The organism is Bacillus sp. FSL K6-1338, assembly GCF_038006965.1.
GTDB classification, from domain to species: domain Bacteria; phylum Bacillota; class Bacilli; order Bacillales; family Bacillaceae_G; genus Bacillus_A; species Bacillus_A thuringiensis_S.
Map to the genome: position 1 here is coordinate 461,373 of NZ_JBBOWI010000002.1, position 57,671 is coordinate 519,043.

Consider the following 57,671-nt stretch of genomic DNA (forward strand, 5'->3'; position numbering starts at 1 on the left):
TTTACATCAATCATCTTTGCTTTAACACCAAATTGTTCCTTGTATTTACGATTATCAATTTTTGCATCACCTGCAGTGACTATTACTAAAACACGATCTTCTATTTGAAAAGATAGAGTTTTTGCGATTCTTTGAGGCTCACATTGCAAAGCTTTTGCTGCAAGTTCAACGGTTGCACTGGATTCCTTAACCTCAATAATTCTATCTTCCATACCATATTGTTTGAAATAGGAAATGACTTTTTCTAATGACATTTTACAATCCTTCCTTTTCATAAAATTTTTATTTTTATTCATGCACATACATGCTTACTCTCATTACTAATATTTAATAACTAAATTTACCGTTGTACTTTTAGCGCTACTATATTTATTCACTTTATGCTATCTTATAAACTTGTTAAAATAGCGCCCAAAATAGTGATGACACCACCAACAACCGTGATGATTGATATCTGTTCTTGCAATAAAAAAACTCCTAATAATACCGTCCATACTGGTAGTAAATTAATAAAAGGTGCAGCACGTCCTGCTCCAACTATTTTTACTCCTGTATTCCATGCAATATAAGCAATTACTGACGAAAAAGTACTAACATAAATAATACAAACCCATGCACTTTTAGTTAGGTGAATCATATCCGTCTGTACTGTGCCAATGCAACTTATTGCACTAAAAATTGTCCCATAAAATGCTGCCCCAGCAGTCATTGCTAGAGGGTCTATCTTTCTTCCATACTTTTTCCCGAAAACTGTATATAAACCCCAAGCGACACATGATAATAGTATCTCAGCATCCCCAATAATCGAGACTTCTATTGAATTTGAGGATTTTCCTTGAATTAGTATTATGACACCGACTATGGAAATAAGTGCACCAATCCATGCCTTTGTTTTAATCTTTTCCTTAAGAATAAAAGGTGTAAAAAGTAAAATCATAATGGGAATCCCTGCTGAAATCATTCCTGCTCTGGATGCGCTAATTGTTTGGAGTCCTAAATAATTTAAAGTTGAAAAGGCATATACACCTAAAAAACCTTGTATACTAAATTCTTTCCAATTTTTAAAGAGATGCAACTTTTGTTTATTAAGCATTAATAGGCAGATCAGAATCATAGTAGAGATCGCCCATCGAATAGTGTTAAGTAATATTGGTGGTAATACTGGTCCTAAAAAACGCCCACAAATATAGTTTCCCGACCATAGGAATGTTGCAAATATTAGTAATAGAACCCCTTTTTTCATACTTGTAACCCTTTCTTACCTCTTCGATAAAGAAAATTTAGACTTTTTCACTAGAGTTTTCATGACAATTAAAATAATATTAAGACTCCTTGTTATAAGTTATTCTTTAAAAAATCATATACAGAACTACATTTCATGCAACACATATAAAGTAGTTCTGTATATAATTAGAAACTGGTTTAATACTATTAATACGTTATCATGTAATTTTAGTAGGTGTTTTTCAATTAAAGAAAAACTTTGTTTATTATTTACTTATTTGGCTTTAACTTCAAATATAGAATCAATTTCCACTGTGACATACATGGGGTAGCTGATTCACTCCAATTGCCGTCCGAGCATGTTGACCTTCCATTCCGAATATATCTTGCAACAACTTTAAAGAGCGTTAATAACAATATGTTGTTAATCAAAGCCAGCTACACTATGCACAAAGGCTTGTAGTTTAATTACATTTACAATACGGTCTAAATCGCAAATATAATCTTTGACTGCCACTAGTTTATTAATTAAACAATTTCATTTCTTAGTCTCGTTTTTATTATATTTGAATATCACCAATGGCATATACAACTGCTGTTCCCGCAATTTTCACTCTGTCTCCCTCATGTTTACAATATAGTGTTCCCCCTCGGTCAGAAAGCTGCCTTGCTACCATTTCATCTTTACCAAGACGTTGGGCCCAAAATGGAATGAAACTGCAATGTCCTGAACCGCAAACTGGATCTTCATTTACATTGAGTTTCGGGAAAAAGACTCTGGAAACAAAATCATACTTAGTACTTCTGGCTGTAACGGATACAGCTAATCCATCAGGTAGCTCCTTCATTTTCGCAAAATCAGGTGTCAGATTCTGAACATCCTCTTCATTTTCTAATACGAATATCAAATCTCTACTTAAGTAGCTTTCTACAGGTTTTATGCCAATTGCTTCAATCATCTCATCTGTTAATGTAATTTTTTCAGGCATTGTGCTGGGGAAATCCATCTCATAAATGTCATTCTTTTTAGTTACAGTAAGTTGTCCACTTTTTGTTAGAAATTTAATTTCTTCAATTTCTTTTTCATAATAGTTAGCAATTACGTATGCTGCTGCTAAAGTTGCATGGCCGCAAAGATCAATTTCTCCTCCAGGAGTAAACCATCTTAGTTTATAGCCCTCACCTTCTTTTACTGCATAAGCCGTTTCAGAAAGATTATTTTCTATCGCAATTTTTTGCATCATCTCTTCTGGAATCCACTGTTCCATAATACAAATTGCTGCAGGATTTCCTTCAAATACGTTTTCTGCAAATGCGTCTACAACATAATATTTCATTGTACAAACCTCCATATTTTTATGAAAACTTACTTTACCTTCCTATTCATTAGTTAGTATTTCAGTCATTAACTATATTCTATATGGACCATGTGTATAACACACAAGAAGCTGATATAACACTGTAATTACATGAGTTTTTCATATTATATTAATGTAATTATATATATCCCGTATGGCGTCTTTTATATTAAAATAAAAAGATGAGTGTGTTTTGATCTTAACTTCGGAATGCCATTAGGTGCCTCATTATGTTCCGAAAGTAAGTGCTGTATTTCTTTAGGTAAAGGAATTGTTTTTTTTAATTGAAAATTAAAATGAGCTAAAATAACTTTTCCTCTTGCAATCCAATTTTGATGTTCGTCTTGTATAGCATGTTCAACTTGAAAACTTGTATTACCAACTTGACTAATCCATGTGTAAATAGTTACTTTTTCGGTACTTATCACCTCGTGAATAAAATCACATTGAATTGAAGCAATGATTAAATTCCAGGATTTTATCTTTAAACTTGAATTAAAAATTTGATAAAGTTGATTTCTCGCTTCTTCAAAGTAAATAATAAAATTTGCATTGTTTACAGGTCTAAAAAAATCATATTCACTAGAGCGCACAATAATATCATGTTTAAACATAATATGTCTCCTTTTAATTGTGGTAATATTACGGTCTCTGATTACATTGAAAAGTATTTAGTAAAAATTAAATGATTTCATGATTTCAAAAATGAAGTATAGTGCCTCTATGCTATATGACCGGTTTAGATAAAATTACTATTTTAGGTTGTAGTTTTATATTGCTTATGTATTAAATGATTAAAACGTCGGAACAAATGAGTATTCTTTTAAAGCATAGATGTTTAACTTAACCCTTATTAATAGAGTTATTTCCCCCTATCGACTTCTATTTTTAATACTTTATTTCAAAGAATTCATTGATCTACTTGTATGTTATATCGAAACCATATATAACACTCAAGCCTCTTTTATAACATTGAGACGTCACTTTCCAAACAAATATACTTATCTATTGTTTATCAAATCTGTCCCCGTTTCCTACAGGAAGAAACATAATTACCTTCTATACTCATACTGACAAAACAATTGAAAGTGAGTCTGGGGCCAGTAGCACAAGCAAATAAGAAACTCGAAGAAAATGGTTTTATTACCTTTTTATATTTTTTAGAGGTAACTGAATGCTATTGATTCTTTTACTTATAACCCTTAAATTTGCACTAATTTTATTCACTAATTGGCTAATCAAACTAACTCTGCTGTAGAATATTCCATTCCGATATCATTTTTGGAGGCCATTGAACTGCTAGATAATGATTCGCTTTGGATTCAATATCCTCCACCAAACCATCAAAGGGCCAAGCGCTCACCCAAGATCTTTACCTATCATTTTCACTGCTTGATGTTGAAATGAATTAATCATTAAAAATTTTAGGCTAATCTAGAAAAATATAATATGTGAACAGCTAATTTCATCATTTCTTTATATAAGCAAATATCGTGCCAATATTAAAAATCAAAATGATAATTTTAATTTTCGAATATTGGCACGATATTGTGTTGGAAATCTTCTGCTGTTATAAAATAATCAAATAAAAACTAAATAAATTCAACTAAAGAGATATTCTATGAATAAAAAAGGATGTCCAAAAAAATTCTATTTTTTTGGACATCCTTTTAATCTATTTCATTAATAATCCGGTAGGAGTAACTTGATATGTTTTTTTCTTACCTACAAATTCCTGTTTACTATTCTCGAGATTAGTAAGTGTGGCACGTGTCTTTTCCTTTTGTGCTTCTCCCTCTATATGAGTAAACTCAATATAATCCCCTACTTTGACTGAAACGGTTTGGCTTTCAGCAGCTTGTTGTCTATTTCCTATAATGTCTTTATTGTACAAAATATTACCGGATGAATTCTGGACTTTAATGCTTGCATACGTATTAGTAAAATAAGAATGGGGGATACCCGCTTCTAATTTAATCTGCATTTTTTCTGTTGATTTGTTATATTCTATTTTCGCGATTTCTCGATCATTATATCCCTTTAATGACCAAGCGAATTGATTTCCATCTAAAACCGTTGTTTCTGGCATTTTCTCTACTTTCTTCAAGCCTTCTTTTGTAACTTGATACCTCGCTGTCTTTCCAATGGTTTCATTTTTGTTATTTTCAAGGTTAGTTAAAGTTGCTCGCGTTTTTTCCTTTGTTGCTTCTCCTTCTATATGGGTAAATTCAATGTAATCCCCTACCTTGACGGGCACAATTTGGCTTTCAGCATTTTGTTGTTTATTTCCCACGATTTCCTTATTGTACAGAACGTTGCCAGAAGAATTCTGGACCTTAATACTCGCATACGTACTAGCAAAGTAGGAATGTGGTACACCTGCTTCTAGTTTGACCTTCATCTCTTCTACCGTTTTATCATAATCTACTTTTGCAAATTCTCTATCACTATATCCTTTTAATGACCACGCAAACTTGTTTCCTTCTAAAATTGTTGCTTCTGGCATTTTTTCTACTTTCTTCAGGCCTTCCTTTGTAACTTCATATATGGCTTTTTTTCCAAAGCTCTCTTGTTTACTATTATCTACATTTGTAAGAGTAGCCCTATGTACACCTTCTAGATGTGTTAACTCGATATAATCGCCTACTTTGACTGGAACTTTTTGCGATTCAGCATTTTGTTGTTTGTTTCCATAAATCTCTTTGTTATAGACCACTTTACCTGATGTGTTTTGCACTTTAATACTTGCATATGTACTATCAAAGTAGTCATGTGGTACACCTGCTTTTAGATCTATTTGCATTTCTTCTGTTGATTTATTTAAATTTACTTTCGCAAATTCAAAATCTCCAATCCCTTTCAGCGACCAAGCAAATTCATTACCTTCAAAAATGTTTGGAGATTCATTTTTGATTTGTACCTTTTTCTCAACAGTTTGATCAAATATATCCGTTAATACAATTTTTGCATAAGCATTTGTTGGTAATGATATAGATTGACTGATTCCATTTTGATAAGATTTAATATCATCAATTACGTTAATAGGTTGGCCCGTCATATTTTCATTGTTATAAATTTCAATTTTCCCCTTAAATTGCGGTGTACTATTTTCTTTTAGTTTCCAAGATACATTTAATTTTTCATTTTCATAATATATAGATTGGATATCAAAATCTAATTTTCCTATTTCAGGTTGAGTAGGTTGATTTAGCGTGAATATTTTTCCTGACCCAATAGTAGACTGCGTATTACCTCCTGCTTTGACCCATACATATTCTGAAGTAGCTCCTCCATCATATTGATAAGTATTATCATGCGTTCCAGAAATACTTTGATTATTCCAAGAACTCCATTGTTTATCAACTAATTTTCGGCTATAACCATTTTTTAGGCGCGCTTCTCGAACATTCTGTCCACTATCAGCCCAGTCTTCTTGAAACATTCCTAATCCATGATTAAATGCAACATTAGCAACCGGAAAGTCCATAATTGCAATTTGATGCCATTTATTCTTTGTTACATCTTTCATCCATTGTCCAAATTTGGTATGACCATTTTCTTGCCATGAACGCATTGTCATTCTGTACCAATTGTTGTCTTTCCAACCATAAGTTGTTTGAACCTTCATTCCTGTTCCTTCTCCTCCAAAGGGGCCAGCTTGCGAATTCGGAGATAAGTATTCGGCTTTTATTGCTTCTTTAGAGGAAATTGGATCCCATAAGGCAAAATGTAAAGTACGTTTTCCATTTTCATCAAACCCACTTTGTTGTTGAAAACCAGCATATCCTCCAGCTTCACCACCTGCATTCCAGTTGTGTACAGCCCAGTACGTATAAGGTGGAGTCTGAACTGGTGACCAGTCTATACTAATAATATCTGAGACAGGTATATTTTGGGGACTCACATAAACTGCTGGAGCAGCTGAATGTGTTGCAGCTTTAGTGTGCAACATAGACGTTCCAAACATAGAAAACATGCTACATGCTGCGATCATTATAATAACTTTATTAAATCTTTTCTTCGTTTTCTGACTAATCACTAATCTACATCCTTTTCTAATTTTTATTGTTTCCCGACAGAAGACTCCTTCCTCAAAAATGTGAAGGTGTGAAACACCAATTTTAGGTGGGAGATGAATGTCGGTTGGCATAAGCCAACATGTTTGTTATCATTTACTTGTACAGATTGCTCATTGAAAACTGAAGTTGCGAAAACCAAGCTAAAGTAGGGAGTGTGGTGCGTTAACGTACAAGATACTTATGTTCTCACCGTAGGGACTACGGGTAGAGCCTGCTAAGATAACCAGTGGATACACCGGTGTTCGCAGGAATCTCCCACTTCAAAAAGTCCGTAAGGGCGTTAAGTGGTCAGTAGTTCAATATTGAATAATAACTTAGTAGAGAAATCTATCAAAATTCAAGCAACATCCAGTAAATCTTTAAAATACTGCCCCAATTTTATGTTGTTCTATCTTCACATCTGATTCTTACATGTTATTTGATTGTAATTGGTTTCCATAAAGATAACGCAAATATCCAATTCGGGTCCCCATTTCCTTGATGACTTTGAACCGCTTCATACACTGTCCCTTGATGTTCAACTTTATCGCCCTTTGTATATGCCTTCTTTGGATCCCATTTCTCATAAGATACATTTTGATCTTTTGTTTTTACCAGAAGAATTTCACTTTGAATTGATGTATTTCCAGCTGCATCTACAGCCTTCACTGCATATTTATATTCCTTATTAACTGTTAAGTTTTGATCAGTAAATGTCGTTCCTTGTACGGTTTGAATCAATTGTCCATCACGTAATACCTGATATTCTTTTACACCTACATTATCTGTAGACGGATTCCATTTTAGCTCTACACTGTTAGAAGTAAGGTTGCTTGCATATAATCCTTGTGGCTGTGTGGGAGCTTTTGTATCTGGTTCCGGATTAACAATTTTATCTACTTTCTTCAATCCCTCTTTTGTAATCTCATACACCACTTTGTTCCCAAAACTTTCCTGGATGCTTTTTTCCACATTTGTAATAGTAGCTCTATGCACACCTTCTAGATGTGTTAACTCTATATAGTCTCCTACCTTAACCGAGACTTTTTGCGATTCAGCATTTTGTTGTTTATTTCCATAAATCTCTTTGTTATAGACCACTTTACCTGATGTGTTTTGCACTTTAATACTTGCATATGTACTATCAAAGTAGTTATGTGGTACACCTGCTTTTAAATCTATTTGCATTTCTTCTGTTGATTTATTTAAATTTACTTTTGCGAATTCAAAATCTCCAATCCCTTTCAGCGACCATGCAAACTGGTTTCCTTCTAAAATATTATTTACATTAGGCATATCTGGTTTAATTGGATTAGAATCTGTACCCTTCCAAATCTCTGCTGTTAAAATTGGATATCCTAATGCAGCTACTTTTTGAATGGTATCGTTGTTTGGATGTAATCCCCACTTCTCAAAGAAAGGAATCAAATTTTGTTTGGCTACTTTTGATGCTGAAATCATAAATAATTGTTTTTTATTTTCATCAGTTTGTGGAAGTTCACTTGAAGGCATGTCTCTATACAATTGATGCAATTTAGGATAGAAATCCTCTCCATACGCTAACTGTAGTTGCCAAAGCATAACAAGCTTTACAAAAACATCGCTAATTTCATCATAATTTTTATTCACTTGTTCTAGATATTGAAATGCTTTTGGATAAATTCCACTTTTCTCTAAGTTGGATGGTTGATTAAATGCTTTTTCTACAGAAAGGCTGTATATATTATTTTGTACTTCTGTCATATTATAAAACTTCCAGGGCGATTGTTGTCTCAAATGTCCTGCCTCATGCCAAGGGCCCCAGCCATCTGTTATAAATTTATTAATATCTAACACGTATTGGATTGCGTCTCCTACATATGCTGTTCGATAAGAAGTTGCATACATATAATAATCAGGAGAATGATTTTCTTCTACGTAATGAACATAATGTTTATCTACTTGTTCTTCAGATAATCCAGCTACTTTGTCTTGAATTCGAGTAGCTTCATCCATCTTTTTTAAGAGTTGTACAGGATCTGTATTAGAACCCAACAAATATTTCTTAACACGTGCAGGGCTGGCCGTAATTAATACACGTTCGCCTTTTAACTCCACTGCATGTGCACTAGGATACTGGTCCAGCATGTTTATTAAATCTTGTTTTGTATGCTTTCCTAGTTCAAAGAAAGGCGTAGTCGTTCCACCTGTTGTAATTGTTGTTCGAATGCTACCTCCTTGTTGTTTATTATAAAAATAAATCATCCCCCCATTTGGAGATTGGATTGTGTTTATACCAGGTTTTAATGTAAATGATTTTATCTTAGAATCTTCTCTCCAAGAAGCATCATATGAATACGTTCCAATATATACCTCAATATCTTGATTACCTTCTACATTAATCGTTATTTGTTCATTTGGCTTTGCATATAAACCAGTTGGTTCATATGGACTAAATGCCATATTTTTTCTTTCCTGTTGTTTTAGTACCTCAACATCCCCTTTTCCTGGGACTGTAAATGTTCTATTTTCTGATTTAACTGACTTTTCACTTTGCAGTGATGGCGATAAATTTTTTTGCTGCTGCATTTCCTCTGCAAAGACATCTGATGAAGAAGCCATTCCAGAAGCAATTATAGTTATTGTTGCAGTAGCTACTAGTATTCTTTTGGTTTTATAATTTGATTTATTCCCCATAGTATCTCCCTCTCATTTCCTTGATCAATTTAATAGTTTTGGTTTCTTTAGCATGTACTTACGTGCAAAAACAGTTTATGACCTTGTATTTATTACTTTTTTACATAGTCCTCCCTTATTCTGTTTATAATTATATTTTGATATTATTTTATGACACATATTAATACAACTTTATAAAGTATCAATCAATAATGAGCTTTTATGTTTTGATTTGGTATTCCTAACTACCTTATAAATTAAATAAATTACATAAAGGTATTCATTTTGTGTGAATAATACCTTAAATCAAATTATTTTCAGATTAATAATTCACAAAAAATTAATATTATGTAAAATCCTATCAAGGAAATAAATACAAACTGATTCGTCATGTATACATTGAAATCACTCAGGCATTTACTATCATCCGAATACTTCATTCATTTTTTCTATTTTAAGTTTAAGTTTTTAAGTTATTAGGAGATGAAAAAGCGAATCTATTTTGAAAATAGATTCGCTTTTTTTACGTATAACATAAACTTTCAAGTTTTTTTGATTGAATTTTTTATAAAAAGAAAAGGTACATCCCAAAAGAGAAGAATCCTACTTGTTCAAACATGTAGATTGTGATAACCTTTGTCTCTGATATATCTCATTTATAGTTTGTTTAATTGACTATGTCTTTTAGAATACATAAAAACGCAATCCTTTCTGTATATTTCTACAAAAAGGATTGCGTTTTTTAATTATATGATTACATATTATCCATTATTAGCTGGAGCCTCTCCTGTATTCCCATCATTACTTGGTGACGGTAGCGTTCCATGATCATCCTCATTGTTTGGTGGTGTTGTATTCCCTTGGTCACTGCCACTTTTTGGCGGCGTTGTATTTCCTTGGCTATTACCATTGTTTGGTGGTGTTGTATTCCCTTGGTCACTACCACTTTTTGGCGGCGTTGTATTTCCTTGGCCATTACCATTGTTTGGTGGTGTTGTATTTCCTTGGTCACTACCACTTTTTGGCTCACTTTGCTTTTGCTCTTCTTGTTTCTTTTGCTTTTCTTTTTGCTTATTTTCACTCGGCTGTTCAGTCGTATTTTCTATTTTCGTATTTGGAGAAGAATCACGCTTCTCACCTTTAATACGTAATTCGCTACCTTCTTGAACTACACTGTTCGGCATTTTAAATTGTGACTTATCTGTAGCAAACTTACTCATCATTTCTTTAAAAATCAATTGAGCTATTTTCGTATTTTTACTACTAATATAATCATCTTTACTATCCTTTGTATATCCGGTCCATACTGCCATCGTATATTGTGGTGTATAACCAGCAAACCAACTATCACGAGTTGCACTTTCTGGTAGATTATATTGTGCTATTTGTTCTAAAGAATAGTTTGTTGTACCTGTTTTACCCGCTATATCTAAAGAACCTATATTAGCTGTTGTACCTAATCCAGATGAAACAAAAGTACGAAGCATATCAGTAATCATATATGCTGTAGAATCCTTCATAACTCGTTTTGGCTTTTGCTCAAAACTTTTTGATTTACCATCTGAATAAATGACTTTCTTAACAAAATGTGGCCTCGTATACTTACCATCATTACCAAATGCCGCATAAGCACCTGCAATTTCAGTCGGTGACGCTTCATTTGTACCAATCGCTGTTGATTCGGTCGGTGCTACATTAAATGTAATACCTAGCTTTTCAGAGAAAACTTTTGATTTATTAATCCCTACTTCTTTTGCAGTTTTTATTGCCGGGATATTTCGGGACGTTTTCAATGCATCACGCATTGTAATTGGTCCTAAATGCTTTCTATCAGCATTTCTAACTTCTTGTCCCGTTGAGTACTTAAATGGAGAGTCATCAATTTGATGGTAAGTAGCCCATTTTAAATATTCAATTGCAGGAGCGTAATCAAAAATTGGTTTCATCGTTGAACCTGCTGAGCGATTTAATTCAATTGCAATATTATGTCCTTTAAAAACAGCTTTATTTTCACCACGTCCACTACCAATTGCACGTACTTCTCCTGTTTTCGTATCCATAAATGTGAAAGCCCCTTGGAATTTCTCATTTGGATAATTAATAATATCTTTATTTAAAAGTTTTTCCGCAAAATCCTGTGCCTTTGGATCTAATGTTGTATAAATTTCTAAACCGTCAGATCCTATATTAACATCTGGCAACTCTTTTTCAACTTCTTTCACAACCGCATCCATAAAAGCTGGATAGGGCATTTCTTTTTGTTCAGTTGCTTTCTTAAGTCCTTCTGTTACTGGAACTTTTGATGCTTCTTCCATTTCTTTTTTTGTAATATAACCATGTCGATTCATTAATTTAAGTACAACATTTCTTCTTTCTGTTGCTTTTTTGATATTTTGTTCTTTCGTTGGATCATAGTTATTAGGAGCTTTCATTAAACCAGCAAGCATTGCAACTTCTGGTAGTGTTAAATCTTTTAATTCCTTACCATAGTAATTTTGTACTGCTGTTGCGATTCCGTATGAACGGTTACCTAAGTAAACTTTATTTAAATACATTTCTAAAATTTCATGTTTTGAATACTGTTGTTCTAGCTTATATGCTAAGTATATTTCTTGCGCCTTTCTCTTTGACGTTTTTTCCATCGATAAGAAGTAATTTTTAATAACTTGCTGTGTAATCGTACTTCCACCTTGAGAACCGTAATCCCCCTTTAGGCTGACTAAGGCTGCACGTGCAGTACCTTTATAGTCTACGCCACTGTGCTCGTAAAAACGTGCATCTTCCGTTGCTAAAAACGCATTTTCTACTAACTTAGGAATCTGATCATACATAATATTCGTTCGTTTTTCTTTTCCATATTCATATATCAATTTCCCATCTTTATCATAAATTTTTGAGGATAACGGATTAACAAGTTTTGCTTTCTCAAGTTTTGGAGCATCTTTGATCATAACGAAAAAGGTAGCAACCCCTGCGACTAACCCCACAATACCAAGTAATAAACAACTAACTAAAAACTTACGAAAAAAAGATGTTTTACCTTTTGCATTTTGTTTCTTAGCAGAAGGCTGTTTTTTCTTTTTAACTTGTCGTCTCTCCTCTCGAGAACGATAATTTTCTGACATGCTACTTTCTCCTGCCTTTCAATTCTCCTGTTGATTTACCTAAAATTATTGAAGTTACTTTAAGAAATATATTCATATTTAAAAAGTGTACTAAATAGACAATTTAAGTAATAAATTTGTTCCACTTTAAGATGAAGAAGAAATTTGAGCTTATCTTATAACGAAACAGAAACGGTAATAGTGGCACAACAAAAAAATGGAATTGCATAGAAAATCTATTTTTAGCTTAATGGGCATGTGGCGATAACCCACATCCATCAACTTAAGGATTTAGACTATTCTTGAAGTTAAAAGCACGTTACTATTCTCTTATGTTAATGAGTAAGGGTGACGTGCTTTTTATAAATATTCATCAAAAACAAGAGTTGTCTTTATTTGCTGAAGAGTTATATCGATATATGACTCCTACTACACTTAATCAATTAGCCATAGAAGCAGGCGGAATAAAACGAAAACGCAAGTGCCATGGGCACCATTTTTTATCTTTGTGTGTATGGTTAAATCAACAAATCGCTACTACCTCTCTTACTCAACTTTGTAGTCAATTAGAAACTTCAATAGAAGTTTTATTAAGTTCCTCAGAGCTAAGTAAAGTGCCTGTCGCTGCATGAAGCCTACTACATAATCGAACCAAGTAATCACTTGCCACCCGTTGACTAATCCAAATGCAAATAGCAGCTAATTCTGATCCAGAAAACTTAAGTTTTCGCTTAATAAATTCTATTTCTCTTGCAAGTTCTTCTAAGAATACAGGTGTAACATATCGTTGTAATTCTTCTGCAAATGGTAATAATTTATCTTAAATCGAGAGATTCATAAGAAAACATTATCCTTTCTAATTTAGCTTGTTTAGAAAAGATAATGTTTTTTGATATTGGAGGGTATTAAAATCTCCTGAGTTGATGGTTATGTATGGTGACCCCATAGCCAAAGAAGTACGAAGATATTTAGAAATGCATTAAATTTTGAGGAAGTACTTGTGAACCGTATCTTGAACTACCCCCACTTTCACTTCGTTTAGAAGTGAGGGATTCCTAAGTAAAGAGTTCTATCGAACTCTAATTGATTAGGCTAACCCTGCAGTCCTTGCGGTTAGAAGCCTTATCGCTTCATTCTTTAGATTGATACTTGCGTTAATATCTCTATCATGATGTGTTTGACATGAAGGGCAAAACCATTTACGTAGGTTTAGATTTTTAACGTCTTTATTTTGATATCCACAACAAGAACATAATTGGCTGGAAGCAAATGTTTTCGATACGACAATGACTTGTTTGCCATACCATTTTGCTTTGTATTCTAACATGGATCGAAATTGCGACCAAGATACCTCACTAATTGCTTTTGCTAACTTATGATTCTTTAACATATTCGATACTTGCAAATCCTCTATACCGATAACATCGTGGTTTTTGATGATTTCAGTTGAAATTTTGTCCAAGTAATCTTTTCTAGCATTTGATATGTATTCATGAATTCTAGCTACCTTTACTCGTTGTTTATTCCAGCGAGAAGATCCTTTCATTCTTCTAGAAAGAACACGCTGTGCTTTCGCCAACTTATCTTCTAATGATCGGAAAAACTTCGGATTTTCATAGTGTGTTCCATCTGACAAAATAGCGAAATCTTTTAGTCCTACATCTATTCCAATGTAAGAACTTGTTTTCGGAAGTTCTTGTACTTCTGTTTCAACTAATAGTGACACAAAATATCTACCAGAAGGGTTCCGTCTAACTGTAGCATTTACAATACGCCCCTCTACTTCGCGACTTTTGGCAAATCGAACAAGGCCTAGTTTCGGCAACTTTATTTTGTTCCCTACAACGGCAATGTTTTCATTTGTTTGTTTTGTGGTATAAGATTGTACGTTGTTCTTCTTAGACTTAAAGCGCGGTGCGCTGTTTTGTTTTTTGAAAAAGCGCATATAAGCATCCGCAAGGTTGCGAACAGACGACTGAATCGCAATACTATCCACTTCTTTTAGCCAAACAAGCTCTTTCTTCATGGCAGATAGTTTGGCAGAGCATGTACCATAGGTCAAGCCTTTTCCTGTCTCTTTGTATGCGTGATCCCATAAGGATAGGAAATGATTGAATACAAAGCGAGAACACCCAATCGTTTTGTTGATTAGAATTGCTTGTGCCTGATTTGGATAGATACGAAACTTATAGGCTTTATTAATCATTATTTGATTCACCTCCATTTCGGTATATAACTATCACAAACCAAACATATATTCGATAGGTAGTGGAGTAACACTTTCTGTATGTCGAACAATTAAGATGGCTTCCTGCCATCCCTTGTTCGAAGCCAATTCATCTCCCACCTACTCACTGGGCTGTGACCCTTCACGCTCCTTGAGGAAGGAGTCTTCTTGGCTAAAATGATAAATAAATCAGGTTTTGTATGTTCGATTTTTAAATAATACCCGAGAAGGAGTGGGTTGCAGTTATAGTAATACTATTTTTTGTATTTCTATAATAGATAATTTTTTTAAAAAAACAGAATTATCTTGACAGTTATTAAATGGATTGATAAGGTTATAAAAAAATATTTCTTATCCAGAGAGGTGGAGGGACTGGCCTTATGAAACCTCAGCAACAGGTCTGCTTAAGTAGACACTGTGCTAATTCCAGCGGGTGATAATCCTGATAGATGAGAGCTTCCGTTTTTATTTGTCAGTAGCGCCCTCTTTTTTAGAGTGCGTTTTTGTTTTTTCTGGATAGTAACTAAAGGAGAGTAGAAATGGAGAACAAAAATGGGCGAGAATTTCAAAGGAAAATGCAAGCACGTCATTTAGTCATGCTATCACTTGGTGGGGTGATTGGAACTGGCTTATTCTTAAGCTCGGGTTACACTATTCAACAAGCTGGCCCGTTTGGATCAATTCTATCCTACCTGATTGGTGCGCTAGTGGTTTATCTAGTTATGCTATGTTTAGGAGAGCTTTCCGTACATATGCCTGAAACAGGCGCATTTCATAGCTATGCAGTTAAATACATTGGACCGGGTACAGGATATACAGTAGCCTGGTTGTATTGGTTAACTTGGACTGTTGCTTTAGGTTCTGAATTTACAGCCGCAGGATTACTTATGAAGCGATGGTTTCCATCGGTTAATATTTGGTTATGGAGTGTTCTTTTTGCCATTTTGATCTTTGTATTAAATGTCCTGACTGTTAAATTTTTCGCCGAATCCGAATTTTGGTTCTCATCGATAAAGGTTATAGCTATTGTGCTTTTTCTTGTTTTAGGAGTAGCAGCAATGCTAGGGTTTCTTCCAATGACTCATTCAAAAGCAGCACCATTCTTTTCTAATTTTACAAGTGGAGGTTTATTTCCTCATGGTGCTACGGCCATTATGATGACCATGCTTGCGGTTAATTTTGCTTTTTCGGGAACAGAATTAATAGGCATTGCAGCTGGAGAAACAGCGAACCCGGAAAAAATGATACCGAAGGCCATTCGAACTACTCTGTGGAGATTGATCATCTTTTTTGTAGGAACGATTGTTGTTTTATCTGCGTTATTGCCTATTTCCGATGCAGGGGTATTAGAGAGCCCTTTTGTTGCAGTTCTAGAACGAATTGGGGTGCCATATTCAGCTGACATTATGAATTTCGTTATCTTAACAGCCATTTTATCTGCGGCAAACTCAGGCCTTTATGCCTCTTCTAGAATGCTTTGGTCGCTTGCTAATAAGAATACGATATCCCCGATTTTTGGGAAAATGACGAAGCAAGGTGTTCCAATCAACGCCGTCATTTTCAGTATGATGGGTGGAGCTTTGGCTTTGCTCTCAAGTATTGTGGCACCAGATACTGTCTATATCGTACTTGTTTCCATTTCCGGTCTAGCAGTAGTTATAGTTTGGATGAGTATTAGCGCTTCCCAGTTCCTATTTCGCAGACAATTTTTGAAAGAAGGAAATTCTGAAAAGGACTTGATTTATCGCACACCACTATATCCATTAGTACCAATTGCTTCTTTTATCCTTTGTCTGGCATCGTGTATTGGAATTGCATTCGATCCAACACAGAGAATTGCCTTATATTGCGGCATACCGTTTATTTTGTTTTGCTATGGAAGTTATTATCTAACAAAAAATCTAAAAAAGAGGGGTGTAGATTATGTCGAACAAAATCAACCCAATTGATACTATTTTATCCCAACATTCCATTATGCTTCTAGACGGAGCATTAGCTACTGAATTGGAGGCGCATGGATGTAATTTGGACGATCCCCTTTGGTCGGCACGTGTGTTACTAGAAAATCCGGAACTAATTTATCAGGTTCATTCGGACTATTTTCGTGCTGGAGCAGACTGTGCCATAACAGCAAGCTATCAAGCTACTATTAGTGGTTTTTCCGCGCGTGGAATACAAGAACAGGAAGCTTTGGAATTAATTAAGAAAACGGTGTTACTTGCAAGAAGGGCAAGAGATGATTTTTGGAAGGAAAATACGCAAACGAATAGGCCTAAACCATTGGTTGTTGCATCAGTTGGGCCGTACGGAGCTTACCTTGCAGATGGTTCAGAGTATGTAGGCAACTATGTTGTGACAGATGAAACATTAGTAGACTTTCACCGTTCGAGAATGTCTGCGTTAATCGAAGCAGGTGCAGATCTATTGGCATTTGAAACGATCCCTTGCCTGCAAGAAGCAAGAGTATTAGATACATTATTGCGTGAGTTTCCAGAAACATATGCGTGGCTTTCCTTTTCGCTAAAAAATGAGAAAGAGATTAGTGAAGGTATGAAACTAGTGGAGTGTGCACGAGTTTTTGAGAAAAGTGAACAAATTGTAGCAATAGGCATCAATTGTGCACCAGTAACTGTTGTGACTGGTGCAATCCAAGAGTTGAGGGCAAACATAAAAAAACCAATTATTGTTTATCCAAACTCTGGTGAAACTTATAATCCAGAAACAAAAACATGGCATGGTCATGAACAATGTAACACGTTGGATATTCAATCTGAAGAATGGTACCAAGCAGGTGCACGTTTAATAGGCGGATGCTGCAGAACGACACCTTATCACATTGAGGAGATATCGAACAAGTGGCGTTCTTCCCAGTTTTTCTATTCGAACGAAGCAAAACAGTAATGTAATGGATGATAATCTAACTTTGTGTGTATTTTCATGATTTTTCTTGTTCAGGAATCTACAGTTACGTCTAGTGGCACAAAAAGTCTTTTTATAGACACAAATGTGGATAGTAGCCTCGGGAATCCAGTGGACTTTTGGGTACCTTAGGTATGGAAAAGAATCAGGGAAAATAAAAACTGCTAGTTTAATAGACATGGTAGACAACATGCTGAATCTTTTAATGAAGATGTAGTTGGTCCAATTGAAGGTGAAGGGGACCATTTATTCGTAATTAAAGTTAATGAAGAGGTTAATTTAGTTATTCAAAAAATAGTTCAATAACTATATGAAAATTTGTTGTAGTAGTAAATGTAGTCATATTGTTGTAAAAAAGGATAGATGTAAACAGGTATACTCTCCTGTTCATCTATCCTTTCCTTTTTACATACAATATTAAAATCCAAATTAGTTCCTTTTAGGAAGGTACCAATATGAACAAGACATTTAAATACATTTTAATCTTCTTTTGTGCAGTATTTTATATTGCAATGGTTTGTGGGATTATTTATATAAACTTTGTTCAAGATCATTTTATTCCTCCAAGCAGGAAATCTAAGATTGAACATAAACATTTATAATTAGGTATAAGGAGAGCTGTACAAGATACTCTTGATTTCCCAAGGTTATGAGGATAATATTTTTGATACTGTTTAGCTTCATCTAAAATGAAGAAGAACGTCACGTTTACACATTCTTTTTCTACCGAATCCATATCCTAAGTTTCTATACCATAATGTTTAAAATAATCACCAAAGTCATTAGTGAATCTTTTTTCTCCATCCGTTCCAGTAATTCGTTTATATTGCAATTCTTTAAACGATTTCATTTCAAGTCGGCAAGTTTCTTCTAACCACTCATATCGTTGCTTAACTGCTTCCGTCTCATTTTCATACCAATCCTCATGCTCTTCATAATATTTCTTCATACATTCAGGTCTCTGTTTATTTCTTAAATAGCTTGGCATCAAAACCAAATTTACGTTATTTCTTTGCGGAAATAGGTTGAAACCAACTATCCCTATCATTTAACTGAACTTCAAAAACATATATAGGCTGTGAGAAGCCTTTTGTATCAGTATAGTAATCTATATTATATTTTGTGATGAATAATGTATCACCTGCTTTGAAAGATCCTATAGGATCAAATTCTCCTTGTTTCAGTTTTTGAAATGCTTCCTTTGGAGAAAGAATTTCAACATCTCGAACATGTGATTTTTTTGTACCGTAATATTTGTAAACAGGCATTTTGTTCTCTGCGTCTTTTAACTCTATTGATGTTTTTATAGTAACTTGAGACATATCATTTTTTGTAATGGGATCAATAGGCATATTCCCAAATTCCTTCATTTGATACGAAATTATTATTCCGAGTGCGACGAAACTTACTGTAATGGGAAGGTATAAATATTTGATTATTTTTGTATCTGTTTCATTTTTTTTCAAAAATATAAGAACTATGTTTAACACAGAATATCCTAGCATCATGCCTAAAGTATTATGAAGTAAATCTGCTAGTTCCATACTTCCTCGTTGCAGTGTAAATTCAAGAATTTCAATCAATAAACTTGCTATAATTGAGATGATTAACATCCATTTTGTTTTTTGAAAAACCTTACTAAATAAAGGGAATAAAATTCCTAAAGGAAAAAGCATACCTATATTCACAATGATATGGAAAAAGGAAGTAAATGAAAATGTATTCCATGCTTTTTTATAAATACTAAGTACATCAAAATCAATGGTTCTTGCAAAGGCCATATCATCTGAACGACCAAGTGAAGTAGCTGATAATGCAAGGGAATAGTATCCTGTTATTAAAACAAACAATATAATTTGTTTTACAGTTAGTTTTTTTTCTCTTTTACATATCTTTTTGTATACTACAAAATAACTAAAAACAAATACAAATAGTAACAAGAGTGTGAGTAGTATCGTAGGAATCGCATAACTAGCGATTAAATTGAAAATAATGTTCATTTTACACCTCTGTTTTTATGAATATAATTTTGTACATATGCATTTTATATAGTGATTACTAATACAACAATCGAGCTTTGGATCTTTAAAGGCTCGCAAAAGATGTAGGATTTATTCGTTAGGGAAGTAATTTTAAACAAGGCTGAATAAGATAAAATCGTCATGTCGTTCAAAAATACGAGCTTAATTTACATAAATAACTGTCAAGAGATAAAATTTTTGTTTTTGGGGTAGGTTACAGCCCAGTAATTGATAAATCGCCTTTCTTATTTTTCTCTCTATTTTTTTGTTGCTTACATTAGAAATACTAAACTGTATAATGACTCATATTAAACTTATAAATAGACTTATTAGTAATTTTTCATACTAATTATTCCTTTCTTCATGCTGTAATACTTAATAGACAACCTAAACAATAAAGTTGTTCCACATTTACAAAAAAAATAATTAAATATAAGATGAAATAGGCTACATAAGGGAGGGTTATATGTTACATACAAAAAGATGGAGATTTTTTGCGGTTCTTTCTATCGTAGGTTTGATTTTACTAATTTTATTAAAAATCAACTTCATTTCAATTACTATCGCAACTTCTTCAGCTGAAAGAGGAAAGATTTTTGATCAAAATGGTGTAATACTAGCTACAAATAAGAAAGTTAAGTCTCTATATTGCACTTCTAATGATGAAAAGCTATCGAAACAAGACACTTCAAACACATTAGCTTTTTTTAATCAATTTTCAAGCGAGTTTCAACATGATATTTCTACAAAGAACATAAAATCTCAATTACAACAATCTTGTAAAAAGCAGACTATGAATGATATACCGTTATACTCTGATATAACTGAGAACGAACTTGCATTCATAAACAAAAACAAACCCAATAATGTAATAATTAAAGATGAATGGATTCGATATTATCCTAAACATGAAATTGGCTCGCAAGTAATTGGGTATGTAGAAAATGACCTTAATTCAAAGCATATGCTTGTTGGAAAAAGTGGGATTGAGCTACAATATGAAAATGATTTAAAAGGAAAATCAGGAAAAACTCTTATTTTTAAGATTGGTAATAAAAAGTTCTTCTGGAACATTCAAAACGTACAAATAGGTAAAGATGTCCGGCTAGCCTTAGACTCTAAATTGCAGCAAAAAACAGAGGAAGCATTAAGATCTCAAATTAAGAAAATTCCTGATGCTAAAGCTGGTTATGCTGTAGTGAGCGATGTAAAAACTGGCGCAGTTTTAACTATGGCCAACTCGGCAGTATTTAATCCAAATACACACGTATCATTTAAAAATGAAAACTTTAAATCACTTTCGCAAAATAAAACAATTCAAAAATTAAAGTATGGTGAATCTTATGTAAATATGTCCTCTACTATAAAGCCGCTTACTATTTTAATTGGATTAAGCGAAAAGCTTTTTCAACCTGAAGATACTTATTTAGATAAGGGTACCTTTCAGTATGATAATCAAAATAACATTTCGAATGCACCTGGAACGCCAACAGGTGAGATTACACCAAGGCAGGCTATTATTAATTCATCTAACACATTTATGACAGCAAAAGTAGCTCTGCCCTTATTCAACCAAAATAATGGGAATATAGAAAAAGTGGCACATATATGGACAGATTATTTAATGCAATTCGGCCTACGTTCTAAAACCGGGATTGATTTACCCTTTGAAGAAGACGGACAATATGAATTCCATCCATCTAATACGTTTGAAAAGGGAATCTCCGCTTTATTAAATGCCTCTTGGGGAGAAAATGAAGTGCACACCCCCCTTCAACTCGCTCAATATGCAGCAACTTTGGCAAGTAAAGGTGATAAATATAAACCTCAAATTGTAAGTGCGATTATTGGTCAAGATGGTAGGGAAACAAAAAAGTTTAAACCCATTTTAGAAAGTTCAAATCGTTATCCTATGGAATTTTGGAGTGTCGTGCAAGGTGGAATGGGGCAGAATATAGAGGAGATTAAAAATTTACCCTTTCATGTCGCAGGTAAAACGGGTAGTACAGGTTCTCCGAATGAGCAAGAAAGAATGATAAATCATTCTCTTTTCATTTCATATGCTCCTACCGAAGATCCACAAATCGCCATTTCTGTCGTTATTCCTGGTAGTAATTCAGAAAAAAACATCGCTGCTCTCGTTACAGCAGAAGTTTTAGAGTTCTGGCATACACTTCAACAAGAAAATAAAAACAAAGAGGAAGGTTCATTAAAGTGAACCTTCCTCTTTTACCATATAGAATCTATATTTATTATTTTCCATATACCTTCATGATCTTTTTCGAACACAAATGAATATTTAATATCCGTTAAAACATACTCTTTTTGTACATACCCAGTATTACCGTTAAATGTCGATATTTTTATATATTCATCATTCTGCACTTTTTCTGGAATCCAAGCTTTTACAATTTCATTAGATACTTCATATAAAATTTGTGATTCTCGTTTTGGTTCAGCTAAAATTTTCGTTTTATTTCCACTAACAGTTACATATATATAATGGTCTCGCTTTGATTGGTTACTTTCTGACATTCCACTTGGTACTTTATATACTTTCTTTGTATCATTTGCAAACTCTCCCCCCATTGTAAGAGCGACTTGCAACTCATGAAAAATATCTTCATCAAACTTCAATTCATCCTTCTTATAACTCTTCCCTTTAAATAGAACTTCTTCATTTAATGCTCTATACAAATCATTTTCATTTTTTGAATTTGTACTTTGATATAAATCATTCATAAATTGTTTCAATGATGGATCTTGAGCAGATTCATCTTTTGTTTTCGGCTCAATTTGAGTACTACTTTGTACTGGTGATTTATTATCATCAAGCCAAGGTTGTTGAACAATGAAAAATAACATTGTACAAACCAAAACAACTACAACAGGCAATGCTTTTTTTCGAAATGGTCTCTTATATGTTACAGAATCTACTTCACTATTTTGATATACCGATTGCTTTATTTTATCAATATATTTTTCTTCATCTTTCCGATGCTCCATTGGTCCTTTTTTCAATTTACTATACCAGTCAGGATTTTTTTTACTGTTCATCACTTCTACCCTCCCCTATTAGTTTTGAAACTTTACTTCTCGCTCTACTTAATCTAGATTTGACTGTTCCAATTGACACACCTAATGTTTCAGCCATTTCTTCATAAGATAATTCATATTTTGCGTCTAATATTAGTATTTCACGTTGTTTTTTAGGTAGTTTTAATACAACATCCCACACTTCATTTAGTTCCTCTTGTTTAAAAAACTGTTGTTCTGCCGAAGAAGACTGCTTGTCGTCACTAAAAAATCCCACTAAAGATATCCTTTTAAAATAAGCGGATTTTAAATAGTTTATTGCTGTATTTCTTGTGATTTTTAATATCCACGTTTTAATAGATGAATCCTTTCGAAACGAATGCCAATGTTTAAAAACCTTTATAAAGACATCTTGTGTGATATCATCTGATAAGTGTGGATCTTTTGTAATAATAAATGAATAATTCCATACATCTTGCCAATAGTCTTTAATAACATAGTCGAGCTCGTCATGATTACATTTTCCAATAAACTTCTGTTCCATTTCCACACCTCAAACTTATTTGAATAAACATAAAACTGCCCTCACTTTTAATATGGTTTCAATATATAGACATGATACAAGCTTCATTTGTTCCATAGCGCTTTTTTCTATATAGCTACGCTTTCTGTATTTGAATATATTGTCGTTCTTCTGTCTCTTTCTTTATTTTCTCTTGACGTTACGTAGCTCTTCTTGCTCCCTTTGTATTTTGGTTCTGGTGCAAAAACAAAGTAAAAGAGAATAAAACATATATATTCCTAACGGAATCGTATTCTATGTTACAAGTCCATCTACTATATGATTCAAGTAATTTTGTTGTCTAAGTTGCTTACTATCAGGTATGCCTTTTTCTTTTTTCAACTACCCAATTGCTATAGAATAAGCCGGATTCTTATCGACTGTTATTACACGTGGCTTTGAAACATGAAAAGGCCGCAGCGCTTTCATCTCTTGTTTTGTTTAGACAAAAATCGATTGTGTTTCCTTTCGAATCAACAGTACGTTACAGGTACATCCATTGCCCTTTAACTTTAAGTAAATTCCGGATTCAAACTTTCTATTTTGAGTACGTTTAATTTATAGAAAACAGATAACAACATAATTTTCTCAATAAGTAATATTCTTATTTCAATACAAAATTCTTACAATTGATGCTATACCTGTATTAAGGGGAGCGTTTTAGTTAATTAGGGAGAAAAATTGTAAAAATGATATGGGAGGAACAAAAAATGTCATTGAAAAAGAAATTAGGTGTTGGAGTGGTTTCAGCCGCTCTTGGTATGTCTTTAATTGGTGGGGGAACATATGCATATTTTAGCGATCAAGTTGTGACAAATAATACATTTGCTGCAGGTACATTGGATTTAGCTATGCAACCAACTACTTCACTTAACTTAGAAAATTTAAAACCTGGGGACAAAATATTAAAAAAATTCAATTTAAAAAATAGTGGTTCATTAGATATTAAAGATATCATGATGAAAATAGACTATACTGTAAACGACTTAAAACAAAATAATACTACAGAAGATTTCGGTAAACATATTAAAGTACAATTTCTTTGGGATTGGGATCCTGCAAAAAGCCCTGCATACGAGACAACCCTTGCAGAACTAAAATCACAAAGTTCAGAGATTGTCTCCAAAAAAGTATTTCATTCTAAGTGGACTGAAACAGGGGGGTTAAAACCTGGGAAAATGGATTGGTTTTGGATAAAGTTTGTATTTGAAGACAACGGCACAGATCAGAACGTGTTCCAAGGGGATAGTATTGCGTTAAAAATGGAGTTCCAAGCCAATCAAACAGAGGGAAAAGAAAGATAATTTTACAAAAATATCGTTGGGAAAATGTAAAACTGAGCTTGTAATTTTTTGTAATTTGTCAAATTGACCATCAAATTTCCATATAAAAAACCAGTGATACTAGTACATGTGTAGGATATCACTGGTTTTTTTGAGTTTAACATTTTGTATGTTTTGTAAAACTATTTTTCTTTCGGAAGTACAATTCTTTTATACAATTGAACTGTAATCAAGTAGTAAATCGAGTAAATCACTACGAAAATAATAATTGGTAGCCAAATACGAAAGTACGGATCAGCCAAAAGAACGCTGAACATGTTTATACCAACTAATACGTGAACAATACCCACAATTGCTGGGACTAAAAATACGAAGAATAACTCTTTATAAATCGATTGTATTAATAACTCCCTGCGAACACCGATTTTACGAAGCATTTGATAACGTGTACTATCTTTGGATGCACCGGATAGAATTTTAAACATTAAGCAGCTTGCCATCATTGCTAAAAATGCAACTCCAACGAAAAAACCCATAAATATTAGTCCGCTGGCAAAATTATGACTCACAATATATGCTTGATACTTACTATCCAATTCTTCCGCTCTCACATTTTTATATTTTGCCATCTGTAATTCATCAAGTTTTTTCCATTCTTTTATGTATGATCCAAAATCATCTGTTCTCCCCATAAACACAGTACTTTCTTTACCCTTCATACCATCGTATATGTTTTGATCTACAATTTTCATTTCATAATCAAGATACATATAATCTGGCTGGATCGTTCTGAAAGCCTGGATCCATTGTTTTGTGTTCGTCTCTCCTTGAACCCGTTTTATTGAAAATGCACCAATGGGTATTTCCTCTGAAACTTTCTCTATTTTCATACCTTGCAAGAAAGGACGATTTTTTTCTACATCTTCTTTAAGATAATAAACATACCTATCATCAACTTTGTAATGATATTCATGTTTTTCTTGAAATAAGATACCACCCAAAATTTTCTTTTCTTCCGCTGTTGGATTATGAATGACTGAATCGTAAATTCGCATTTGATCTGTCGTTTTTAGGATGTTGTTTTTAAATGCCATACCACAAGCAATTCCACCAGCACCAAGAGCCACTAAGATTGCTACTGTTGCAAGCACATTTGTTAGACCATTAATGCGGAAATTTAATTGTGCAAAAGTAAAAGCATTGAGGCCTTTTTCACTACGTTTTTTATTACTCTTTAGCTTGTTAATCATAACTGGGAGAAGGGATCCAAATATAAGGTAAGTACCAGCGGTTGCTGAGATTAATCCAACGGCCATTAATCCCAAAGCAATTAGCGAATTTGCATATGACATATAGATCAGTGATGCATAACCAATACCTAATAAAAGAATACCAAGGAATGCAATTACAACTGTCATTTTTCCTTTTATGGCAACACGTTCTGTTTGTGCATCTGCATGTACAAGTTGTAGTACAGAAATACGCGATAATTTAATACTATTCATAATTGCAGATAATACAAATAGTGCAAAGAAGAAGACGCAAGTAATAGCTATTGATGGCAGATAAAATGCTTTATAACCTTCACCAGCAAACTCGAGTTGTTTCATTAATAACTGACCGATCCCTTCTGCAAGTCCTACACCAACTGTAATACCAATCGCAAGAGACGCAGCGCCTAATACGATTGTTTCGATAAACATAAGTAATGTAACTTTATGCTTTTTTGCTCCTAACATCATATACATACCAAATTCTTTTTGACGAAGAGCTGATAAGAAAGAGTTTGCATATAAAATATAAAAAAATGTGATAACCGCTAACAAAAAGGAACCAATTTTAAAGACAGCCACAATATCCCTAATAGAAGAGTTGGATTCAAGGAACGTTTTATTGGATGCTAGCGTTTGAAACATATAAAAAGTTGAAATAGAGACAATAAGACCAACAAGTAAAACAATGTAATCTTGCAACTTACTTTTTAGGCCTGACATAGAAAGTTTAAATAACATGATTGAACTTCCTTCCTTACGCTTTTTTTGTGCCTAAGTTTGCAAGCACGTCTAAAATTTCTTTATAGAATTCTTCACGGGTACCACCGCGATGAATTTCTTTATATAACTCACCATCTTGAATGAATAAAATACGCTGACAGTAACTTGCGCTGTAAGGATCATGCGTAACCATCATAATGGATACACCTTGTTCTTTATTTAAGTTTGTCATCGCATCCAGTAAACTTGTTGCATTTTTAGAATCAAGCGCTCCTGTTGGTTCGTCCCCTAAAATAATTGCTGGCTCATGCACTAACGCACGTGCTGCTGCTGAACGCTGTTTTTGTCCACCAGATACTTCAGATGGATACTTTTGAAGGATTGCTGAAATTCCTAACATATCAGCTACCTTTTCTACTTTCTGTCCAATATTTCGTGATGGGACACCCTGAAGTGAAAGTGGAAGTGCAATATTTTCGTAAATAGATAAATTTTCTAATAAGTTAAAGTCTTGGAAAATGAATCCTAATTTTTGCGAACGGAAATCAGAAAGCTCACCTTGCTTCATTTTCGTAATATCCGTACCCGCAATTTCAACAACACCGCCTGTCGCTTTATCTAACGTTGAAATTACATTTAATAATGTTGTTTTACCAGAACCAGATGGCCCCATAATTCCGACAAACTCCCCCTCATGAATTGAGAATGAAACACCTTTTAACGCGTGTGATTGGTTCTCACCTTTTTTACCGTACAATTTTTGGACGTTTTTCACGTCTACAACTGGTTTCGTCATATATATCCTCCTACGTTTGTTTTTTCATTTCTTTAAAATAAGTTGCTATTCATATTTGCTACTAACAAAATAGTCATGTTGCATCTACCTTTTCCATAAGGCGGTCACGATGTATCCACTTGGAAGCTGAAAGAAAATTTTATTTTAATTTCTCCACTCACCTCATCGCTTTGAATACATACATGATAAACTATAAAAATTAGGAAACACCCTGAAAAAACCTTAAGAATTCTTAAGGTTTATAAAAAAAAAGCTTATGGAACCTGTAATTCCATAAGCCAATCTATTCGATTGGATGTTCAACAATAAAGGATATCCAACCTTCTTTATATTCTGCATGTATATTACCATGATGAAGTTCAACAATTCTTTTTGAGATAGCAAGCCCCAGTCCATTTCCTTGATCATTTTTTCTTGCCTTATCACCCCTGAAAAACCTTTCAAACAATTTATTCGGATCGCTAACAGGCGGTCTCTCGACTTTATTTGATATTTTTAAAATTGCTTTGTTATCCATTAATTCAAGACATACGGATAATTCGGATGGTTTCATGCTGTACTTTATCGCATTCATAAACAGATTTTCATATACACGTACCATTTTTTCTGCATCTATGAAAATAGGTATTGTTTCTTGTGTAATTGATTTTTGAACGATTAAGCGTTCCTTTTCAAATATAGGAATGTATTCTCCAACTATTTGCTCCAACAAACCTGATAAATCGACTTCATTAAGATTTAACTTAGCATCTATGCCTGATAAACGAGTATATTCAAACAGCTCATCAATTAAATATTTCAGTCTCTGTGCCTTTGAATACGTGGTTTCAAGGTATTCCTGTAATTGTGTTTTACTATTGTATTGCCCTCGTTTTAATAAATCTATATAGCCAATAATAGATGTTAACGGTGTGCGTAAATCATGAGATACGTTTGTTATAAGTTCATTTTTTGTACGTTCTAATCGTCTTTCTTGTTCAAATGTATTTTCCAATTCCTTGGACATATAGTTGATATTTTGAGCAAGTTGGGTCAATTCGTCCTTCCCCTTAATCCCAATTGTCAAACCCAGTTTTCCATTGGCAATATCATTTACATTATCCGAAATGAGCTTCAAATATACTATTTTCTTTCGAACCAATATCAAAAAAAGTATGATAAAGGTAAAGATTGCGAACGCGAATAAGAAAAACAATGCCAAATTGCCTTCAAACATACCAAATTCTTCGTTTTTTACAAATAATGGATCTATGACGTATACCAAAATGAGGATTGTTAAACCAAATGAAATAAAAAAACTAACTGCAACAGCACCAAGAAGTTTTATAATGATCTTATTTCTGAAACTAACATTCTTCATATTTTATATCCAATTCCCCACACAGTTTTAATATAAATGGGATGTTTAGAATCCTCTTCTATTTTGTCTCTTATTTTTGTAATATGCACCATGACGGTATTGTCTGATTTATAAAAAACCTCTTCCCAAACTGCTTCATATATTTTTGCTACACTCAGGACAATCCCTTTATTGCGGGCAAGTAGTTCGAGAATAGCAAACTCTTTTGGAGTTAACCTTGTTTCTTTTCCTCTTATCCATACTTGACGTGTATCTGTATTCACGGTTAAGTCACCAATTTCTAGAATGCTTTTATTATGTTCTATTGATGAATTGTATTTTTTAAACCTTCTTAATTGGGATTTTACCCTAGCGATTAATTCCAATGGGTTAAACGGTTTTGATAAATAATCGTCTGCACCAGAGGCTAGACCCTGAATTTTGTCTATATCCTCAGATTTTGCAGATAGCATGATGATAGGTATATTGCGGTCTTCCCTAATCTTCATACACGCTTCAATACCATCCATATTAGGCATCATAATATCTAAAATAATCAAATCAAACTCCTTTTCTTCTAACAGTTGTAAAGCTTCCATAGCATCTTCTACCTTTTGAGTTTTCAGACCTTCATTTTCCAAATAAACAGAGATAAGATTTCTAATTTCTTTATCATCATCGACAATAAGAATTTTTGACTCCATAGGATTCCTCCATATTTTTTCTCGTATTAAACAGCTAAAGACATAAGCAGGTGAGACATTTTTATCTTCTCTTTATTGTAAACTTGCAAACGGAAGACAAGAAATAACATAATAGATATAAGTAATATCGTTCCCCTAATATATTGTTCAATATTTACTGCTGAACCATATATAATTAATACGTTCTCTTTTTCTTTAAATTTTGCTTTTAGTAAAAAAATAAAATTTCTTATTATTTTCCACTAATAAAATAATTGTCTTGTGATTTCTTCTTTTAATTAATTTTTCTGTGAATACACCTGTACTCAGTCCATATTTGACAATATAATTTACTTTCTTCAAATCAATTCCTTCAATTATTTTGTCTCTAAGAAACCTTGAACTTGGACTGGCTGCACCAATTGATTTTTAGTGAATTATATACAGAAATAAGAAAGCGAATTGTTTTCATACCTAATCATCCCACAGGTTTGAACTCATAATCATACTCTAGAGTCCAAACCTTAAGAAAAAGGGGCAAAAGTTCTTAAGAATTCTTAAGCTTTCTACAGCATTTTGTCATAAGAATATATGACGACTCTTGAAATGTTAGCGGGATCCCCAATAACACTTACTATTCGTCAATCCGAAGAACAAAAAGAACTTGTAGGAATCTCTACAAGTTCTTTTTTAGATAATGTAAAAAGTTAAAACAAACTATCTCATAATTTGAATCGGAGCAAACACTATAACCACGGGTTAATTTTATTATATGCCGATTCCTAACTTATGCCCTTTTTATATTTGAAAATTATGTGAATTAGTAAAATGAGTTTTACGTTATAACTAACTATAATTCTTGAATATATGTAAATGGAATTGTCTTATCTTTTTTTATTTATGTGATAAAGAAATTAGGTATAGGAAGATTATACAAATGTTTATTTATAATATTTTAGCGATGAAACAATGTTTGAGATATGGAATGATTTACGGAGGCCAATGGTCCGCTTTGTTAAATTCCACGTTTATTATATGAATTTTATATAACAAAGAAAAAAGTACCGCTCAATTATATTTTCTATTATCGGTACAGCTTTAGGTAAACTATTTTGCTTTCATGTGTGTATGATGTATATTTAGTTTTGGTCTTGTCCGAGAGAAAACTCACAGCTTTACTGTGTCACGGAAGTATAAAAGCCTGGGAGAAACTGTTTAACAGTTTTCTCTTAGGCTTTTTTTGTTTTTTTTGGTAAGAATAAAATTGGAGGTGTCTTTTAGATGAGTAAAGACTGGATTAAAGTATTTATTGCTGCTTTCTTTGAAATTTTTTGGGTTATTGGTTTAAAAAATGCTGATGACTTTTGGACTTGGACGGGGACTATCATTGCTATATTTTTAAGCTTTTATTTAATGATCATGGCAGGAAGAAAACTTCCCGTGGGAACTGTTTATGCTGTTTTTGTTGGGTTAGGTACAGCTGGAACTGTCTTTTCTGAAATCCTGTTCTTTGGTGAACCATTTAAAGTGGGAAAAGTACTCTTGATTTTATTTTTATTAGCTGGAGTAATTGGCTTGAAATTAGTTACAGATGACAGAGTTCAGAAAGGTGATGAATCCTAATGGCATGGATTTCTTTAATCTTAGCAGGGCTTTTTGAAATGTTTGGTGTTGCTATGATAAATAAACTGCATAAAGATCGAAATTGGCAATCATTAGCTTTGTTAATTCTCGGATTTGGATTAAGTTTTATATTTCTTGCTTACGCAATGGAAACACTACCTATGGGAACAGCTTATGCAATTTGGACTGGAATTGGTGCGTCTGGAGGTGCAATTTTAGGCATGATTTTTTATGGAGAATCAAAAGACTGGAGAAGACTTGTCTTTATAGGTATGGTTTTAGGTGCTGCAATAGGTCTAAAACTCGTTTCATAAATGCTTTTTTAGATTGTACTATGAGGGGGCGCCATACATGCCCATCAACTTAAAAATGAAAACAAAGTGTACTTTCATTTTGTGGAGGTAAAGCATTCCTAAAATAGAAGCATACTCTTAATAATATGCATACCAAATAAACCCTAACGGGTTTCCTTTTTTAAATTATGCAACTTTCTTTTGTTTTTTCAACCCATTATACTCATAAACAACACCCATAATATCAAAAACAGTCTTCTTCTCATATCGATGAGATTTTCTTCCGTTCTTCTGTAGGAGGTGGAACAGGCTGATTAGGATCTTTGTTATTTCTTGGATGTTTTGTTGTATGGCTTGATACAAACTCGATAAGTGATCTTGAATCATTCCAATTGCTTTATATTCACTTAATTCTTGTTTCTTCTTTTGTAAAATTAATTGTCGCATCTTAAACATAGTAGAAGAACATAGAAAAATGGCAATGAGTTTTCCATAAACATGGCATTCTAATCGCTCTTGTTTAATATGTTGCCAATGATGAATTTGAAATAAGGATTTCCAAGTTTTAAAAATGATTTCAATTTGCCAGCGGAGAGAGTAAAAATTATGGATTTGTTCCATCGGAGCAATCTCCCAAGGTGTATTGGTAACATATAGGTTCATGCCAGCTAATCGTTTGCTTTTTTCCGAATATGTAATCCCTTTTTTACTTTCTGTGTACACTTGTTTTTTCATACGCTCACGAAGTTGTTTTTCTGTTAATCGATACATAATCACCCGAATAAATAGTTTTTTATCCTTTCCAATATAAGCTTCTTTTGTTTCATAGGACTGTCCTGGTTTTAAGGTATTCATGATGTGCTCTAAATCAACTTTGATGTACTGAGATTGTTTTTTTATTGTTCCGTTTCGAAAGTATTCAGGAAATTCATTTTTGACATATACCCTATTGTTTAATTTGAGTCGCGATATATAGTACACACCACGTTGATCCATTTGATCTAAATCATCCAGTGAATAATAGCCTAAATCCCGAATACATAGGTCACCAGGGCGTAATGTTGATAAACACTCTGTTCCAAAGGTTTTATCATTATTTTTCCCTGGTTCCACTTGGAAATTTAAAAACTGACCACTATGTAAATCATATTCTAACTAGATTTTTATACCCGCTGTTTGTGCACAACCACCTGATCCAGGATATACATTGGCCAAGTGTTTTGGTACGTGAAAAATGGTTGCATCTAAAATACGAATTCGCTGAAAATAGGTAAGTGAAGCACTTGGAATTGCTGACTTTCCACAAACTTTATTTTTTAATAATGTGGAGAAAATATGTTTCAAAAAGAACACTGCCTTTTTATTAAAGTACTTATTTAGTCCTTCAGGACTCATAAGAGTTCCTGTTGATGCATGTAGCTGACTACACAATCGGACTAATGAATCACTCGCTACTCGTTGACTAATCCAGACACATATAGTAGCTAAATCATACCCTGAAAATTTACGTTTTCGTTTTACAAAACCTAGCTCTCTAGCGAGATTTTCCAAAAATGAAGGGGTAAGATGTTCATATAATTCTTCAGCAAATAATTGTAATTCGTCAGAAATTGATAGATACATACAAAAACGCCATCCTTTCCTATGATTCTACAGAAAGAATAGCGTATTTTTTGGTTTTGGTGCAAAGGTAGTGGAAAAGAAAATATAACATATATATTTCTAGCATAATGGTAGGATAATCCTGGTTCCTCATCATTTCTACTCTTACTTTTTTTCCATTTGATAAAAACACCCATCATATGGATAAAAATTTATCTTAGCTTGATAGTGATCGGGTACCGCTGTTTTGTGCAAGCAACAATCCCTGAAAAATGCAGAAAAAATTCCAGAGGCGCGCAGCTATTTTTTTAAATGTTAATTTTGGTATTTCCAGAAGATAAAGCATTTCGCAAATGATAACTTTCACCTGTGAATGCAATGATATGAGCATAGGTCCCCTTTTAATACTTATAAATAGCTTTCTTAAATGGATTTCATCATATCTATATTTGTAATTTCATAGCCTAACTTTTCATATAATCCACGAGCAACTTTGTTATGACCAAAAACATGAAGTCCAATTTTTTTCATTCCTAATTCTTTAGCAATCACTTCAATTTCTTTCATTGCCTTTTTACCATATCCTAACCCTTGATATTGCTCAAAAATAATAAAGTCATAAATAAAACCTTCCTCATTACTTGTAGGCGATTTTTGCGCAATCCAAATCATTCCAACTAGATTTTGATCATGAAAGATAGAGTATAAATAATTGTACTCCGTTTTTTCACCTTTTGGTAACAGCTGATCAAATTCTATTTTGGACAAGTTAACAGCTTCATCTTCACTCCAATTTCCAGCAGCAACCTTCTCTTTCGCATAATCTTCAATCTCATTCTCATAATAACGCTGAAACTCCTCTTCGGCCATAGGCTTTAGTGTAATCACGTATTTCCCCTCCCGCTATGTTAATTATTCTTTATTTTAAATTTTTAATCTGAGGCGTGCAAGCAACAATCCCTGAAAAATGCAGAAAAAATTCTAGAGGCGCGCAGCTATTTTTTTAAATGTTAATTTTGGTATTTCCAGAAGATAAAGCATTTCGCAAACGATAATTTTCACCTGTGAATGCAATGATATGAGCATGATGGACCAAACGGTCCACTAATGCAGAAGTAAGCCGGTTATCACCAAATAGGGATCACCATACATGCCCATCAACTTAACATTTTGAAGTATCCCCCAAACAAAAAAATTGCACTGTTAAAGGTAAATATAGAGCTAGAATGTAGGTTATTAAGAATTAATAATTATTAAAGTAGAAGATTTTAAGAATGTTTTAACCTGGCTGAATGAAGGTTCGTTTATTTCCCCCTTAAGTTGATGGGCATGGGGGGCGCCATACATGCCCATCAAGCTAAAATTTTGAAGTGCCCCCAAGACGAAAATTTTATTGTTTTACCGTTATTTATGAGAATTCAACTCATTTTCTTCGTTTTGGGGAGCTACCAATTTCTTAAGTTAATGGATGTGGGGCGGTATCCCTACTATTTTAATATTTACCTATCCGATTAGAACGAGGTAATTATCGAGCGAACTTATTTTTTTGAAGGGAAATGGAAATTTTATGTTAAAATAAATATACAGATTGTGGAATGTTGTACTTGAACTGATGAAGAAGTTTAGTAGAACAAGATTTTTAATAAATTCAATAGACGGAAAATTTTAAACATATCAAATTCTAGGAGGGACAAATGGAAACAAAATTAGGTGTAAAAAGTGAAAACAAAATTAGTGATATAAAACCAATTACATTGTATCTTTTCGTATTTTACCTCGCTTGGACTTTTAAAGAATTATGGTTAGCAAAATATATTCATTTATTTGGCGATACTACTGCAGCTTTTTTGACTGCGTTAATTAAGATTTCCATTTGGATTGTTCCAACTTGGTTATACATAAAATATTATTTAAAGACTAATCCAATTGGCTACTTAAAAATAAATATCAATGTGAAAAAAGGATTATTTTTTGGGGTAGTTCTTTCATTGCTACTTGGTTTATATTTTGCCTTTGAAACCTATATGCTTAATAATCAAACATTTGACTTCACATTATCTTTCAACAACTATCTTAATGCTATTCTTTTAGTAGGAATTACAGAAGAGATTGTATTTAGAGGATTAATTCTGCAAGAGATTAGTAAAAGATTACCTTTTTGGAACGCCAATCTTATCACAGCTTTCTTATTTTTAGCAATACACTATCCAATCTGGATTTATAACGGGGATTTTTTAAATTTATGGAGTCAAATATATGTTTTTCTTCTTGGATTAATTTTTGGGTTTGTGTTTAAAAAGACAGGTTCGTTATGGTCGGTTGTTATATTGCATTCATTTCATAATTTTTTTGTTAGTATCACTTAAAACAAAAAATACATAATTTACTTTCCACAACTTAAGTGTGCATCTTGTTTAAAAATAAAATTAAACACACCGAAAACGCTTGGAGATTTCTCCAAGCGTTTTGATAGCATAGTTAAACCATTTATGTGGTTCAGCTCATCAAGAAAAAACGAATTTGTATCCATAAAACGAAAAAAACGCTATTCTTTTTGTAGAAATATACAGAAAGGATGGCGTTTTTTGTATGAATCTATCGATTCAAGATGAGTTTCATTTGTTTGCTGAAGAACTAGAGCGATATCTATCTCCACATATTCTTCAACAACTCGCACAAGAGGTAGGTTTTGTAAAACGTAAAAGTAAGTATGGTGCACGAGATTTGGCTGCCTTATGTATCTGGATTAGTCAACAGGTAGCAAGCGATTCTCTTACTCGATTATGTAGTCAGCTTTATGCAAATACAGCTACACTTATAAGTCCAGAAGGACTTAATCAACGTTTTAACCGATGTGCTGTTTTATTTCTACAACGTGTATTTTCCCTTTTAATCAAAAGCAAATTAAACGATTCGTCTCAAATCTCAAATCAATACACCTCTTATTTTCAACGTATACGTATTTTAGATGCTACTATTTTTCAAGTACCCAATCATTTAGCTTCTATTTATCCTGGTTCAGGAGGATGTGCACAGACAGCTGGTATTAAGATTCAACTAGAGTATGATTTACATAGTGGGAAATTCCTCAATTTTCAAATGGAACCAGGTAAAAATAATGATAAAACCTTTGGTACAGAATGTTTGGATACCTTACGACCAGGAGATTTATGTATCCGAGATTTAGGATACTTTTCTCTAAAAGATTTAGATCAGATGGATCAACGAGGGGTATTCTATGTTTCACGGTTGAAATTAAATAATAGAGTATATGTGAAAAATGAATCTCCAGAATTCTTTCGGGATGGGACAGTAAAAAAGCAATCTTTATATGCTTTACTTGACCTTGAACATGTCATGCATCAGATAAAACCAGGAGATACTTATGAAATTCAGAATGCCTATGTTGGACAACAAAAATTACCCTCACGGGTTGTAATATATAGACTCACATCAACTCAAGTTCATAAACGTAGGAAACAGCAAACTTATGTTGAAAAGAAAAAAGGGGTTACATACTCTGAAAAAAGTAAACGTTTAACAGAAATCAATGTTTATATTACCAACATCCCATGGGAAATTGTTCCGATGGAACATGTTCACGAGATTTACTCTCTACGTTGGCAAATAGAGATTGTATTTAAAACATGGAAATCTCTTTTTGGTATCAATCATTGTCACAATATTAAGCGAGAGCGTCTAGAATGTCATCTTTATGGACAGTTAATCGCTATTTTTCTTTGTTCTTCCACTATGTTCAAAATGCGACAGCTGTTACTACAGAAAAAACAAAAAGAATTAAGTGAATATAAAGCAATTTATATGATTCAAGATCATCTGTACTTAGTATATGAAGCTATACAACAAGACACTCAAGAAGTATCAAAAATTTTTCTTCGTCTGTTTGACCTCTTACAGAAAAACGGACGGAAATCCCATCGATATGAGAAAAAGACAGTTTTTGATATTTTAGGCGTTGTTTATCAGTGCACTATATCCAATATAAATAAAAAAATTGCATAACTTTTAAAAATAAACCTTATTAAGGTTTATTTGGAATGCGTATTTTTAAAAACAAATAAACAAAATATCAAGCATGTAGGCAACAAGAACGGAAGTTCATGGAATACCCAACCTTAGCTTGATGGGCATGGGGGCGCCATATCATTGCGGGAAAATTGTACGTTTAGACACATTTTAGACACAGAAAAACAAGGGTATAAATTTAGATGATGGTTATAATTTCAAAAGTGGAACTGATTTTTTTATTATGACTAAAAAATCAATCCCACTTATTTGTGTCTTTAAGAATAATGATTTTTTCAAAGATGATTAATATGTTCTATACTTTTATTCTATATAAAAGTAATTGTTTACTTTTCAGTGATATTTACAAAATTGACGGCTCTGTTTTCCTCAGTAGCCAAAGCCGCATTCACTTTATTTATTTCCTTTGTTAATTCTGGTGCTTTCCCCTGAGAGGACAAATTAAGATTCCCAAAAGATTTATTAAAAGATAGAAATTGTCTTGTTTTTTCTTTCCCATTTATTTCTTTAAATACTGTATCATCTACAATTAATAGGATTTCGTTGGATTCACCACGATATGGAGATAGCCATACATCCCCTTTGTATTGAACATTCATTTTTTTCTCATCAAATGTTAGTTCCTTCAAGTCTTTATATTCTTTATTTGCAAATAAGATAGTTTCATCTTTTTTTATTTTTGGTAACGAATCAATAGGGACTGAAGAGGTGAGCCCCTTATTATTATCTCTTTCACGTATAAGTCCTTTTTTGTCCATTTTTTCAGCAGTTGTTCTGCTTATAAATAATAAATTACTAGGAGCATCCTTAAACTCTGCCGGAAGCTTTACGTTGAGCTTATTATTATCTATGGTCCCTTCTTTTATTTGATATAGGTCTTGTGATGTTATTATATCTTTGTACAAGTCTATTATAGAGTTTCTTGTTTGTTCGTTTATCTCCCCTACTTCTATTGAAATTCCATTTGCTGGGGAGTTTTTTGTACCAAATAATGAACATGCTCCTAACATGGTACTCAAAATACCAGCTACTATTAATAATCCAAGTCTTTTTTTCATCCTATATTCCCCTTTCTTAAATTAAAAGATTGTTTTATACATTTTTTTCAAATATTGAGAACGAACAAAGTAAAAGTATATAATTTGCATAACTAAGAAACAAATCAATACCATAACGGAACTACCTAAGACTGAAAAATTGGCTAACTTTTGTAAGGCCATAAAAGCAACCGCACTATGTGTAATTGCTATTGCAATTGGTAAAAAGAATAACAATGCAAGTTGACGTGTCACAATTTTCTTTAATTCCGGTTTGCTTAAACCAACTTTTGCTATCATTTTATATTGCTGCTGATTTCGTTCTAAGTCTGTGTATAATCGGAAATATAAAAAGCTTGCAGCAAACGTAAAGAAAACAATGCCTATTAATACACTCATGATAGATGCAAGTCCAAAACTTTGCTTCATCACTATCCATGTAAGAATTAAAGTCGAAAATGTATATTTTTCGTTGTCTACTATATCCTCAATTTTACTTGTATTATCTTTCTGAAAAGCAGCTACAATATTTTCTGCAACTTTTTTTGTTTTCTCCCAATCTTTCACAATAAAACCATTAATAGTGGTTTCAAAATAGTAATTCTCTGGATCCGCTATCATTTGATTATATATAGCGTCTGGTACAATAATTATCGTTTTGATTGTATCTTGTAGTTCTTTCGGAGTAACTATTTTATTTACATGCATATCTTTTTTTATATCCCTATACAACAATTGAAAGTTATTTTGATTAGATTTTGTATTAGCAACTTTTTTTGAAGGTATGACAAGACTATCATTTTCATCTTTTAAGTTTTCTTTTTCAAAACCAAATGCCTTAGCTAACTTATTATAATCACTTAATTTTATAACGGTTGATAATATATTATTATTATAGAGAGTATCTCGAATTTGTTTTGTTGAATAAGTCACCTGTTTGAAATTAAACTCACCATCATGGAGTTCGCTTTCTATTTTTTTTAAATGTTCTTTTTCTAAATGGTTATTATTATTAGACTGATAAATAAATGCAAAAGGGCTTTCCGATTCAGCCATGGATGAGTTGCCTAATCCCATACAAGTCCCCACTGCAGTGAAGGCAACTGTAGAAATAATAGTGACCATAAAAAACATTTTTGCATTATCTTTTAATTGATACACTAAATCTGAGATGGTGAGTATGTTTGTTTTCTTAAAGAAAATATTTTCCCGTTTCTTTAATGCACGTAACACATACACACTGAGCTGGGTAAATAAGAAGTACGTTCCAAGTACAACAAAGCTCACCCCTGCCGCCATCATGAAAAATACATAATTCGCACCCTTGTACTGAATTGCGTTAACACTATGGAAAACAGTCGTATATCCTAGTCCAATGCAAATAAGTGCAAATAAAGATAGCCCAAATGATGCTTTTGGTTCGGGCTTTGGCTTTTCTTCTGCTTTTATTAATTCTACTAGTTTCTCTACATTTACTAGTCGAGAAGTGAAAAGTGAAATAAATAAAAATAGTAAGAAGAAAGCTCCAAATGTTATTCCAATTGCTTTAAGAGGTAGGTAAAATGGGAGTCCTTTATCAATCATTAACAGATTGTTGCTCATAATTAAGATAAACTTAGAGAACACCATTCCAATTGTAATTCCTGTTAAAATAGAAGTGATACCAATTATTATATTTTCAATAAATACTAATTTGTTCAATTGTGAACGTGACATCCCATGTAGCATTAGAATTCCAAAATCTTTTTTTCTTGTTTTTAAAAATGCACTTACAGAATATAGGATAAAAAAGAATGAGAAGAAAAATATTAACCCCTGTGATATCTGTAATCCTGACTTTGCAAATGTATTGATTGTTACACTGGCAGCAAGATCGCCTTGTAAATTAGGATGAAACGCAAGTAATGCATAAGTAAAGAAAATCATAATAGCAAAGGTACTACTTAAAAAATGAGCCAAATATGTTCGTTTACTTCGAATGACGTTATTAAATGCGAATTGTCGAAAAGTCATGTGCATTTCCTCCTAATAATGCTAAAACCTCTAGAATTTTTTCATAGAATACTTTGCGATTATCTCCACAATAAATCTCATTGTATAACTGTCCATCTTTAATAAACACAATTCGATCACAATAACTTGCAGCCATTGCATCATGTGTCACTAGCATCATCGTTGTGCTATTTTCTTTATTAAGCCTTGTCAATAATTCCATCACATCACTAGCAGATTTTGAATCCAGATTTCCTGTAGGCTCATCCGCAAGTAATAATTTCGGATTATGAATAGTAGCTCGTGCGATTGCTGTTCTTTGTGCCTGTCCACCTGAAATTTCATACGTACGTTTATCTAATATTTCAGTTATCCCTAGTTTTTTAGCAATAGCTTCAACTTTCCCTTCCATTTCTCTAGGGCTTACACCATCAAGTGTAAGTGGAAGAACAATATTTTCTTTCACTGTCAATGTATTAAGGAGATTAAATGATTGAAAAACAAACCCTAATTCACGTCTTCGAAATAAAGACAACTGATCTGAAGATAACAGATATGGGTTTTCTCCATGAATTAATACTTCTCCTGATGTTGGAGCATCTATAGTAGACACCATATTTAATAGCGTTGTTTTACCACTCCCAGATGGTCCCATAATTCCTACAAATTCACCTTTGTTTATTTTCAAATCAATATGGGATAATGCTGTATAAGAAATTTTCCCAGGATAAACCTTTCCTAAATCTGAAACATGTAGTATCTCCACAAGTATTTCACCTTCCATTTCTCTTTTCGATACATGAAGTGTAACTTATATATAGTATGGCTCATATCGATTTCCCTAACATTTATCTAACAAGTTTGTAAGATTCAAAAGAAAAACCGATGAAAGGTATACCTTTCATCGGTTAACGAGATGCATATGGAAATATGATTCTAACTTTTGTCCCCTTACCTACCTCAGATTCTAGCTCAATCTTATGATTTAATTTTTCACATACTTCTTTAACAAGATATAATCCCATTCCCGTAGACTCTTTAAATTTCCTACCATTTTCTCCAGTATAGAATAGATTGAAAACACGTGGTAAATCAGCAGTAGGAATACCAACTCCATAATCTTTTACTTCTAAAATAATTGCTCGTCCTTTTGAATACGCCGATACAATTACTTTTTCTTTCTTACTTGATGAATATTTAATTGCATTTTCCAGTACTTGATTGAGTATAAATCGAAACCATTTCTTATCTGTTTCTACAATAAGATTCGGATCTACTTTTACCTCTGGATACACATAACTACGTATAAATAGACGTTTATTTTCATGAATAGCAGAATCAATCATTCCCAATAACTGCAATCTGTTCACTTGAAAATCTTGTTCAAATGTTTCTAAGCGAGCAACATATAAGACCATTTCTAGTCCTTTTTTGATTCTTTCTGTTTCTTCATTAATACTGTCAAATCGTGAGTCTTCTGCATCTTGTGTAATTAACTCAATAACAGAAATAGGTGTTTTCATTTGATGAACCCATTGATTCATAAAAGTCATTTGTTCTTGTTGTTTTCGTTCCCATTTTTTTAATTGGTTTTGATAATATTGATATTGAGATTGTAGTAATGTTTCTAAGGCCATTGATAATGGAGTCAAATCACTATCTTTTATTGACTCATTTAAAGTTTCCATTGGTGTTGATAGACGCTTGTAGAATGAACGATGACTATAATAACGATAGATTAAATAACCCATTAATAAAAAAACACCCAAAAATACAGAATATAATGCTGTCAATATATGTGGATAACCATCAAACCAATATATAAAAAGAATGATAAGCAATTGGGCAAATGTATAACAAATAAGTGGAATATGTTCTTGTAAAAATAATTTCATTATTCCTTTCCTTCCTTTTTCCAAGTAGCATGCAAACGATATCCAGCACCACGAACTGTCTCCAGTGCATTTTCAATACCTAAATCTTGCAGTTTCCTTCTAATTCTCCCTATATTTACACTCAATGTATTTTCGTCTATATATGAACTATCCCATAGTTGTTCTAAAATCACTTCACGTTTTACAAGGAGCGGAGACTTTGTTATTAATATTTCTAATAAAGTTGTTTCTTTTCTAGTAAGTAAAATTGTCTTATCATTTAGTTGAAGTTCCATTCTTTCTGGGAACAGGATTAACCCTGATTGCTCAACTATTCGTTCTTTTACTTTAGGAGCATATTCACCGTATGCTCTTCTGAGCTGGCTACGGATTTTAGACATAACAACTTCATAATAAAAAGGTTTCGTAATGTAATCATCACCACCATTTTCTAAAGCGATAACTTGATCCATCTCTCCACTCCTTGCAGATAGAAATAGAATTGGACAAGTAGAAATAGCCCGTATTTTACGACACCAATAATAACCGTCAAAATTAGGTAAATTCACATCTAATAGCACTATATCTGGTTTTATATCTTGAAATATATCTAAGACATTTTCGAAGTCCTCTATAATAACACTTTCATATCCATATTTTTTAATATGAGTTCCCAGTAATTCAGCAATTTTCATATCATCTTCTACAATCATGATTGTATTCATAACGTACTCTCCTTTAATTTAAGTGCAATTTCTAAAGTTCATTTGTTATTTAATATTTTACTTATGTAAAAAAGATGATATCTTACCTCTCCCCTTAAATGCAATAAGTATCCAATAAACCTTAATCTGTTGTTACTTAATTAATCATTTCAATAGGGATTGTTTCTATCTTTTTTCTTTACTTACGTAGACTCTTTTTAAAATACACAAAAAGACCGTCACAGTATTGTGACGGATAAACGGGAAAATATTAATAACTAATTACAATTTTATTTATTAATTTATAATAGTGATACCGCCACTTGATCATTTTCATGATTAGTTCGTTTTACTTTTAATACTGTCAGTTGCTTTTTTAAAAAGTTTCATTGCCTGTTCTGCTTTGTTATTTGCTTGTTCCAACTTACTATTATTTTGTTCTTCTAATGCTTCTGAAAGTAATCGCAGAGCATTCCAGTAATTATCCATTGCCTGTTTTATCTTTTCTTGTTCAACTTCTAACTCTTTAGGTGCCTCAAGGTATTTCATGTCTCTTACGTGTGTTTTTGCCATATCCAAACTCAGTTGGATTTCACTTTTCTTTGACTCATAATCCTTTACATCTGAATGTCCTATATCTTGTATCAGTCTGATAACTTCATCCATCATATTTGTATTTTCTACGATAGCTGCTTTGTATTTATCAACTTCTGAACCACTAACTTTTTCATTTAAATCATCCTGACGATGACCCTCTTTCGCATGTTTCTGGTTCTCTTCCTTTACCTCTTGCTCTATATCAGGGTATTTCTCGTTTATCCCCTTAAATACTGTCTCCCATTTAGAAACACCATCATCTATCCCAAACATACCGGTTTGTATGATTTCTTTTGCTTTATCCTTATTATATTCACCATCATACTTACGGTCCTCATACTGTCTAACTGCATCTTCTACTTTTATTAGGTGTTTTCTAATCTCTTCTACCCCTTCTTGTATTAAGAATTGGTAGTCTTCATACTTTTTAGGTGGCTTGATTTTTTCAAAACGGTTTATATCCAAACTAATGTGACTAATTAAAGAATCTATCTCACCTATGTAGACACTCTTTTCTGTAAATAATTCATCAGTTTTCTTTTCTAGTTTTTTTAAATGATACTGGAATTCTAAGTGCAGTTCAGTCAAACGATAAGGGTAATCTTTTTCAGATACTTTTACCTTCTTTTCACCTTCCGTGTCTGATACATTTGATTTACTTTCTTTACTACTTGATTCTTCTTCCTTACTTCCCTTTTCATACTCAATTCTAGACAATGCGTTTCTTAGTTGGTTTTCAATGTGCTCATCACTATAGTGCAATTTCTTTAGGTCAGATACCATTTTATCTGCATCATAATACTTATCTACTTTTCTATACTCTGACTGTGTAAGTCCATATGTATTTAATGTACAACCTACTAGCATGAAACTAACACTTAACCCTGCTAATGCAATACCTTTGAAGGATCTATTCATATTCATTTACCCCTTTATATTTTCGTATTCTTTCTCCATCCATAGACAGTCCATTATGAAAGTTTTCATTATAAGTATTGTTTGCTATTATTGTTTTACTTTCCTCACTATCTGTTTCAGCCCTAATTCTACTCATTTACCGTTTCAGTATTAGGCTTCAATTTGGATTAGCATTGCAAAAAAGGACATACCTATTCTTATAATCGTTGACTATATATATCCTTTTATTATTTTATAGTGAAATAAATAATGAATCAAAGTAATTTTGTGAAAATTATACAAAAAACCCTTAAATTATCGTTTGCTCAACAGTAGATAATCTAGGTAAAGAAAAAATACTAGAGAATATAGTAATGTAGTAGTCTTTAGTATCTTTTTATAGTATTTTAACGACTATGCAATACGGAGGGATAAAAAAAGGACCTCTTACGGAAAGATAAGAGGCCATCAAGAAGATAAAAATGTTGTATTTGAAACACGCGAGTTTCTACTTCACATTATAACATAATATATCTATATATTTAATATATAGATTAATACATTTTTTCAAACTAATAAGTTTACGATAAATACATTATGTAAATTAACGATTTTTGATCCTTTTGGATAAAAATGAACTTTGAAATTCATGTACTCATTCCAGATTCCACACAAGAGGAATGCAGAAAACGTACATGCAATGTGTATATTTGATTACAAGACGTGACATAGAAAGAAGGGTTTCTTCACTACACTGAAGGTGACTTTTAAATTTTCGCAATATTAGTATTATTAGAGATTATCATATATATTATTATAAATAATGTTATATTAGTAAATTTTGGTATTATTTTTTCCAGCTTGTAAACTATGATACTTGGAGGCGTTGTTGTGCGTAATAAATGGAAACTTGGACTAATGAGTACCCTTCTTTCCTGTACCACCTTTACATCTGTTGCATTCGCAGCAGAAAAACCAGTCGATCAACCCAAATGGGAGGAATGGTTAAACGGACATGCAAAAATATTAAATGAACCAACTTCCCAAACAAGAGAGGATTTATCATTTCTTAAAGAGGCCGTACAGGACAAGCGCATTGTTGTACTTGGTGAAAGTACGCATGGTGCAAAGGAAATCAATCAATCCAAAATACGTATGATTAAGTACTTACATGAAGAAATGGGATATGATGTGATTGCATTTGAAACAGGGCTTGGAGAAGCAGCAGCTGTTCAGCAAAATTTTGATAACTTAACCGCTACGGAAGCGATGAAACAATCTTTATACCCTGTATGGCAAACTGAGGAACTTGAACAATTATTTACCTATATGAAAGAACAAAAAGAAAAAGGGAAGCCACTCACATTAGCTGGTTTTGATATGAATTTGTTTTATAAATCTTCATTCCGCTCTTATGCAAAAGAATGGTTGCAAAAAGTAAATCCTGAAGTGGCGAGTGAATTTGATACAGCAGTGTCAGAGTTGATTGAACTGGATAGGTATTACAATAAAAATAAAACATATCCCTATGATCGATTTAAAATGGAAATACAACCCGTAATTAACAAGTTTGAAAAGGTTAGAATGTTTATTCAGAATCATAAATCTGAATTGATTCAAGTTGCACCACATCCTACGTATGATGTGAATTTGTTTGAGAAATCAATCAGTATACGGATTGATGCGATTAAAACGCATCTAGATGCTGATATGAAAGTCAGAGGTGGCATCTCCTCACCTAACCTGACAGACTATTCTTTTTATATCCGAGATCAAAAAATGGCACAAAATTTCGCATGGCTCACTGAAATGCAATATAAAAATAAAAAAATTATTGTGTGGGGGCATAATTATCATATTCGAAAACAAAATTCAAAAATGATATTAGACTTTACGAAGGTGCAGCAATACAATTATGTTGGCCCAAATATGATGGATTATCTTCCACAACGTATCAAAGACCAAATGTACACAATCGGTGTATTTGCGTATAGTGGAAGCAGTTGGGATGATGTTAATGAAAATGTTATTCCTGTACATAATGAACATGAAGAACAAAGCGTTGAAAAAATCATCAGCACTGTAGGAAGTCCCCATGTTTTCGTTAACTTAAAAGGAGAAAGTAACCGACCAGAAACTTCATGGATGTTTACTCCTACTGCAGCAAGTTATTGGGGAAATAAATTAAAAGAAGAAATCATGATTCCGACAGAACAATATGATGGCATTCTATGGTTAGAAAAGACGACTCCTTCTGTACTGAAGTAAAAAATAAGAGCCTCCGATAAATTAATGGGGGCTCTTTTCTATCCATATTCTTTTATTCAATTACCGGATAATTTGTTAAACAACATCGACTCCTCACATCTCCCATTATTCAAATTCAGGTTCCTTCTTATCTTAACAGTCATTATGTATACTGAAACCATACATTATACCAGTGCCGTACGTCTCACATGATTCGAATTTAGGTTCATTTGTCATTAACTTCACTTCCTATTCCATCTTATTATTCCTACCTGCTCTTTCCTCATCATTGTATATAGATTCTTCTGTACAAGAGAAAAAAGAGGCATTCTACACAAGTATGATACCTGCTATAGAATGCCTCTTTTTTCACAAATTTATCGTTTTTCGACAGAAGACTCTTTCCTCAAAAATGTGAGGGTGTGAAACACCAATTTTAGGTGGGAGATGAATGTCGGTTGGCATAAGCCAACATGTTTGCTATCATTTACTTGTACAGATTGCTCTTCGAAAACTGAAAATATGAGGTTGGTTACAGAAAAACGTTGCAACCGTAAAATCTTCAACTTTCTATCGCCCCATGCTTGTCGAAGTTGCGAAAACCAAGCTAAAGTAGGGAGTGTAGTGCGTCAACGTACAAGATACTTATATTCTCACCGTAGGGACTACGGGTAGATCCTACTAAGATAACCGGTGGATACATCGGTGTTCGCAGGAATCTCCCACTTTAAAAAGTCCGTAAGGACGTTAAGTGATGAGTAGTTCAATTGTTTCACTATGAAAATATGATAAAACTTATCCGTTTTCCCTTTTGTCCTACTTGCTAAATTCAGCGAGTAAAATATTTTTAAAAGGATCAGGGGTATCCGCTTTAAGGCTGTTCAAATTGACAGCCAATGTATGCTTGCCTCCAAGTGTGCCCCCAGCAAAAGTTAAAAAACCAGGAATGGTTCCTCCATGCCCCCATATCGATTCACCATTTGAAAGCTTCATTTTAAAAATTCCAAGCCCGGAATCGCCAAGTTCATCTACTCCTGTAGGGACTGTTGTAAGCATTTGCTTTAGTTGCTGTTCTTTTAGTAATTTCCCCCCAAGTAAGTAAGAAAAGAATTTGTTTAAATCATCAGCTGTTGAAATCATATCACCGGCAGAGCTCGCCATACTTGGATTATAATAAGTAACATCTTTTGGCTCACTTGCTCTGTCTAATTGGATATATCCACGGGCATGCTTGGTTCCTGGAATCACACTTGAATTCCCAGGTAAGAATGTATTCGATAATTCAAGTGGTTCAATAATACGTTTTTCAATCTCTTCCGCATAGCTGCTCCCAGTTATTTTTTCAATTAGGCCCCCTAGTAATACGTATCCTGTATTTGAATACGACCAGCTCTTCCCTGGAGCAAAATCTGGAGGCATGGATATTCCCATCTTTACTAATTCTTCAGCAGTATAGGATCTTTTTGTATCCATCATATTAAAATCCTTTGACCTTGTGTAATTAGCGATACCACTTGTGTGATTCAATAATTGCCGGATAGTAATCTGTTTATCATCATATCCATTTCCCTGAATGACACCAGGCAACCATTTTTCAATAGAATCGTCTAAATTCAAGCGGCTTTCTCCTGCTAATTGAAGTACAACTGTTGCAGTGAACGTTTTTGTCACGCTGCCAATTCGAAAACGAAAATCTGTTTTCATTGGTTTCTTAGTATTTAGATCTGCTACCCCAGCTGCATGACTCCATGTTTTTCCACCCTCAAAAGTTTTAACAAGTATCCCTGGATATCCAAGTTGCAATGTATCCCCCATTGCCTTTTTGACAGAATTATGATTCCTTTGACTGCTTTTTTGTAACGAATTTGATACATTTTGAATGGACTCCGCTTTTACAATTGAGGTTGGAGTTGTATATAGTAGGGAACCTCCAGTTATTAAAAGGGCTAAACCTGTACATGTAATTTGACGGTGCTTTTTCATCAAAATATTCCTCTCCCCTATTTATATCGTATAGATGTTTTTTGCTGTTTTTCAACTAATCACACAGCTTACATCTTACTCAAAGACAAAAGGGCGCTATTGAATTTGTAATCATTCTTATGCCTATTATTTCACAAACAAATTTTTGATCTGAAAATAGCCTATCCTTTTTTACATGTATGTTAACCTTTGTAATGTCTCTTTTCTTCCATACAAGTCTTATTAATCGATTTGTTTTTTCATATAAATTTACAGTATTTGTTCCTCCTCTCACTCTTCTATACATTTTAATCATACACAATGAAAATCTCTTTTTTCTTACCTCTTCCTTACAAATTCCTTACGTTCAAAATCACTTTTATAAAAACAAAGAAAATGGAATGAAATTCAAATGCATCTAAAATACAATAAAATTATATATATATATAAATGCATTTACATTTTTATATGACAGTGCTATCATATAATTAACCAAGAAGTATCCAACAAATTATTATTAATCACTACATTTTCTTTCAGAATAATTCAACTTATAAAAAGACACTATATTATACATAGTGTCTTTTTATATGCTCTAATATTAATTAAACATAAATGGGTTTATATACAATTGAACGCTTCACGCTCCTTGAGGAAGGAGCCTTATTGGCTAAAATGATAAATTTAATTGAAAATACGAGATACAAAAAACATCCTGCATGGTTGAACCATGCAGGATGTTTTTTAGTCTTTGTTTTTCATAATGTAAGAAACTAGACGAAGGATCTCAAGATATAACCATACTAATGTCATCATAAGTCCTACTGCGCTGTACCATTCCATATACTTTGGTGCCCCACTATGAACACCATTTTCAATTGAATCGAAATCCAGTAATAAATCTAATGCTGCAACAATAATTACAATCGTACTAATAATGATACTAATTGTCCCACCTTGATGAATATATGGAACAGTCAACCCTAAGATACCCAGTAAGAAAACAATAAAATACATAATAAGAATTCCAAGTGTTGCAACCGTTACAACTGCACGAAACTTTTTAGTTACTTTTACTACTCGAGTTGCGTATAACAAAAGCATGGCAAATAAAATTGAAATTGTTAGTAATACTGCAGTTAAAGCGATAGAATCTCCAAATCGCATTGTATAAAATGCTGAAATACTTCCTAATAAAATCCCTTGTAATACTGCGTAAATCGGTGCGCAAATTGGTGATATACGAGGAATGAATATAACTACAAATGCGACAATTAGAGTAACTATTACAATTCCAATTAATACAGGTATCTTCATTGTCCCTTGTGTCATTTGTACGTATGAATAGACAGACGCTGCAAAAAGTAGAATAAGTAAAATGAATGTTTTGCCTATCGTTCCCCTAATAGTCATCTTAGATGCATTTGTCTTTTCCTTATGAAATTTTTCTTTTTTTAAAATTGGATTGGTTGTTTTCATTGTTTCCTCCTAAATACATTCTACCTTTAAAGTGGAGCTTTATATTTCTAATTTTTTATCTATGATACGACCTGTAATAGCTGTTAGGACAATTATGAATAAGCAAGTAAAACATATATCTAAAATAGTGAAGTCTTCACTAGGATACAGTGAGGTGTCAATAAAACCATTTTTATCTATGAACCACGTACTCTTTATGGTGATTACATATTCTCCTAATTTACTTAAAAAATCCAATACTAATGTTTGTATGATTAAAAATAAAACAAAGAAAGTCATTGATAAAAATCTTTTACTCAATGATGACTTTATAGGAATGAGTTTTGTAATTACCATGATGAAATAACAGGAAATTAATATACTCATGAAATCGATTCCCCATAAAAAAACGGAAAGTATGTGATGAAAAACTCCATATGCATATAACTTATGAAATTCTTGTTGGTAGCCTTCAGATACTTTTTCTCCAAGGTTACTCTGAGAAAAATAGTATAGAAAAATTAAGCCTATTACTAATAAAAGAATAAACATTAATGTGAAAAAAAATAAATTTGCATATATATACTTTTTTCCTGAGATAGCTGTATAACGAATCATCGTATTTTTTAGCATTTTATTGAAAGAAGGCAAAGCTATTAAAAGTAGTAAAAATGCAGCGCCACCTATGATGAATATAAATATACCTAATGTTATATCCTTTGTAAGTTGATTTGTCACCTTTGATAATCCCACCATCTTAAATAAAAGAAGTAATGAAATAGTAATAAATCCAAGGTAAAATACAGCTATCCTTTTTCTATTACAGTTAAACAAATAACGAAAAAGTGGGTTCATTTCTCAAAAACCTCCTTAAATAACTCATGTACTGCTTTTCCATGGTGAAAACGAATTTCTTCTACATTTTCATGCAATACAACACTCCCGTCTTTTAAAAATATTACTTCATCAAATATATTTTCAATTTCCTCTATTAAATGAGTCGAAATAAGAATAGTACTATCTTCACGATAAAAGTTAAGAATTAAATCTACTATATGCTTTCTAGAAACAAGATCAATTCCACCTAATGGCTCGTCTAATACGTATACCCTTGCTTTTCTTGAAAAAGTTAATATTAGCTGTAATATCCCCGTTTTCCCTTTTGATAAGATGCTTATATTCTCCTCTAGCGGGATTTTAAAGTTAGCTATTAAATCTATTGCTTGTTGTAGATTAAAATCAGTATACATATCTCGATAGAACAACAAAGCATCTTTTACGGTCATCCATGTTTCAAAAACAGGACTATCGGGCATAAATGAAACGATTTTTTTCGTTTCTAACCCCACCTTTTTATCTTTAATTGTAATACTTCCTATAGAAGGAAAGCGTAAACCCGAAATCATTTTTAATAATGTCGTTTTCCCACTACCATTTTCACCAACAAGACCAATAATTTTCCCTTCTGATATTGTTAAACTTACATCTCGAATCACTGTTTTTAAATCATATCTTTTCGATAGATTTTCAATTTTCAATAATTCTTTCATTCATTTCCCTCCTTTTTCCTTTCCAAAGAAGAATGGAGTATTGAGAGAACCTCTTCTTCCATAAATCCTAAGTTATTCATTCCATTTATAAAATTATCAAGCAACTCTTTTGCCATTTCTTTGCGTAGCTCCGTAATTTTTTCTTCATCCATTGTTACAAATCTTCCTGTTCCTCTGCGTGTCTCAGCAATACCTTCCCGTTCTAGCTCTTGAAACGTACGTTGAATTGTATTTGGATTCACTTGTAATTCACCCGCTAATTCACGTACAGCAGGAATTTTTTTACCTGGCGCCAAACGTCCTGTTACAATTTCTTTTTTGATGTATTCCATTACCTGAACATAAATAGGAATATTAGGAGAAAACTCAGTTTTCATTTCTTTCCTCCTCTGTATTAGTGTACTAGACAAATAGTACACTAGTGTAAATTATATGTAAATAGTTATTTTGAAAACCATAACAAATGGAAGGGGATATATTTAGTGAATTCATGTAAAAACCCAAGTTTCAAAAACGACCATTTATCGTGCTTTATTTACTTCTATTCAAATAAAGAAAAATATTACGCAAACTCTGTTCTTAATAACGTACGGAATTCACGTTTTGTTGGTGCTACCTCATATATATCTATGCCCTCTTATTGCTGATTGATGGTAGGATTGCTGCTCCTACAAGCAGAATATCTGAAAGACACTCGTATACTAGTGTCTTTTCTTTATGTAAAAAATTATTTTTAAACAAAAACTCTTCATAAAGGAATATATGTTCTTATTAAATAAGAGCGAGTGTTCTTTTTTAATTAGGGAGGAATAACAGTGTATGACTATTCTATCTTACCGAATAGAATCCTCTTATGTGTGGATTTACGTAGCTTTTACGCTTCTGTAAGTTGCATCAAAATGGGGTAAGATCCTATGTATAAAAAATTGGCAGTAGTCGGTGATGTAAATAAAAATGGTTCAATCGTTCTATCCGCCACTCCCCCACTCCCCCATTACAAGCATTGAGTGTAAAGAAGATGGCCAGATTATACGAGATTCCTCGCAGAAAAGACATTCTTGTTGTAAATCTGATTATGGGAACATACATTAAATGCTCTAATTACATAACAAAGCTAGCTTTGCAGTACGTCCCTATTGAGGATTTAATATTCTATCGACGAATTCTTCATGGATATTACGGATAGTATTCATTTATTTGCTAAGAATCTCTATAAGTTTGCGTTGAAATTTAAACGTGAAATGATTAAGGAATAACACAAAGTAACCCGTCCAATCTTAACAATTGAAAAAAATAACGAATTGAAAACATGCTAGTATGTTCCTTATTGTCTGAAGAAGAAATAATGATTACCTATCATGAGGACGGTTATACACGCTCTAATTATATGACTGTTTTCAATATTGACTCGTCAAATAGTGCTGTCATATGTACCAATACTTTTTATATAAGTTAACACTACAATTTTCGAATATAATAGATTTGAGTGATCACGTTTGAATTGTTATTAAATAAAGGGCACCATTCTAATTAGAACGATGCCCTTTATTATTGTAAGCACTATTACCTATTGGGTTAATTTTTCGATTGTAGGCATAACAGCAATTGGTGGTAATGATGCAGTCCACCCAACTGCATATACGTTTAATTTTTCACCTAATGTGTAGTTTTCACTATCTGAAACAGGAACTCTTAAAATTTTGTTTTGGGAAACTAGATCCCACCAATCATGTTGATAAGTAAGTGCTTCATCTTTTGTAGAAGTAGCAGCAACCACTAAATAATTGTTATCTATTGAAATGACATATCCAGTAAAAGGTTCTTGTTCTTGGTTTTGAATAGAATGAACAGGAGTATTGTTTGCGGAAATCTTAGTAGAATCTGCAAAGGCTGGTGTTAATCCAAAAGTAAATCCACATCCTAATGTTAAAGCTGTTACCGTTGTTACTAATTTTTGTTTTTTGTTAAACATCATATATATCCCCCTTATATTTTATCCCTACACTATCCACATTCTATTTACATACATATAAAGCCTTTTAATATTAAGATATTTAACAAATCTGTCATATAAATTACATTAATGGTAATATTACCTATTAATAGGAGTTGTTTTATGTTATAATTCACTAGGTGAACTATTATTGTTCCATTCATCACTTGATGAATGTATGCCCTTCCTTAATTGTAAATATGTTTGATTTTGTTGGTGGAGAGGGAGATATCCCTCTTCTTTTTTTGTTTTTTTATGAATAAAAATTAACCATATCATTGTTATATTCATATAAAAAGGAGTCTCAGCAGATCGCTATCAAAATAAAGTTATGAAGTACCCCCATTATGAAAAGTTTATATCTTTGCAAATTTTATTTTTTCGCAGCTAAAAGACAAATAAAAAAGGTCCTTAACAATTTATTAAGGACTGCGGAATAAAACCGCGATTTGGGTTAAAACCCAATCAGTTTGTAGAAAATAAATTGCGTTTATGATAGCAATTGTATTCCCAAAAGCAATGTTTCAAGTGAATTTTAACATACCTGTAACTACATTGGTATCAATAAAATATGAATTGGATTACAGATAGTGGTTTCGAATATTAGAAAAAGTTTAAAAGTTAATTACTTTTCAGGAAGAAAAATCCTTAAGAGAAACTTGTAGAGATAAATTTTTAGGCGAAGTATCCATAGCGGATACTTTTTTCATTGTTGTATAAAATTTATATATTAAATGAGAGATTTATTAAATAGAAAACTAAAAAACTCTATAATCCCCACACATTAATTCATAACTAAAAATGTTTTAACAAATGATTGTTTAATTTTTCTACAACTGTTCTTTTCATCACATAGGTAAAATAAATTAATTATATTTAGTTGTAATATGAAATTCTTTTTCTTATAGTTAATTAACTTTTAATATATATCATTCTTAAAGAATGATATATTCTTCTCTATTTACCTATGCCTATATTTTTATAATTTATCATTTTAGCCAAGAAGACTCCTTCCTTAAGGAACGCGAAGTGAGGACGTGGAAGATTCATGTCAGTTGGCATAGACCAACCTGTTTGCTATCATTTACTTGTACAGATTGCTCTTCGAAAACTGAGGATATGAGGTTAGTTGCAGAAAAACGTTGCAACCGTAAAATCTTCAACGTTCTATTGCCCCACACTTACTGAAGTTGCGAAAACCAAGCTAAAGTAGGGAGTATGGTGAGTCATTCAATAGAATTGTTCCTTGTTTTAACAAATGAGTTTTTGTAAATAATATGTTTGTTAAAAAATTAATTAAGGGGGACTTGTATGCCACAGGATCGAAAAGCAGAAGTTCAAAAGGATGCATATGAAAGAAAAGAGATTATGCCAGATAATTCACAATCTCTACCGCGTCACATGCAAAAAGAGCTACCTCACGAATTTTCTGTAAATCCTCTGTTTGCCCGCGAAGGTGAATCCGTCGTTCCGCGCTTTCATATTCCTGATAAAGGTATGTTACCAGAAACAGCGTATCAAATCGTCCATGATGAAATTGCTCTTGATGGAAACGCCCGCCTGAATCTTGCAACATTCGTTAGCACATGGATGGAGCCTGCCGCAGAGCAATTATATGCAAAATCCTTCAACAAGAACATGATTGACAAGGACGAATATCCACAGACAGCTGAAATTGAGGAGCGGTGTGTCCGCATCTTAGCCAACCTCTGGCATTCGCCCAGCCCCCTTACGACTATGGGCGTTTCAACAACTGGATCGTCGGAAGCATGTATGCTCGGTGGACTTGCTTTAAAGCGACGCTGGCAAAATGCACGTAAAAACGAAGGGAAGCCAGTGGATCGTCCAAATATTGTGTTTAGTTCGGCTGTTCAGGTCGTTTGGGAAAAATTCGCGAATTATTGGGAGGTTGAACCACGCTATGTGAAGATTAGTCCAGAACATCCCCAATTGGATCCTCAGGGAGTCCTCGCAGCCGTGGATGAAAATACGATTGGTGTGGTACCGATTCTCGGTGAAACTTATACCGGTCTTTACGAACCGGTTGCCGCAATTGCGAAAGCGTTGGATGATTTACAGGCGAGGACGGGTCTTGACATTCCCATGCATGTGGATGCAGCTTCGGGAGGATTTATAGCACCGTTTCTTCAACCAGATTTAGTCTGGGATTTTCAATTACCGAGGGTGAAGTCCATCAATGTATCCGGACATAAATATGGATTAGTCTATCCTGGATTGGGTTGGATAATTTGGCGGGAAGCTGAAGATCTCCCTGAGGATCTAATCTTCCGTGTCTCCTATTTAGGCGGGAACATGCCGACCTTTGCCCTGAATTTCTCTCGTCCTGGTGCACAAGTGCTCCTACAATATTACAATTACCTGCGTTTAGGAAAAAGTGGGTACTATGATGTACAAAGGGCTTCCCAGAAAGTCGCTCTTTTTCTTAGCAAAGCCATTCAGAAGATGGAACCGTTCGAACTTTTGTCCGATGGTTCGGATATTCCGGTTTTCGCTTGGCGACTAAAAGAAGGTTACACATCAAATTGGAATCTTTATGATTTATCTCGACAATTGCGTGTGTTCGGCTGGCAAGTACCTGCCTACCCATTGCCTCCAGATATGGAAGCGGTGACGATTATGCGCGTTGTGGTTCGAAATGGATTTTCCATGGATCTTGCACATTTATTTTTGAGGAACCTCAAAAAGACCGTTTCCTTTCTGGATTCCCTTGACGGACCTATGCCACATGATACGAAATGTGATAATGGGTTTCACCACTAAATGAAAAAAGCCTAATTTCTTCATATTAAATTGAGAAGTTAGGCTTTTTAATATTGAAATTTCTTTAACGCTGTAAATCCGCATTTTCTTGACACTAACCTATGCCCATCAAGCTAAAACCCTGAAGTTTCATTAACAGATTTTTCTTCTTACTACCATACAGAAATTGTCCCTTATCTCTTGCTAGTACTTTTTCTATGCATAATATTATACACACGTTATAATAGTCACCTAATTACATATGAAGAGGTGCAAAAAATAAATAAGACAGAATTAGCAAAAGTAGTAGCAGAAAAAACGGAACTTATACAAAAGGATCCAGTTGCAGCAACACAAACTGTTTTAGATACAATAACAAATACGCTAGCAAATGGAGAAAAAGTACAAATTCTTGGTTTTGGTACATTTGAAGTACGTGAACAATCTGCACGTACAGGACATAACCCACAAACAGGTGAAGAAATGCAAATCGCCGCTTCAAAGGCATCTGCTTTTAAAGCTGGAAAAGAATTAAAAGAAGCAGTGAAATAATTATACATAATTAAAGGAGATTGATATTCATATAAGCCCTTTTTTTAATAGCCTTGTTGGGATATCGCCAGCATTTTGGAAAAAATCCATACTAAGAAAAAACTAGCTCCTACAAGAGAGGCTAGTTTACGTAAAATTCGTTAACGGTAGTCAATGTATCTATAAGTCTACAGTTATTCGTTTCTGAAATCGTATGTATCCTCAGGAATATTTAACATATGTCCGTTAATGATTACTGTATCATTGTCTTTCCATACAATCTTTGCCGTATCTTCTCGGTAATTCCAATACACATTCTTTGTCTTGAAATATTCACGATGATTAAATACTAACTCCCCCCTAACAGCAAAACTTGTTGTTGCTCCGCCATTTGTTATATAAGCTTTAAATGTATATGTTCCGTCAGGAGATTGTTTTTCAGCAATCTTTTCACCTGTAGGTAGTCGATCCATACTGAAGAATGCCCAATAAACTCCGTATACGAACAAACCAGCTATACAAAATAATATAATTAACACTTTTTGTTTCGTTTTCTTAATTTCTTTCTCTGTAAAATTCATGTTTTAGCTCCTATTAATGATTTTTATAGCAAACCACTTCTGTTTGGAGGTAAGGTCAATCTTTGTTTTGTTTTTCTAACAGTTGAATAACTCTATCTAATTTTTGCTCAACTTGATTTTGTTTCTTTTGATTACTGTTACGCTGAATTATACGTATAATTCCTCCAAATAGTGCACCAATGATTATTGCAATAATGATGCAAAAAATAGTCGTTTCTAAAGGCATTATTTAGAACCCCCTTTTTTCCTTATTGTACCATTTAGAAGAACTAATATGTTTTGTGATTTGATTTGTATATTGTATACAAGTTAAGTTAACATAACGTCCTATTATTGGTAACAAGAAAAAAGAAGGAACCCTACTCTCACAAGGGAAGCTCCTTTTCTGTTCTATCTTTCTATACAATTTTTTATACATCCCTATTAAAGTGCGGTTTTAGGTTTCTTGTTTGTTACTGAATCAGTCAAAAAACTGTATAAAATCGTGCATAATCTTAACGTGGAGGTTTTTCAAAATACTGGCGGTATTCTTTTGATCATGAAACAAAAAGTATCAATTGAAATATACACCTTAATACATGCAAACTTTCATATATCAAGATTAAAATTAGTGTTATACTAAGATTAATCAAGAAGCATCCAAGACTCTTTTATTAATCACTAC

43 protein-coding genes, 8 pseudogenes and 1 riboswitch (1 of these 52 only partly in view) are annotated in these 57,671 nt (G+C 33.1%); of the genes and pseudogenes, 14 read left to right on the forward strand and 37 right to left on the reverse strand.

What is annotated here, in order from left to right; translation table 11 throughout:
• The 7 genes from NZ044_RS29050 to NZ044_RS29080 form a co-directional block, all read right to left on the reverse strand.
• Positions 1–254 carry the 5' portion of a YbaK/EbsC family protein gene (locus NZ044_RS29050; protein WP_097807867.1) on the reverse strand. Its footprint begins 220 nt before the window's first position, so only the first 254 of its 474 coding nucleotides appear in the window; it begins with the start codon at positions 252–254; its stop codon lies off the left edge, out of view.
• Positions 255–388: 134 nt separating this feature from the next.
• Positions 389–1,243: a DMT family transporter gene (locus NZ044_RS29055; RefSeq protein ID WP_097807868.1), complete on the reverse strand. Its 855-nt coding sequence runs from the start codon at positions 1,241–1,243 to the stop codon at positions 389–391.
• Between the two features lie 541 nt (positions 1,244–1,784).
• The gene (locus NZ044_RS29060) at positions 1,785–2,561 is read right to left on the reverse strand and encodes a PhzF family phenazine biosynthesis protein (protein WP_097807869.1); all 777 of its coding nucleotides are present in this window, start codon (positions 2,559–2,561) and stop codon (positions 1,785–1,787) included.
• Positions 2,562–2,746: 185 nt separating this feature from the next.
• The gene (locus NZ044_RS29065) at positions 2,747–3,196 is read right to left on the reverse strand and encodes an acyl-CoA thioesterase (RefSeq protein ID WP_097807870.1); all 450 of its coding nucleotides are present in this window, start codon (positions 3,194–3,196) and stop codon (positions 2,747–2,749) included.
• A 1,061-nt stretch (positions 3,197–4,257) separates the two neighbouring features.
• Positions 4,258–6,621: a putative mucin/carbohydrate-binding domain-containing protein gene (locus NZ044_RS29070; RefSeq protein WP_340950194.1), complete on the reverse strand. Its 2,364-nt coding sequence runs from the start codon at positions 6,619–6,621 to the stop codon at positions 4,258–4,260.
• Positions 6,622–7,075: 454 nt separating this feature from the next.
• Complete coding sequence (locus NZ044_RS29075) at positions 7,076–9,316, reverse strand: M60 family metallopeptidase (protein ID WP_170264989.1); 2,241 nt, start codon at positions 9,314–9,316, stop codon at positions 7,076–7,078.
• 740 nt (positions 9,317–10,056) lie between these two features.
• Positions 10,057–12,420 (reverse strand): transglycosylase domain-containing protein, encoded by a 2,364-nt coding sequence (locus tag NZ044_RS29080; protein WP_170264986.1) that lies wholly within the window; start codon positions 12,418–12,420, stop codon positions 10,057–10,059.
• A gap of 341 nt (positions 12,421–12,761) precedes the next feature.
• On the opposite strand from NZ044_RS29080, the pseudogene NZ044_RS29085 reads away from it, so the two are divergent.
• A pseudogene (locus tag NZ044_RS29085) lies at positions 12,762–13,013 on the forward strand (IS4 family transposase); the annotation flags it as partial.
• Here the strand turns inward: NZ044_RS29085 and NZ044_RS29090 are convergent.
• Positions 12,986–13,237: pseudogene (locus tag NZ044_RS29090) on the reverse strand (IS4 family transposase); the annotation flags it as partial. The pseudogenes NZ044_RS29085 and NZ044_RS29090 sit on opposite strands and share 28 nt — an antisense overlap.
• Positions 13,238–13,486: 249 nt before the next feature.
• A complete protein-coding gene (gene tnpB, locus NZ044_RS29095; RefSeq protein WP_340864006.1) occupies positions 13,487–14,605 on the reverse strand; it encodes an IS200/IS605 family element RNA-guided endonuclease TnpB in 1,119 nt (372 codons plus the stop codon).
• A 369-nt stretch (positions 14,606–14,974) separates the two neighbouring features.
• Positions 14,975–15,082: riboswitch (SAM riboswitch) on the forward strand.
• An 83-nt stretch (positions 15,083–15,165) separates the two neighbouring features.
• Between tnpB and mmuP the strand changes: the two genes are divergently transcribed.
• A complete protein-coding gene (mmuP, locus tag NZ044_RS29100) occupies positions 15,166–16,575 on the forward strand; it encodes an S-methylmethionine permease (protein WP_170265072.1) in 1,410 nt (469 codons plus the stop codon).
• Positions 16,550–17,527, forward strand: a complete 978-nt coding sequence (mmuM, locus tag NZ044_RS29105; RefSeq protein WP_170265069.1) for a homocysteine S-methyltransferase — start codon at positions 16,550–16,552, stop codon at positions 17,525–17,527. The genes mmuP and mmuM overlap by 26 nt, the downstream gene beginning before the upstream one ends.
• Before the next feature lie 757 nt (positions 17,528–18,284).
• Here mmuM and NZ044_RS29110 read toward each other — a convergent pair.
• Both NZ044_RS29110 and NZ044_RS29115 read right to left on the reverse strand, forming a co-directional pair.
• Entirely contained in the window at positions 18,285–18,494 is a 210-nt protein-coding gene (locus tag NZ044_RS29110) for a hypothetical protein (RefSeq protein WP_241667539.1), read from the reverse strand.
• A 55-nt stretch (positions 18,495–18,549) separates the two neighbouring features.
• Positions 18,550–19,545 (reverse strand): VanZ family protein, encoded by a 996-nt coding sequence (locus NZ044_RS29115; protein ID WP_098377618.1) that lies wholly within the window; start codon positions 19,543–19,545, stop codon positions 18,550–18,552.
• A 487-nt stretch (positions 19,546–20,032) separates the two neighbouring features.
• Between NZ044_RS29115 and NZ044_RS29120 the strand changes: the two genes are divergently transcribed.
• Positions 20,033–21,784, forward strand: a complete 1,752-nt coding sequence (locus NZ044_RS29120; RefSeq protein ID WP_098377547.1) for a peptidoglycan D,D-transpeptidase FtsI family protein — start codon at positions 20,033–20,035, stop codon at positions 21,782–21,784.
• 11 nt (positions 21,785–21,795) lie between these two features.
• Here NZ044_RS29120 and NZ044_RS29125 read toward each other — a convergent pair whose 3' ends face one another.
• From NZ044_RS29125 to NZ044_RS29135, 3 genes and pseudogenes are all read right to left on the reverse strand, one after another.
• Positions 21,796–22,623: an SH3 domain-containing protein gene (locus NZ044_RS29125; protein WP_098377548.1), complete on the reverse strand. Its 828-nt coding sequence runs from the start codon at positions 22,621–22,623 to the stop codon at positions 21,796–21,798.
• Positions 22,613–23,146, reverse strand: coding sequence for an RNA polymerase sigma factor (locus tag NZ044_RS29130; RefSeq protein ID WP_000435498.1), 534 nt, complete (start codon positions 23,144–23,146; stop codon positions 22,613–22,615). The genes NZ044_RS29125 and NZ044_RS29130 overlap by 11 nt, the downstream gene beginning before the upstream one ends.
• A 288-nt stretch (positions 23,147–23,434) precedes the next feature.
• Positions 23,435–23,681, reverse strand: a pseudogene (locus tag NZ044_RS29135) (DDE-type integrase/transposase/recombinase); the annotation flags it as partial.
• A 193-nt stretch (positions 23,682–23,874) separates the two neighbouring features.
• Here NZ044_RS29135 and NZ044_RS29140 point away from each other — a divergent pair.
• Positions 23,875–24,468, forward strand: coding sequence for a TasA family protein (locus tag NZ044_RS29140; RefSeq protein WP_000053759.1), 594 nt, complete (start codon positions 23,875–23,877; stop codon positions 24,466–24,468).
• A 161-nt stretch (positions 24,469–24,629) separates the two neighbouring features.
• On the opposite strand, the gene NZ044_RS29145 is transcribed toward NZ044_RS29140, so the two are convergent.
• The 4 genes from NZ044_RS29145 to NZ044_RS29160 form a co-directional block, all read right to left on the reverse strand.
• A complete protein-coding gene (locus tag NZ044_RS29145) occupies positions 24,630–26,459 on the reverse strand; it encodes an ABC transporter permease (protein WP_340864005.1) in 1,830 nt (609 codons plus the stop codon).
• 16 nt (positions 26,460–26,475) lie between these two features.
• Complete coding sequence (locus NZ044_RS29150; protein ID WP_340864004.1) at positions 26,476–27,237, reverse strand: ABC transporter ATP-binding protein; 762 nt, start codon at positions 27,235–27,237, stop codon at positions 26,476–26,478.
• Between the two features lie 283 nt (positions 27,238–27,520).
• Positions 27,521–28,597: a HAMP domain-containing sensor histidine kinase gene (locus tag NZ044_RS29155; protein WP_170264911.1), complete on the reverse strand. Its 1,077-nt coding sequence runs from the start codon at positions 28,595–28,597 to the stop codon at positions 27,521–27,523.
• Positions 28,594–29,280, reverse strand: a complete 687-nt coding sequence (locus NZ044_RS29160) for a response regulator transcription factor (protein WP_000444090.1) — start codon at positions 29,278–29,280, stop codon at positions 28,594–28,596. The genes NZ044_RS29155 and NZ044_RS29160 overlap by 4 nt, the downstream gene beginning before the upstream one ends.
• 1,260 nt (positions 29,281–30,540) lie before the next feature.
• On the opposite strand from NZ044_RS29160, the gene NZ044_RS29165 reads away from it, so the two are divergent.
• Together NZ044_RS29165 and NZ044_RS29170 are read left to right on the forward strand one after the other, a co-directional pair.
• Positions 30,541–30,882, forward strand: a complete 342-nt coding sequence (locus NZ044_RS29165; protein ID WP_000031243.1) for a DMT family transporter — start codon at positions 30,541–30,543, stop codon at positions 30,880–30,882.
• Entirely contained in the window at positions 30,882–31,196 is a 315-nt protein-coding gene (locus NZ044_RS29170) for a DMT family transporter (protein ID WP_000312327.1), read from the forward strand. The genes NZ044_RS29165 and NZ044_RS29170 overlap by 1 nt, the downstream gene beginning before the upstream one ends.
• Positions 31,197–31,361: 165 nt before the next feature.
• On the opposite strand, the pseudogene NZ044_RS29175 reads toward NZ044_RS29170, so the two are convergent.
• From NZ044_RS29175 to NZ044_RS29185, 4 genes and pseudogenes are all read right to left on the reverse strand, one after another.
• Positions 31,362–32,798 (reverse strand): annotated as a pseudogene (locus NZ044_RS29175) (IS4 family transposase).
• Between the two features lie 287 nt (positions 32,799–33,085).
• Positions 33,086–33,169, reverse strand: a pseudogene (locus NZ044_RS30940) (ATP-binding protein); the annotation flags it as partial.
• A gap of 31 nt (positions 33,170–33,200) precedes the next feature.
• Positions 33,201–33,665, reverse strand: coding sequence for a GNAT family N-acetyltransferase (locus NZ044_RS29180; RefSeq protein WP_000631398.1), 465 nt, complete (start codon positions 33,663–33,665; stop codon positions 33,201–33,203).
• Between the two features lie 115 nt (positions 33,666–33,780).
• Positions 33,781–33,915, reverse strand: a pseudogene (locus NZ044_RS29185) (ATP-binding protein); the annotation flags it as partial.
• A gap of 556 nt (positions 33,916–34,471) precedes the next feature.
• Here NZ044_RS29185 and NZ044_RS29190 point away from each other — a divergent pair.
• Both NZ044_RS29190 and NZ044_RS29195 read left to right on the forward strand, forming a co-directional pair.
• On the forward strand, positions 34,472–35,143 hold the full coding sequence (locus tag NZ044_RS29190; RefSeq protein WP_000448501.1) for a CPBP family intramembrane glutamic endopeptidase: 672 nt from the start codon (positions 34,472–34,474) through the stop codon (positions 35,141–35,143).
• A 223-nt stretch (positions 35,144–35,366) separates the two neighbouring features.
• Positions 35,367–36,800, forward strand: a complete 1,434-nt coding sequence (locus NZ044_RS29195) for an IS4 family transposase (protein WP_097946452.1) — start codon at positions 35,367–35,369, stop codon at positions 36,798–36,800.
• Between the two features lie 350 nt (positions 36,801–37,150).
• Here the strand turns inward: NZ044_RS29195 and NZ044_RS29200 are convergent, their stop codons facing one another.
• The 7 genes from NZ044_RS29200 to NZ044_RS29230 all read right to left on the reverse strand — a co-directional run bounded on the left by NZ044_RS29200 (position 37,151) and on the right by NZ044_RS29230 (position 44,082).
• Entirely contained in the window at positions 37,151–37,882 is a 732-nt protein-coding gene (locus NZ044_RS29200; RefSeq protein ID WP_086398107.1) for a lipoprotein BA_5634 family protein, read from the reverse strand.
• A gap of 21 nt (positions 37,883–37,903) precedes the next feature.
• Positions 37,904–39,874, reverse strand: coding sequence for an FtsX-like permease family protein (locus tag NZ044_RS29205; RefSeq protein WP_340950197.1), 1,971 nt, complete (start codon positions 39,872–39,874; stop codon positions 37,904–37,906).
• Positions 39,849–40,619 carry an ABC transporter ATP-binding protein gene (locus tag NZ044_RS29210; protein WP_016078492.1) on the reverse strand — a complete coding sequence of 257 codons (771 nt, stop codon included), beginning with the start codon at positions 40,617–40,619 and terminating at the stop codon, positions 39,849–39,851. Before NZ044_RS29210 ends, NZ044_RS29205 begins: the two co-directional genes overlap by 26 nt.
• A gap of 142 nt (positions 40,620–40,761) precedes the next feature.
• The gene (locus NZ044_RS29215; protein WP_098506576.1) at positions 40,762–41,748 is read right to left on the reverse strand and encodes a sensor histidine kinase; all 987 of its coding nucleotides are present in this window, start codon (positions 41,746–41,748) and stop codon (positions 40,762–40,764) included.
• On the reverse strand, positions 41,748–42,452 hold the full coding sequence (locus NZ044_RS29220) for a response regulator transcription factor (RefSeq protein WP_340950199.1): 705 nt from the start codon (positions 42,450–42,452) through the stop codon (positions 41,748–41,750). The genes NZ044_RS29215 and NZ044_RS29220 overlap by 1 nt, the downstream gene beginning before the upstream one ends.
• Positions 42,453–42,770: 318 nt before the next feature.
• A complete protein-coding gene (locus NZ044_RS29225) occupies positions 42,771–43,952 on the reverse strand; it encodes a DUF7018 domain-containing (lipo)protein (protein ID WP_098506578.1) in 1,182 nt (393 codons plus the stop codon).
• Entirely contained in the window at positions 43,939–44,082 is a 144-nt protein-coding gene (locus NZ044_RS29230; RefSeq protein ID WP_002006283.1) for a hypothetical protein, read from the reverse strand. The genes NZ044_RS29225 and NZ044_RS29230 overlap by 14 nt, the downstream gene beginning before the upstream one ends.
• Before the next feature lie 734 nt (positions 44,083–44,816).
• Here NZ044_RS29230 and NZ044_RS29235 point away from each other — a divergent pair.
• Entirely contained in the window at positions 44,817–46,193 is a 1,377-nt protein-coding gene (locus NZ044_RS29235) for an erythromycin esterase family protein (RefSeq protein ID WP_277514738.1), read from the forward strand.
• Positions 46,194–46,988: 795 nt separating this feature from the next.
• Here NZ044_RS29235 and NZ044_RS29240 read toward each other — a convergent pair.
• The 5 genes from NZ044_RS29240 to NZ044_RS29260 form a co-directional block, all read right to left on the reverse strand.
• Positions 46,989–48,155, reverse strand: coding sequence for a serine hydrolase domain-containing protein (locus NZ044_RS29240; protein WP_098506584.1), 1,167 nt, complete (start codon positions 48,153–48,155; stop codon positions 46,989–46,991).
• Between the two features lie 723 nt (positions 48,156–48,878).
• The gene (locus NZ044_RS29245) at positions 48,879–49,613 is read right to left on the reverse strand and encodes a Bax inhibitor-1/YccA family protein (RefSeq protein WP_098506580.1); all 735 of its coding nucleotides are present in this window, start codon (positions 49,611–49,613) and stop codon (positions 48,879–48,881) included.
• Positions 49,614–49,652: 39 nt separating this feature from the next.
• Entirely contained in the window at positions 49,653–50,447 is a 795-nt protein-coding gene (locus tag NZ044_RS29250; protein WP_070183932.1) for an ABC transporter permease, read from the reverse strand.
• The gene (locus tag NZ044_RS29255; protein ID WP_000661366.1) at positions 50,444–51,142 is read right to left on the reverse strand and encodes an ABC transporter ATP-binding protein; all 699 of its coding nucleotides are present in this window, start codon (positions 51,140–51,142) and stop codon (positions 50,444–50,446) included. Before NZ044_RS29255 ends, NZ044_RS29250 begins: the two co-directional genes overlap by 4 nt.
• Positions 51,139–51,519, reverse strand: a complete 381-nt coding sequence (locus NZ044_RS29260) for a GntR family transcriptional regulator (protein WP_000845512.1) — start codon at positions 51,517–51,519, stop codon at positions 51,139–51,141. Before NZ044_RS29260 ends, NZ044_RS29255 begins: the two co-directional genes overlap by 4 nt.
• A 438-nt stretch (positions 51,520–51,957) precedes the next feature.
• Here NZ044_RS29260 and NZ044_RS29265 point away from each other — a divergent pair.
• Both NZ044_RS29265 and NZ044_RS29270 read left to right on the forward strand, forming a co-directional pair.
• A pseudogene (locus NZ044_RS29265) lies at positions 51,958–52,386 on the forward strand (Y-family DNA polymerase); the annotation flags it as partial.
• A pseudogene (locus NZ044_RS29270) lies at positions 52,384–52,642 on the forward strand (YolD-like family protein). The pseudogenes NZ044_RS29265 and NZ044_RS29270, both read left to right, overlap by 3 nt.
• 67 nt (positions 52,643–52,709) lie before the next feature.
• Here the strand turns inward: NZ044_RS29270 and NZ044_RS29275 are convergent.
• Positions 52,710–53,114: a DUF3221 domain-containing protein gene (locus NZ044_RS29275; protein WP_061664494.1), complete on the reverse strand. Its 405-nt coding sequence runs from the start codon at positions 53,112–53,114 to the stop codon at positions 52,710–52,712.
• A 1,332-nt stretch (positions 53,115–54,446) separates the two neighbouring features.
• Here NZ044_RS29275 and NZ044_RS29280 point away from each other — a divergent pair.
• On the forward strand, positions 54,447–55,916 hold the full coding sequence (locus NZ044_RS29280) for a glutamate decarboxylase (RefSeq protein ID WP_098506581.1): 1,470 nt from the start codon (positions 54,447–54,449) through the stop codon (positions 55,914–55,916).
• A 258-nt stretch (positions 55,917–56,174) separates the two neighbouring features.
• Complete coding sequence (locus tag NZ044_RS29285) at positions 56,175–56,447, forward strand: HU family DNA-binding protein (protein WP_097892127.1); 273 nt, start codon at positions 56,175–56,177, stop codon at positions 56,445–56,447.
• Positions 56,448–56,620: 173 nt separating this feature from the next.
• Here NZ044_RS29285 and NZ044_RS29290 read toward each other — a convergent pair whose 3' ends face one another.
• Both NZ044_RS29290 and NZ044_RS29295 read right to left on the reverse strand, forming a co-directional pair.
• Positions 56,621–57,007, reverse strand: a complete 387-nt coding sequence (locus tag NZ044_RS29290; RefSeq protein WP_097892111.1) for a DUF5412 domain-containing protein — start codon at positions 57,005–57,007, stop codon at positions 56,621–56,623.
• 55 nt (positions 57,008–57,062) lie between these two features.
• Positions 57,063–57,233, reverse strand: coding sequence for a DUF4083 family protein (locus NZ044_RS29295; RefSeq protein WP_086423436.1), 171 nt, complete (start codon positions 57,231–57,233; stop codon positions 57,063–57,065).
• Positions 57,234–57,671: the final 438 nt, after the last annotated feature.

Coding starts and splice junctions, on each gene's coding strand:
- NZ044_RS29150 (WP_340864004.1), bottom strand. CDS start 27,237: ATGACGAAACCAGTTGTAGACGTGAAAAACGTCCAAAAATTGTACGGT.
- NZ044_RS29145 (WP_340864005.1), bottom strand. CDS start 26,459: ATGTTATTTAAACTTTCTATGTCAGGCCTAAAAAGTAAGTTGCAAGAT.
- NZ044_RS29065 (WP_097807870.1), bottom strand. CDS start 3,196: ATGTTTAAACATGATATTATTGTGCGCTCTAGTGAATATGATTTTTTT.
- NZ044_RS29160 (WP_000444090.1), bottom strand. CDS start 29,280: ATGGAGTCAAAAATTCTTATTGTCGATGATGATAAAGAAATTAGAAAT.
- NZ044_RS29155 (WP_170264911.1), bottom strand. CDS start 28,597: ATGAAGAATGTTAGTTTCAGAAATAAGATCATTATAAAACTTCTTGGT.
- NZ044_RS29055 (WP_097807868.1), bottom strand. CDS start 1,243: ATGAAAAAAGGGGTTCTATTACTAATATTTGCAACATTCCTATGGTCG.
- NZ044_RS29225 (WP_098506578.1), bottom strand. CDS start 43,952: ATGAATATGAATAGATCCTTCAAAGGTATTGCATTAGCAGGGTTAAGT.
- NZ044_RS29120 (WP_098377547.1), top strand. CDS start 20,033: ATGTTACATACAAAAAGATGGAGATTTTTTGCGGTTCTTTCTATCGTA.
- NZ044_RS29140 (WP_000053759.1), top strand. CDS start 23,875: ATGTCATTGAAAAAGAAATTAGGTGTTGGAGTGGTTTCAGCCGCTCTT.
- NZ044_RS29130 (WP_000435498.1), bottom strand. CDS start 23,146: ATGGAACAGAAGTTTATTGGAAAATGTAATCATGACGAGCTCGACTAT.
- NZ044_RS29290 (WP_097892111.1), bottom strand. CDS start 57,007: ATGAATTTTACAGAGAAAGAAATTAAGAAAACGAAACAAAAAGTGTTA.
- NZ044_RS29220 (WP_340950199.1), bottom strand. CDS start 42,452: ATGAATACAATCATGATTGTAGAAGATGATATGAAAATTGCTGAATTA.
- NZ044_RS29255 (WP_000661366.1), bottom strand. CDS start 51,142: ATGAAAGAATTATTGAAAATTGAAAATCTATCGAAAAGATATGATTTA.
- NZ044_RS29245 (WP_098506580.1), bottom strand. CDS start 49,613: ATGAAAACAACCAATCCAATTTTAAAAAAAGAAAAATTTCATAAGGAA.
- NZ044_RS29275 (WP_061664494.1), bottom strand. CDS start 53,114: ATGTTTAACAAAAAACAAAAATTAGTAACAACGGTAACAGCTTTAACA.
- NZ044_RS29230 (WP_002006283.1), bottom strand. CDS start 44,082: ATGAGTAGAATTAGGGCTGAAACAGATAGTGAGGAAAGTAAAACAATA.
- NZ044_RS29195 (WP_097946452.1), top strand. CDS start 35,367: ATGAATCTATCGATTCAAGATGAGTTTCATTTGTTTGCTGAAGAACTA.
- NZ044_RS29205 (WP_340950197.1), bottom strand. CDS start 39,874: ATGACTTTTCGACAATTCGCATTTAATAACGTCATTCGAAGTAAACGA.
- NZ044_RS29115 (WP_098377618.1), bottom strand. CDS start 19,545: ATGAACATTATTTTCAATTTAATCGCTAGTTATGCGATTCCTACGATA.
- NZ044_RS29260 (WP_000845512.1), bottom strand. CDS start 51,519: ATGAAAACTGAGTTTTCTCCTAATATTCCTATTTATGTTCAGGTAATG.
- NZ044_RS29170 (WP_000312327.1), top strand. CDS start 30,882: ATGGCATGGATTTCTTTAATCTTAGCAGGGCTTTTTGAAATGTTTGGT.
- NZ044_RS29060 (WP_097807869.1), bottom strand. CDS start 2,561: ATGAAATATTATGTTGTAGACGCATTTGCAGAAAACGTATTTGAAGGA.
- NZ044_RS29280 (WP_098506581.1), top strand. CDS start 54,447: ATGCCACAGGATCGAAAAGCAGAAGTTCAAAAGGATGCATATGAAAGA.
- tnpB (WP_340864006.1), bottom strand. CDS start 14,605: ATGATTAATAAAGCCTATAAGTTTCGTATCTATCCAAATCAGGCACAA.
- NZ044_RS29240 (WP_098506584.1), bottom strand. CDS start 48,155: ATGAAAAAGCACCGTCAAATTACATGTACAGGTTTAGCCCTTTTAATA.
- mmuM (WP_170265069.1), top strand. CDS start 16,550: ATGTCGAACAAAATCAACCCAATTGATACTATTTTATCCCAACATTCC.
- NZ044_RS29200 (WP_086398107.1), bottom strand. CDS start 37,882: ATGAAAAAAAGACTTGGATTATTAATAGTAGCTGGTATTTTGAGTACC.
- NZ044_RS29295 (WP_086423436.1), bottom strand. CDS start 57,233: ATGCCTTTAGAAACGACTATTTTTTGCATCATTATTGCAATAATCATT.
- NZ044_RS29250 (WP_070183932.1), bottom strand. CDS start 50,447: ATGAACCCACTTTTTCGTTATTTGTTTAACTGTAATAGAAAAAGGATA.
- mmuP (WP_170265072.1), top strand. CDS start 15,166: ATGGAGAACAAAAATGGGCGAGAATTTCAAAGGAAAATGCAAGCACGT.
- NZ044_RS29165 (WP_000031243.1), top strand. CDS start 30,541: ATGAGTAAAGACTGGATTAAAGTATTTATTGCTGCTTTCTTTGAAATT.
- NZ044_RS29190 (WP_000448501.1), top strand. CDS start 34,472: ATGGAAACAAAATTAGGTGTAAAAAGTGAAAACAAAATTAGTGATATA.
- NZ044_RS29125 (WP_098377548.1), bottom strand. CDS start 22,623: ATGAACAGTAAAAAAAATCCTGACTGGTATAGTAAATTGAAAAAAGGA.
- NZ044_RS29080 (WP_170264986.1), bottom strand. CDS start 12,420: ATGTCAGAAAATTATCGTTCTCGAGAGGAGAGACGACAAGTTAAAAAG.
- NZ044_RS29075 (WP_170264989.1), bottom strand. CDS start 9,316: ATGGGGAATAAATCAAATTATAAAACCAAAAGAATACTAGTAGCTACT.
- NZ044_RS29110 (WP_241667539.1), bottom strand. CDS start 18,494: ATGAAGAAATATTATGAAGAGCATGAGGATTGGTATGAAAATGAGACG.
- NZ044_RS29215 (WP_098506576.1), bottom strand. CDS start 41,748: ATGAAATTATTTTTACAAGAACATATTCCACTTATTTGTTATACATTT.